This is a genomic window from Curtobacterium sp. HSID17257 (genome assembly GCF_003989515.1).
Taxonomy (GTDB): Bacteria; Actinomycetota; Actinomycetes; order Actinomycetales; family Microbacteriaceae; genus Curtobacterium.
In genome coordinates, this window is sequence record NZ_RBLU01000016.1 from 1 (window position 1) to 46,952 (window position 46,952).

Here is a 46,952-nt window from a genome sequence, read left to right on the forward strand (position 1 = left end):
GACGTTGACGGCGCGTTCGCGGAGCTCGGCCTCACCGGCGAGGACGTCGTCCTCGGACCGACCACGATGCCGTGGGGCAACCGCTCCGCCCTGGTGCGCGACCCCGACGGCAACGTCGGCAACCTGTCCAGCAGGCCGGAGCCCGACCGGGCGGAGTGATAGCGGCACCGGCGCCGATCGCTGACGGGCCCGCCGGGTCCGGGAGGGCGGAGTGGCGGAGGCGGAGGAGCCTCCCGGCCGCCGCGCGAGCCGCGACCGAAGCGGCGTCGAGGGCCGCTGATCGCCGGCATCGTGATCGTCGCCCTCGTCCTGGTCGGTGGCGTCGGTGCGTACGCGTTCGCCGCGCCCAAGGTGCAGCAGCTGATCAGCGCCGTCGGCGGTTCCAGCGAGCCCGACGACTACACGGGCGACGGGACGAGCAAGGTCACCGTGACCATCAAGCAGGGCGACATCGGCGAGGACGTCGCGAAGACCCTGCAGCGCAGCGGGGTCGTGAAGAGCTCGAAGGTCTTCTACAAGCTGCTGCTGACCTCGCCGGACGTCTCGTTCCAGCCGGGGTCGTACGAGCTGAAGAAGGAGATGAGCTCGAAGGCCGCCCTCGCCGCGCTCAAGGACTCCGGCAACCGCGTCCAGGCCTCGATCGTGATCCCGGAGGGGACCGCGCTGCAGGACATCGAGGCGGGAATGGTCTCGAAGGCGGGGCTGTCCGAGGCCGAGGTGAGCGCAGCCGCGAAGGACGTGCAGGCCTACGGGCTCCCCGCGGGCGCGACGACGCTCGAGGGGTGGCTCTTCCCGGCGACGTACCCGATCAACCCCGGGTGGACCGCGAAGCAGTACTTCCAGTCGATGGTCGACACCATGAAGGAGCACCTGGCCGCCGCCGGGGTCGCCGAGGCCGACCAGGAGCGGGCGGTCGTCTTCGCCTCGCTCGTGCAGAAGGAGGCGGGCCTCGCCGCCGACTACCCGAAGGTCGCCCGGGTGTTCCAGAACCGGCTCGACATCGACATGCCGCTGCAGTCGGACGCGACCGTCGCCTACGGGACGGGCAACACGCACAAGGTGACCACGACCGACGCCGAACGCGCCGACGCCGGGAACCCGTACAACACCTACGTGCACAAGGGGCTGCCCCCGGCACCGATCTCGAACCCGGGCGACGTCGCGATCAAGGCCGTCACGAACATGGCCGACGGCAAGTGGCTCTACTTCGTGACGGTCGACCTGGACACGGGCGAGACCGTCTTCTCGGACACGTACGCGGAGCACCAGGTGGCCGTGAAGCAGTTCCAGGCCTGGCTCCGGGCGCACCCCGAGTACCAGTAGTGCCCGCAGGGTCCGGTCGCGTCGCACGACCGGACCCTGTGGGAGGATGGTCGACATGCTTCGTTGGTTGACCGCTGGTGAGTCCCACGGACCCGAACTCATCGCGATGCTCGAGGGCCTGCCCGCGGGCGTCCCGGTGTCGTTCGAGTCCATCCGCACCGACCTCGCGCGACGGAAGCTCGGCTTCGGACGCGGGTCGCGGATGAAGTTCGAGCAGGACGAGCTCCACGTCTCCGGTGGCGTGCGCCACGGCTCCTCGCTCGGCAGCCCCATCGCGATCCGCATCGGCAACACCGAGTGGCCCAAGTGGGTCGAGGTGATGAACCCCGAGCCCGTCGAGTCGACCGAGATGTCCCGCGGCCGCAGCGCCCCCCTGACCCGGCCGCGCCCCGGCCACGCCGACCTGGTCGGCATGCAGAAGTACGGCTTCGACGAGGCACGACCGATCCTCGAGCGTGCGTCCGCCCGCGAGACCGCGGCGCGGGTCGCACTCGGTGCGGTCGCCAAGTCCTTCCTGGCCGAGCTGGGCATCCGCTCGGTCGCCCACACCCTGCAGGTCGGCACCGTCCGCGTGCCCGACGGCACGCCGCTGCCCCTGCCCGACGACGTCGACCGCCTGGACGAGGACCAGCTCCGCTGCGCGGACCCGGAGACCTCCGCACGGATGGTCACCGAGGTCGAGGCGGCGAAGAAGGACGGGGACACCCTCGGTGGGGTCGTCGAGGTGCTGTTCTACGGTGTCCCGCCCGGGCTCGGCTCGCACGTGCACTGGGACCGTCGACTCGACGCCCGACTCGCCGCGGCGATCATGGGCATCCAGGCGATCAAGGGCGTCGAGGTCGGCGACGGGTTCGCCACCGCAGCACGCCGCGGGTCCGAGGCGCACGACGAGCTGTACCGCGAGGACGGCGAGATCGTCCGGACGAGCGACCGCGCCGGCGGGACCGAGGGCGGCATGTCCACCGGGACCGTCCTCCGCGTCCGTGCGGGCATGAAGCCGATCGCGACCGTCCCGCACGCCTTGCACACCATCGACGTCGCCACCGGCGAGGACGCCGCCGCCCACCACCAGCGCAGCGACGTCTGCGCGGTGCCGGCCTCCGGTGTCGTGGCCGAGGCGATGGTCGCGCTCGTGCTGGCCGATGCCGTGCTGGAGAAGTTCGGCGGCGACAGCCTGACCGAGACGAAGCGCAACCTCGACGCCTACCTCGCGGCACTGCCGGAGACCCTGCGTTCCCGCCGGACCGACGGCGCAGCGTCCCAGGCGGCCGGGTCGCACGCGGCCGAGTCCACGTCGGTCCGGTGACCGGCGCCGACGCGTCGACCACCGGGGCAGTCCCGGGAACCGACGTGCCGGTCGTCGTGATCGGACCGATGGGTGCCGGCAAGTCGAGCGTCGGCAAGCGCGTCGCCAAGGCGCTCGGTGTGCCGTTCACCGACACCGACCGGGTCATCGCACGAGCACACGGACCGATCCCGGGCATCTTCGCCGACCGTGGTGAACCGGCGTTCCGCGAGCTCGAGGCCGAGGCGGTCCGTGCGGCCGTCGCGACCGGCGGCGTCGTCTCGGTCGGCGGAGGCGCCGTGACGCACCCGGACACGCGGGCGGCCCTGCGAGGTTCGCGCATCGTGCTGCTCACGGTGTCACCCGAGGCCGTCGCGGCGCGGATCGCCGGGAGCGACCGACCGCTCCTGGCGCAGGGCGGGATCGATGCGTGGCAGACCATCGCCGACGAGCGGGCAGCGACCTACGCCGAGCTCGCGCACGCGACGTTCGACACCTCGCGACGCCCGATGTCGCACGTCGTCCGCGACGTCGTCGCGTGGGTGACCGAGCAGCAGACCGGCTCCGACGAGGGGCGCACCGGCTCCGACCAGGAGCACAGCGGCTCCGACCAGGAGCACACCACCGGAGGGACACCGTGACCGCGTCGAACCTGCCCGAGGGCACCACCGAGATCCGGGTCGGCGGCGAGGGCGGCTCCCTCGTCGTGGTCGGCAACGACCTGTTCGGCTCGGTCCCGTCGCTGCTCGGCCAGCGGGTGGCGAAGGTGCTCATCGTGCACGCGCCGACCCTCGGTGCCCGGGCGAACGAGCTCCGCACCGTCCTCGTCGACGCCGGGCTCGACGCCCTGATCGCCGAGGTCCCCGATGCCGAGGCTGCCAAGCGCATCGAGGTCGCCGCGTTCTGCTGGCAGGTCATGGGCCAGGCGGACTTCACCCGCACCGACGCCGTCATCGGCCTCGGCGGGGGAGCCGTCACCGACCTCGCCGGGTTCGTCGCGGCGACCTGGCTCCGGGGCGTGCCGTTCCTGGCGATGCCGACGAGCGTGCTCGGACTGGTCGACGCGAGCGTCGGCGGGAAGACCGGCATCAACACCAACGAGGGCAAGAACCTGGTCGGGGCCTTCCACCACCCGCGCGCGGTGGTCGCCGATCTCGACCTCGTCCGGACGCTGCCACGCAACGACGTGCTCACCGGGTTCGCCGAGATCGTCAAGGCGGGCTTCATCGCGGTGCCCGAGATCCTGGACGTGATCGAGGCCGACGTCGACCGCGTCACCGACCCGACGACGCCGGAGTTCCGCCGCGTCGTCGAGCTCGCGATCGCGCTCAAGGCCGAGGTCGTCTCCGAGGACTTCACCGAGCAGGGGCGCCGGGAGGTGCTGAACTACGGGCACACCCTCGGGCACGCGATCGAGCACGCCGAGCGCTACCAGTGGCGGCACGGCGCGGCGGTGTCGGTCGGCATGGTGTTCGCCGCCGAACTCGCGCGGCTGACGGGACACCTGGACGACGCGACCGTCGACCGGCACCGGTCGATCCTCGAGTCGCTGGAGCTGCCGACGAGCTACGGACTCGGACGGTGGGAGGGCCTGCTCGCCACCATGCGTCGTGACAAGAAGGCGCGTGCGGGCATGCTCCGGTTCATCATCCTCGACGGGGTCGGCAAGCCCGTCACCCTCGAGGGCCCGGAGGACCACCTGCTCTTCACCGCCTACCAGGAGGTCGGCGTCTAGCCGGTCCGTATGCCACGGTCAGCGGAGCTTGCGGCACGTTCGACGCCACCACCACTTCACGCGGAGCGAGACGGTGAGGACATCGGTACGCTTCCACTCCCGGAACTCGTCGACCGTTGCTCCGTTCACCCACGCGTAGTACTGCTCCCGCCCGTCGACGTCGAGATCCGGTGCGTCAGGGAGTGGTCTCCGGAGCGGCATCTGATCCGGTCCTTCCGTCGGTGGTCGTCATGGTGTCATCGGGCTGAGCTTCGGCCGCGACGATGCGACGCAGCGCCTGCGTGGCCAGCCGCCGGTCCGGTTCGGACCACCACGCTACGTCTTCGAGCGCCACGAGCACACGTTTCGAGATGTCGTACTCCGGGCTGTCCCGTCGCCGAGCGAGCGCCCAGACCAAGCGCGACCAGGCATGGTCACGGTCCGCGGTGCGTCGTGCCTGGAAGGCGCCGAACCAGCTGACGACCGCAGCGGCGATCGACGCCGTCGCAGCGATCGCCGCGGTCATGCGTGCAGTGTCCATGTGACGAGGGTCGTGCAGTGGACCCGACCGTACGTGGGTGGTGCGCCGACCTGTGGACGGTGCGTCGCGCCTCCCGGCTGTGCAGGAGCGGGGCAGGCCCGCAGGGCCGGGGAGCAGACTGGTCCGGTGCCCACCCCGCCCCGCCTGAGCGACCTCGGCCAGCAGGACGTCGCCGTCGGCAGCCTGCGTTCCCGTGCCCGACGCTTCGCCGAGCTGCTGTCGATCGCCCGCCGCCACGAGCTCCTGCCCTTCCGACGGCTCGACTTCACGCGTGAGCCGGAGACGTCGGACCTGCGGCGACGGCAGGCCGAGCACCTGCGTCGCGCCCTCGAGGAGGCGGGCGGTGGGTTCGTGAAGATGGGACAGCTGCTGTCGACCCGCGACGACCTGCTGCCCGACGAGTGGACCGAGGGCCTCGCACACCTGCAGCGGAGCGTCCGTCCCGCCGACGCCGCAGAGGTCGCGGCGCTCCTCGAGGAGGAGCTGGGCGCATCCGTCGACGAGGTGTTCGCGTCCTTCGACGCCGAACCGGTCGCCGCGGCCTCGATCGCGCAGGTGCACCGCGCGACCCTGCTCGACGGAACGGTCGTCGCCGTCAAGGTCCAGCGCCCCGGCATCGACACCGCGGTCCGTCGCGACGTCGACATCGCGCTGCGGGTGGTCCGGTTCCTCGCGCGCACGAGCACCGAGGCCCGCCAGGTCGGGGTCGCCGACGTCGCACAGCAGTACGCCGACGACCTGGTGCGGCAGGTGGACTTCACCTCGGAGATGCGGAACCTGACCGCGCTGCGTGCCGCGCAGGCCAGGAGCGCCCGGCCGGACGCGGTCGCCTACCCGGAGCCGTACCGGGACCTCTCCGGCCGTCGGGTGATGGTGATGGAGTTCCTCGACGGCGAGACGCTCAGCGCGTTGCGTGCCGCGGGGAGCGGCCAGGACCTCGACACGCCGATGCGCGCCGTGCTCGACGCCTTCCTCCGGCAGATCGTCTTCGACGGGATCTACCACGCCGACCTGCACCCGGGGAACGTCGTGCTGCTGCCGGACGGGCGTCCGGCCCTCATCGACTTCGGGTCCGTCGGCCGACTCGACCCGGGCCTGCGGAGCACCGTGCAGGACCTGCTCGCCGGCTACATCCAGGACGACACGGAGCGGATCGCCGACGCGGTGATGCGGATGGCACCGGTACGCGACGCCGAGGACGAACCCGACTTCCGCCGGGACATCGCGGCGTTCGTCGCGGACGAGCTCGGCCCAGGTGCCCGGATCGGCGTCGAGACCGTCGACGACGCCGTCGCCGTGTTCGGGCGCTACCGGCTCAAGCCACCACCGGACTTCGTCGCCGCCGCCCGAGCGCTCGCGATCTTCGAGGGGACCCTCCGCAGCCTCGCGCCGTCGTTCGACCTGCTCGAGGAGTCGCGCGATCTCGCGCGGCAGCAGATCCGCGACCAGCTGCGGCCGCGGGCCGTGCGCGACCTCGCCGTCCGCGAGCTCTTCGGGGTGGTGTCGGCCGCACGGAAGCTGCCCCGACGGGTCGACCGCATCACCGAGGCGCTCGAGACGGGCAGGCTCGCGGTGAACATCCGGCTGTTCTCGGACCGCCGCGACCGTGAGGTGGTCTCCGGCCTGGTGCGGCGCGTGCTGCTCGTGCTGCTCGGCGCCGGTGCCGGCGTGCTGGCGATCGTGTACCTCGCGTCGCCGGCGAGGCCGACGGCGGTGCTCTCCACCGGGGAGGCCGGGGGGATCCTGGGCGGTACCGCCGTGGTGCTGCTGGTCTGGGCGGCGATCGACGCGTGGCGGGCGCGGCGGAGGCGGTGAGCCGCGACCGAGCGGCGGTCGCCCACGGCGGCGACCACCGGCCCGGCGGTCCTCGTCCGCTACACTCGTCGGGGCGTCGGCGCGGGCACTCTCCGTCGTCGCCGGGACCGGACGAACGTCCGGGAGACCTTCACAACACCATCGAACGGAAGACCCATGGCGAGTACCACTGACATCAAGAACGGCGCCGTTCTCATCATCGACGGGCAGCTCTGGTCGGTCGTCGAGTTCCAGCACGTCAAGCCGGGCAAGGGCGGCGCCTTCGTCCGCACCAAGCTCAAGAACGTCGTCTCGGGCAAGGTCGTCGACCGCACGTTCAACGCCGGCGCGAAGATCGACACCGCGACCGTGGACCGCCGCGACTACCAGTACCTGTACCAGGACGGCGAGTCGTACGTCTTCATGGACACCGACACCTACGACCAGGTCCCCGTGTCGGAGACCGTCGTCGGCGACGCCAAGAACTACCTGCTCGAGTCCGCCATGGTCACCATCGCGATGAACGAGGGCAACCCGCTCTACATCGAGCTCCCGACGTCGATCGTCACCGAGGTCGAGACCGAGCCGGGCCTGCAGGGCGACCGTTCCTCGGGCGGCACGAAGGACGCGACCATCATCGCGACCGGCCACCGCATCCAGGTCCCGCTCTACCTGGAGAACGGCACCACCGTGAAGATCGACACGCGCGACGGCAGCTTCCTCGGCCGCGTCAACAACTAGGCGCTCGCTCCATGAGTGCTCGTTCGAAGGCCCGCAAGCGCGCCCTCGACATGCTGTACGTCGCCGAGGTGCGTGAGCTCCCGATCGCGGACGTCCTGGCCACCGAGACGGTGCGGCACCTCGACCAGCCCGAGCGGGCGTCGAGCTGGGACTACGCCCGTCAGATCGTCACCGGCGTCGACGACGACCGCTCGGCGATCGACAAGGTGATCGTCGAGCACGCGCAGGGCTGGTCCATCGCCCGCATGCCCGTGCTCGACCGCTGCATCCTGCGGATGGGTGTCTGGGAACTCCGGTACAACCCGGAGGTCCCGGACGCGGTCGCCATCGCCGAGGCCGTCGAGCTCGCGCAGTCGCTCTCGACGGACGACTCGGCCGGCTTCGTGAACGGCGTGCTCGGCGCCGTCGCCGGCGGCCGTGCACCGTCCGGTCGCACTGCCGAGCAGGGCTCCGCACCGTCCGGTCGGACTGCCGAGCAGGGCGCCGCGCCGTCCGGTCGGACTGTCGCGGGGGACGAGGAGTCCGAGTAGGGTTGTCCACGTCAGCGTCCTTTAAGTCCGTCCGGTGAGGCGGGGAAGGAGGTCGGCGTGGGCACCAGAACGGTCCTGCAACACCCCGACATCACGCGTGCTCTGACACGCATCGCGCACGAGATCCTCGAGGCCAACCACGGCGCCTCGGAGCTCGTGCTCCTGGGCATCCCGACACGGGGTGCCGTCCTGGCCGAGCGGCTCGACCGCATCCTGGCCGACATCGAGCCCGAGTGGACGCCGGGTCCCACCCGCACCGGCACGCTCGACGTCACCATGCACCGGGACGACCTCGGTCACGGCATCGGCCGCGCCCCGCACCGGACGACGATCCCGGCCGGCGGCATCGACGGCAAGGTCGTCGTGCTCGTGGACGACGTGCTGTTCTCCGGCCGCACGGTCCGCGCCGCGCTCGACGCCCTGCAGGGGATCGGACGACCGCGCGCGGTCCGCCTCGCGGTGCTCGTCGACCGGGGGCACCGGGAACTGCCGATCCGCGCGGACCACGTCGGCAAGAACCTGCCGACCGCGTCCGACGAGCGGGTCACGCTGCGGCTGACCGAGACCGACGGCACCGACGAGGTCGTCATCGAACAGCCGGACGCGCGGCAGGAGGCCGCCTCGTGAAGCACCTCCTCTCCACCGCCGACCTGTCCCGCGAGCAGGCCGTCCGCATCCTCGACATCGCCGAGGAGATGGCCGAGGTCAACACGCGCGAGGTCCGGAAGCTCCCGGCCCTCCGCGGCAAGACCGTCGTGAACCTGTTCTTCGAGGACTCCACCCGCACGCGCATCTCCTTCGAGGCCGCCGCCAAGCGCCTGTCCGCCGACGTCATCAACTTCGCGGCGAAGGGCTCCAGCGTCTCGAAGGGCGAGTCGCTGAAGGACACCGTGCAGACCCTCGGCGCGATGGGCATCGACGGCATCGTCATGCGGCACCAGGCGTCGGGCGCCCCGCGGGTCCTCGCCGAGGCCGACTGGATCGACGTCCCGGTCGTCAACGCCGGCGACGGGACGCACGAGCACCCGACGCAGGCCCTGCTCGACGCCTTCACGATGCGCCGTCGTCTCCACGGCACCGCGAGCCGCGGGCAGGGGCTCGACGGCGTCCGCGTGACGATCGTCGGCGACGTCCTGCACAGCAGGGTCGCCCGGAGCAACGCCTGGCTGCTCCGCACGCTCGGCGCGGAGGTCACGTTCGCCGCGCCGCCGACCCTGCTGCCCGCGGTCGACCGGCCGTTCGGTGCCGCCGTGCACCACGACCTCGACGCCGCCCTCGCCGAGGACCCGGACGTCGTGATGCTGCTCCGGATCCAGCAGGAGCGGATGAACGACGCCTTCTTCCCGAACCCCCGCGAGTACACCCGCCACTTCGGCCTCACCGCCGCCCGGGCGGCCAGCCTGTCCGAGCGCACGCTGATCATGCACCCGGGGCCGATGAACCGCGGCCTCGAGATCGCCGGCGTGGCCGCCGACGACCCGCGCTCGACGGTCGTCGAGCAGGTCGCCAACGGCGTGTCCGTCCGCATGGCCGTCCTGTACCTCGCCCTCACCGGCGAGCACGAAGCGAAGGAGCACGTCGCATGACCGCCCACCTGATCCGCGGCGCGCAGCTGGTCGACGGCTCGCGTGCCGACATCCGCCTGGAGGGACGACGCATCACCGCGGTCGGGTCCGGTCTCGACGCGGCCGGTGCCTCGGTCGTGGACGCGGACGGCCTGATCGCCCTGCCCGGTCTCGTGGACCTCCACACGCACCTGCGCGAGCCCGGCTCCGAGGAGTCCGAGACCGTCCTCACCGGATCCCGTGCCGCGGCGGCCGGCGGCTTCACCGCCGTCAACGCGATGGCGAACTCCTCGCCGGTCGCGGACACCGCGGGCGTGGTCGAGCAGGTCCAGGCGCTCGGGGACGACGCCGGCTACGTCACGGTCCGCCCGATCGGCGCCGTGTCGCAGGGGCTGCAGGGCACGCACCTGTCCGAGATCGGTGCGATGGCGACGAGCCGGGCGAAGGTCCGCGTCTTCTCGGACGACGGCTCGTGCGTCGCCGACCCGCTGCTCATGCGTCGGGCGCTCGAGTACATCAAGGGCTTCGGCGGCGTCCTCGCGCAGCACGCGCAGGAGCCGCGGCTGACCATCGGCGCGCAGATGAACGAGGGCCGGCTGTCGTCGGAGCTCGGGCTCGCCGGCTGGCCGGCCGTGGCCGAGGAGGCGATCATCGCCCGCGACGTGCTGCTCGCCGACCACGTGGGCGCACGCCTGCACGTCTGCCACGTGTCGACCGCCGGCAGCGTCGAGGTGATCCGCTGGGCGAAATCCCGCGGGATCGAGGTCACCGCCGAGGTCACGCCGCACCACCTCGTGCTCACCGAGGACCTCATCGCCGGGGTCGACGGCGCACCCGGGTACGACGCCCGGTACAAGGTGAACCCGCCGCTGCGCTCCCGCGAGGACGTCGACGCCCTGCGCGCCGCACTGGCCGACCGCACGATCGACATCGTCGCGACCGACCACGCCCCGCACACCGCGGAGGCGAAGTGTTGCGAGTGGCCGGCCGCAGCGAACGGCATGGTCGGGCTCGAGTCGGCGCTGAGCGTCGTGCACGCCGCAGTGGTCGAGGACGGCCGGCTCGGCTGGGCGGACGTCGCGCGGGTGCTGTCCGAGGCACCCGCCCGCATCGGCCAGGTCGAGGGGCACGGTCAGCGCATCGCCGAGGGTGCCCCCGCCGAGCTGACGCTGTACGACCCCGCGGCGGTGCGGGAGTTCTCGGTCGACGACCTGCACGGCCAGTCGCAGAACTCGCCGTACCTCGGCATGCGGCTGCCCGGCCGGGTCGTCGCGACCTTCCACCACGGGTACCCGACGCTGCTCGACGGCGTGCTCGTCGACGCCGAGACGGTCGCCGCGGCCGCACTCGCGACGCCGTCGGCGCGGTCGACGAAGGCGGCGTCCGCGTGAGCCCGGCGGTGACACGGTGAGCGGCGACGCGCTGCGCTGGCTGACCGGAGCGGTGATCCTGCTCCTGGTGGCCGCGCTGTTCGTCGCCATGGCGCGCACCTGGCGGACCCGGACCCGCGCGCAGACCGCAGCGGTGCCTCCCGTCCCGGTGCCGACCGGGCTCGGACCGGCGGCCGGGTCCTGGGACGGCTTCACCGTTGCGACGACCCGCGCCGACCAGCCCCTCGAACGCATCACGGCGGGCGGGCTCGGGTTCCGGGGCCGCGGAGGGGTGACCGTGCACGACACCGGGGTGGTCCTGCACCACGCCGGCACCGCCGACCGGTGGATCGCCGCGACCGACGTCCGTGGCGCCGACCGGGCGACCTCGGCCATCGACCGGGTGGTCGAACCCGGGGGACTGGTCCGTCTGCGATGGACGGCGACCGGCGCCGCAGGAGCGACGGACCTCGACACCTACTTCCGGTTCCCGGAGGGCGACGCAGCAGCACTCGCCGCCCTGCAGGGACTGACGACGACGCACGAACACCCGCACACCGCGGGCGAAGGGACGAACTGATGACACGCGAACGGGCCGTACTGGTCCTCGAGGACGGCACCCGCTACGACGGACGGGCCTACGGCTCCCGAGGCCGATCCCTGGGAGAGGTCGTCTTCGCCACCGGTATGACCGGCTACCAGGAGACGCTGACCGACCCGTCCTACGCCGGGCAGATCGTGGTGCAGACCGCGCCGCACATCGGCAACACCGGCGTCAACGACGAGGACCCCGAGTCCCGTCGCATCTGGGTCGCCGGCTACGTGGTCCGTGACCCCAGCCGCGTCGTGTCGAACCACCGCGCGAACGCGACCCTCGACGACCACCTGGTGCGCGACGGCATCGTCGGCATCTCCGGCATCGACACGCGCGCGCTCACCCGCCGGATCCGCGACGCGGGCGCCATGAAGGGCGGCGTCTTCAGCGGGGCGGACGCGGACCTGTCCGCGGACGAACAGCTGCGCGCCGTGCGCGAGCAGGCCGCCATGGCCGGCGCGAGCTTCTCGTCGATCGTGTCCACGCCGGAGACGTACGTGGTCCCTGCCGTCGGCGAGCAGATCGGCCGGCTCGCCGTGCTCGACCTCGGCGTCAAGGCGTCCACCACCCGGTACCTCGCCGAGCGCGGGTTCGAGGTGCACGTCGTGCCGCAGGACATCACGGCGGACGCGCTGCAGGAGCTCGACCCCGACGCGCTCTTCTACTCGAACGGCCCCGGTGACCCGGCCGCGAGCGACGCGCAGGTCGAACTGCTCCAGGAGTCCCTGAAGACCGGCCGCCCGTTCTTCGGCATCTGCTTCGGCAACCAGCTCCTCGGCCGCGCGCTCGGCTTCGGCACGTACAAGCTGCCCTTCGGCCACCGCGGCATCAACCAGCCGGTGCTCGACACCGCCACGGGGAAGGTCGAGATCACGAGCCAGAACCACGGCTTCGCGGTCGACGCGCCCCTGGGCGAGGTGCTCGAGTCGCCGGCCGGGTTCGGCCGGGTCGAGGTCTCGCACTACTCCCTGAACGACCAGGTCGTCGAGGGCCTCCGCGCGCTCGACGTGCCCGCGTTCAGCGTGCAGTACCACCCCGAGGCGGCGGCCGGTCCGCACGACTCCATGTACCTGTTCGACCGGTTCGCGGACCTGGTCCGTGCGCGACGCGAGGGGAAGCCGCTCGACGCGGCGACCGCCACCGCCACGACCCCCGCAGCCGACCCGACGACCGACGCCGGCGCGTCGGCCGCGCAGAACGAAAGCAGCAACTGATGCCGAAGCGCGCAGACATCAACTCCGTCCTCGTCATCGGCTCGGGCCCGATCGTCATCGGTCAGGCCGCCGAGTTCGACTACTCCGGCACCCAGGCGTGCCGTGTCCTCCGCGCCGAGGGCGTCCGCGTCATCCTCGTCAACCCGAACCCGGCGACGATCATGACCGACCCCGACTTCGCCGACGCGACCTACATCGAGCCGATCACGAGCGCCTCGCTCGAGGAGATCATCAGGATCGAGCGCCCGGACGCCGTGCTCCCGACCCTCGGTGGCCAGACGGCGCTCAACGCGGCGATCAAGCTCGACGCCGAGGGCATCCTCGACAAGTACGGCGTCGAGCTCATCGGTGCCAAGGTCGACGCCATCCAGCGCGGCGAGGACCGCCAGCTCTTCAAGGAGCTCGTGCTCGAGTCCGGTGCCGACGTGGCCCGCAGCCACATCGCCCACACCCTGGACGAGGCGAAGGAGTTCGCGCAGGACCTCGGCTACCCGCTCGTCGTCCGACCGTCCTTCACGATGGGTGGTCTCGGCTCCGGCTTCGCGTACAACGAGGAGGAGCTCGTCCGCTTCGTGGGCGACGGCCTGCAGTCGAGCCCGACCACCGAGGTGCTCCTCGAGGAGTCGATCCTCGGTTGGAAGGAGTACGAGCTCGAGCTCATGCGGGACAACTTCGACAACACGGTCGTGATCTGCTCGATCGAGAACGTCGACCCCGTCGGCGTGCACACGGGCGACTCGATCACCGTCGCCCCGGCGCTGACGCTGACCGACCGCGAGTACCAGAACATGCGGAACATCGGCATCGACATCATCCGTCGCGTCGGTGTCGACACCGGCGGCTGCAACATCCAGTTCGCCGTCGACCCGTCGAACGGGCGCCTGATCGTCATCGAGATGAACCCGCGTGTCTCCCGCTCGTCCGCGCTCGCGTCGAAGGCGACCGGCTTCCCGATCGCGAAGATCGCCGCGAAGCTCGCCATCGGGTACCGCCTCGACGAGATCGAGAACGACATCACCCGGGTCACGCCGGCGAGCTTCGAGCCGACGCTCGACTACGTCGTCGTGAAGACCCCGCGGTTCGCGTTCGAGAAGTTCCCGGCGGCCGACGCCACGCTCACCACCACCATGAAGAGCGTCGGCGAGGCGATGGCCATCGGCCGGAACTACGCCACCGCGCTGCAGAAGTCCCTGCGGAGCCTCGAGAAGCGCGGTTCGAGCTTCCACTGGGACACCCCGGCGGCCGAGCTCGACAAGGACGCCCTGCTGTCAAAGGCCCAGGTGCCGACCGACGGCCGCATCGTGACCGTGCAGCAGGCCCTCGTCGCCGGTGCCACCGCGGACGAGGTCTTCGAGGCCACGAAGATCGACCCGTGGTTCATCGACCAGATCGTCCTCATCAACGAGGTCGCGGCCGAGGTCCGTGCTGCGGAGGCGCTCGACGCGGACACCCTGCGCTGGGCGAAGGAGCACGGCTTCAGCGACGCCCAGATCGCCGCGCTGCGAGGGATCTCCGAGCAGGAGGCGCGCGACGCCCGCCACGAGCAGGGCATCCGCCCGGTCTTCAAGACGGTGGACACCTGCGCCGGCGAGTTCCCGGCCCTCACGCCGTACCACTACTCGTCGTACGACGCCGAGACCGAGGTCGCCGCGAGCGACCGCAAGAAGGTCGTCATCCTCGGCTCCGGCCCGAACCGCATCGGGCAGGGCGTCGAGTTCGACTACTCGTGCGTGCACGCCTCGTTCGCGCTGTCGGACGCCGGCTACGAGACGATCATGATCAACTGCAACCCGGAGACGGTCTCCACCGACTACGACACCTCGGACCGGCTGTACTTCGAGCCGCTCACCACCGAGGACGTCCTCGAGGTCATCGAGGCCGAGGCGGCGTCCGGCGAGCTCGTCGGCGTCGTCGTGCAGCTCGGTGGTCAGACCGCCCTCGGGCTCGCGAAGCCGCTCGAGGCGGCCGGCATCCCGATCCTCGGCACGACCCCGAGCGCGATCGACTCCGCCGAGGAGCGCGGCCAGTTCGCCGCGATCCTCGAGCAGGCCGGCCTGCTCGCACCGCGGAACGGCACCGCCCACGACCTCGCCAGCGCGACCGCGGTGGCCGAGGAGATCGGGTACCCGGTCCTCGTCCGCCCGTCCTTCGTGCTCGGCGGACGCGGCATGGAGATCGTCTACGACCCGGCCGCCCTCGCGGACTACTTCGACCGCATGGCCGACCAGGCGATCATCGGTCCGGACCTGCCGCTGCTGGTCGACCGGTTCCTCGACGACGCGGTGGAGATCGACGTCGACGCGCTCTTCGACGGCGAGCGGCTGTACGTCGGCGGCATCATGGAGCACATCGAGGAGGCCGGCATCCACTCCGGCGACTCGGCCTGCACCCTGCCGCCGGTCGGCCTCGGCAAGGCGGAGATCCGCGGCGTGGTCGAGGCGACGGAGAAGATCGCCCGCGGCATCGGCGTACAGGGCCTGCTCAACGTGCAGTTCGCGATCGGCGCGGGCGTGCTCTACGTCCTCGAGGCGAACCCGCGCGCCAGCCGCACGGTCCCGTTCGTGTCCAAGGCGCTCGGCATCCCGCTCGCCAAGGCGGCCAGCCGGGTGATGACCGGCACGTCGATCGACGCGCTCGTCGCCGAGGGCATGCTGCCGGAGCGCGACGGTTCCTCGGTCCCGCCGCAGGCACCCGTCGCCGTGAAGGAGGCCGTGCTGCCCTTCCGTCGCTTCCGCACCCACGACGGCCAGGTCGTCGACTCGGTGCTCAGCCCCGAGATGCGGTCGACCGGCGAGGTCATGGGCATCGACCGCGACTTCCCGCGGGCGTTCCTGAAGTCGCAGGACGCCGCGTACGGCGGTCTGCCGACGAGCGGCACGGTCTTCGTGAGCGTCGCGGACACGGACAAGCGCCAGGTCGTCCTGCCCGTGCACCGCCTGCAGCAGCTCGGGTTCACGATCACCGCGACCGAGGGGACCGCCGAGGTCCTGCGCCGCAACGGCATCGAGGTCACCCTGGTGGGCAAGTACAGCGAGGGCGGCGAGAGCGTCGTCGACCTGCTGGCTCGCGACGCGGTCGACATCGTCATCAACACGCCCTCCGGCGCCGCGGGTCGTGCGGACGGCTACGAGATCCGTGCGGCCACGGTCGCCGCGGACAAGCCGCTCTTCACGACGATCGCGCAGCTCGGCGCGGCGGTCGCGGCGATCGAGACGATCGGCACCCCGCTCAGCGCCCGCAGCCTGCAGGACTACGCGCTCGAGCGCGCGACCTGGTGAGCGACGGACGGACGGGAGGCGCGGCCTCCTTCGGTGTCCGGCTCGCCGCCGCCGTGGGGCAGCGTTCCCCACTGTGCGTCGGCATCGACCCCCACGCCGCCACCCTGGCGGCGTGGGGGCTCGGCCGCGACGAGCAGGGCCTCACCGCCTTCGGCGCGACCCTGGTCGACGCGGCCGCCGGCCGCGCGGCGATCGTGAAGCCGCAGATCGCCTTCTTCGAGGCGGCCGGGGTATACGGGTACCGCGCGCTCGACGCGACCCTCCGTCGCGCGCGCGATGCGGGCCTCCTGGTCGTCGCCGACGTGAAGCGGGGCGACATCGGGTCGACCGGTGACGACTACGCGCTCGCGTGGCTCGACCGTGACGGCCCGTTCCGGGCCGACGCGATGACGGTGTCGCCGTACCTCGGGTACGGCTCGCTCGCCGGCACCGTCGAGGTGGCGCGGCGGAACGACGCGGGCGTGTTCGTGCTCGCCGCGACGAGCAACCCGGAGGCGCGCGTGCTGCAGACCGCCGTGCTCGCCGAGGGGCCGCGTGCCGGACGATCCGTCGCTGCCGGTATCGTCCTTGATGTGGCAGACGACAACCGGACCGGCGGCGAGCAGCCGCTCGGGGACGTCGGGCTCGTGCTCGGCGCCACCCTCGACCTCGACGACTTCGGCATCGACGCGGAGACCATCGGCAACGCGCCGGTGCTCGCCCCGGGCTTCGGCGCCCAGGGTGCGCGGATCGAGGACCTGCGCGCCCGGTACGGTGCGCGCGCCGAGCAGGTCCTGGTGAACGAGTCCCGCGGGCTGCTGGCGGACGGCCCGGACGGTGTCGCGGCCCTCGTGCAGGACCGCGTCGACCGCGTCCACGCTGCACTGGGGGCAGCCGCGTGACGGATCAGACGCCCGCCGACCAGGCGCCCGCCGACCAGACGTCCGACCGCAGCGACCTGCCCGCGCACCGCAACCCGCCGGAGGTCGACCGGGTCGCGGCTGCCCGCGCCGCCGTCGCCGCACGGCGCGCCCGTGCAGCGGTCAAGGCGCAGGTCGCGTCGGGGGAGCGCAGCGCCCTCGAGGTCGCCCGTGCCGCCTGGTCCGACGAGGACCTGCCCGCCGAGAAGTCCCTGCGCGTGCGGGACCTGCTCACGAGCATGTCCGGCATCGGCCCGGCGCGTGCCGAGGCCGTGATGGGGGAGCTCCGCATCGCGCCGTCCAAGCGGCTCGGTGGTCTCGGTACCCGCCAGCGCACCGCCCTGGCGGACTGGCTCGCCGCGCGCGGCCGGAAGCGCGGCGCGTCGAAGCTCGTCGTGCTCGCCGGACCGACCGCGGTCGGCAAGGGCACCGTGAGCGCGCACATCCGCGAGCACTTCCCCGACGTGAACCTCAGCGTCTCGGCGACGACCCGGAAGCCCCGTCCGGGCGAGGTCGACGGCGTGCACTACTACTTCGTCGACGACGCCGAGTTCGACCGGATGATCCGCGACCGCGAGCTGCTCGAGTGGGCGGTCGTGCACAACTCCTACCGGTACGGCACGCCGCGTCCGCCGATCGACCGCGCGCTCGACGCCGGCGACAAGGTGATGCTCGAGATCGACCTGCAGGGCGCCCGGCAGGTGCGGGACGCCATGCCCGAGGCCGTGCTCGTGTTCCTGCTGCCGCCGACGTGGGAGGAACTGGTCCGCCGGCTCATCGGTCGCGGCACCGAGTCCGCCGAGGAACAGACGCGCCGCCTCGAGACCGCGAAGGTCGAGCTGGCCGCGCAGGACGAGTTCGACGTGCGGATCGTGAACTCGGATGTCGGCACCGCGGCACGCGAGGTCGTAGACTTGTTCTCTGCGCCCTGACACGGCGCACCCGCGCGCGCCTCCTCGGCGTCGCGCCCGCGCAGCCCGACCACGGTCTGGCGGTCCGATCCGGTCGGACCCGCGCCCCACGCACCCGCAGCCGACAGGAGACACCATGGCCAACCCCCAGGGCATCATCGACCCGCCCATCGACGACCTGCTCGCCAAGGTGGAGTCGAAGTACGCGCTCGTCATCTTCGCCTCGAAGCGCGCGCGTCAGATCAACGACTACTACGCCGACCTGCACGAGGGGTCGCTCTTCGACAACGTCGGCCCGCTCGTCGACTCGACGATCGACGACAAGCCGCTGTCCGTCGCTCTGCACGAGATCAACGAGGACAAGCTGACCGTCACCAAGCAGCAGCAGCCCACCGACTGACCCCGGTGAGCGGCACCAACCTGCGCCTCTTCACGTCCGAGTCGGTGACGGAGGGGCACCCCGACAAGATCTGCGACCAGATCTCGGACACGATCCTCGACGCGCTGCTCGCGGTCGACCCGCACGCGCGGGTCGCAGTCGAGACGATGGTCACCACCGGGCTCGTGCACGTCGCGGGCGAGGTCACGACCTCCGGCTACGTCGAGATCCCGAAGCTCGTCCGCGACGTCATCACGGGCATCGGCTACAACTCGTCCGAGGTGTCCTTCGACGGCCGCACCTGCGGTGTCGAGGTGTCGATCGGCGCGCAGTCACCGGACATCGCCCAGGGCGTGGACGAGTCGCTCGACAGCCGGTCCGGCGCCGGCGTCGACGAGCTCGACCGCCAGGGTGCGGGTGACCAGGGCATCATGTTCGGCTTCGCCACGAACGAGACGCCCGAGTACATGCCCGTCGCGATCTGGCTCGCGCACCGCCTGGCAGAGCGTCTGGCCGAGGTCCGCAAGACCGGTGTGCTCGACTTCCTCCGTCCGGACGGCAAGACGCAGGTCACGGTCGGCTACGACGGCGTCGTGCCGAAGACCGTCGAGACGGTCGTGCTCTCCACGCAGCACTCGCCCGCGGTCACGCTCGACGAGCTCACGGCGCAGATCACCGAGCACGTGATCCGTCCGGTGCTCGACCTGGTCGACCTCGACTCGTCGCACGTCGACGTCATCGTGAACCCGACCGGCCGGTTCGAGATCGGCGGCCCGCAGGGCGACGCCGGGCTCACCGGGCGCAAGGTGATCGTCGACACGTACGGCGGAGCCTCCCGGCACGGCGGTGGCGCGTTCAGCGGCAAGGACCCGTCGAAGGTCGACCGCTCGGCCGCGTACGCGCTGCGCTGGGTCGCGAAGAACGCCGTCGCGGCGGGGCTCGCGGACCGGCTCGAGGTCCAGGTGGCCTACGCCATCGGCCGTGCGAAGCCCGTCGGCCTGTACGTCGAGTCGTTCGGCACCGGACACGTCGACGACGCCACGATCGAGGCGGCGATCACCGAGGTGTTCGACCTGCGTCCGGCCGCGATCATCCGCGACCTCGACCTGCTCAAGCCCCGGTACGCGCAGACCGCGGCGTACGGCCACTTCGGCCGCGAGCTGCCCGGCTTCACCTGGGAGCAGCTCGACCGCGTCGAGGAGCTCCGCGCCGCAGCAGGGCTCGTCACCGCCGCCGTCTAGGCACCGTGTGACCTCCGTCGCGCGCGTCGTCCTCGACTCGCCGCTCCCGCAGTTGGACCGTCTGTTCGACTACCGGGTGCCGGCCGAGCTCGAGGACGACTGCGTGCCGGGGGTCCGCGTCAAGGTGCCGCTGCGCACCGGCGCCCGGATGTCCGACGCGTACGTCGTCGAGGTCGTCTCCGAGGGAGACTGGCCGGGCGAGCTCAGTCCCGTCGAGCAGGTCGTGTCACCGGTGCCCGTGCTGGCGCCGGAGATCTGGACGCTCGCGCGCGCCGTCGCCGACCGTGCCGCCGGCGTCGCGTCAGACGTGCTCCGGCTCGCCGTGCCGACGCGGCAGGTCCGTGCCGAGAAGGCCTGGCTGGCTCGCGACACCTCGTGGTCGCCCCCGGCGGTCGAGCCGGCACCCGTCACCGGCTACGGCGAGGGCGTCCTGGAGGCACTGCTCGCCGACCACGGACGGGCTGCGGTCGACGCCGTCCCCCACCCCGTCGACCTCGGGACCGCCGACGACCCGGTGTGGGTGCCCGGATGGGCCGCGACGCTCGCGCAGGCCGCATCCCAGGTCGTCGCACGCGAGCAGTCCGCCGTGCTCGCGGTGCCGGACTTCCGCGACGTCACGGACCTCGAACGTGCGCTCCTCGCCGTGCTCCCGCCCGAGCGCGTCGTCCGCTTCGACGCCAAGCAGACGAACGGGCAGCGGGCGAAGGCACTGCTGCAGGCGCGGACCCACGCGGTGGTCGCGATCGGCAACCGGACGGCGGCGTACGCACCCGCCACCGACCTCGGACTCGTGGCGATGTGGGACGACGGGGACGCGTCCTTCGTCGAGCCCCGTGCCCCGTACGTGCTCACGCGTGACGTCGCCCTCGTCCGGACCGCCCAGTCCGGCGCTGCGCTCCTGTTCCTCGCGCACGCCCGGTCGACCGACGTGCAGCGGCTCGTCGAGCTGCACTGGCTCCAGGAGGTCGCCCCGTACCGGGTGCCGACGCCGAAGGTGATCCCGACCGCGCAGCAGGCGAGCGCCGAGGGCTTCGCGGCCCAGGCGCGCATCCCGAGCACGGCGTGGCGTGCCGCGCGCGAGGCCAGCCAGCACGGCCCGGTCCTCGTGCAGGTCGCGAACCCGGGCTTCGGCACCGGGCTGGTCTGCGCCGACTGCGGGGAGCGCGCGCACTGCCGGGTGTGCGGCGGACCACTCGGCAGCCCGCACCGGAACGCGACCCCGCAGTGCCGGTTCTGCGGTGCCCTCGCCGTCGGGTTCCGGTGCCCGACGTGCGGCGGGGGGAAGCTCAAGCCCGTCGGGCAGGGGGCGCAACGGACCGCCGACGAGCTCGGTCGGGCGTTCCCCGGCACGCGGATCGTGGTCGCGGACGGCTCCCGTCCGCTCGATGAGGTCCCGGCCCGCCCCGCGGTGGTCGTCGCCACCCGTGGCGCGGAGCCCAGCGTGCCGGGCGGGTACGCGTGCGTGCTGCTGCTCGACGGCGAACGGCTCCTGGCGCGTGAGGGGCTCCGGGTGCAGGAGGACGTGCTCCGCTTCTGGACGAACGCCGCCGCCAAGGGTGCACCGGGGGCCGAGGTGTACCTCGTCGGCATCGGCGGGAAGCTCGCCACCGCGATGGCGCTCTGGCGGCTCGACGGTCCGGCGCACGACGAACTCGTCGATCGACGCGCCCTGCACTTCCCGCCGGCGGTCCGCGTGGCGACGCTCACCGGCACGGACGAGGCGGTGACCGCGGCGGTCGAGGCCCTCGGCGACGCGGTGGTCGGGGCGGTCCTCGGCCCGGTACCGGTGCCGGAGGACCCGGTGCCCGGAACGGTCCGTGCGATCGTGCGGTTCCCGTACGCGCACGGGGGAGAGGTCGCGGCGACGCTCAAGGCCGAGGTGATCCGCCGCTCGTCGACCCGGCGGGTGCTGCCGGGCGGCAACCGCCGACGTGCGGCGCCCACCCTGCGCGTGCGGCTCGACGACGCCGAGCCGTTCACCGAGGTCTGACCCCGCCACGGCGGTCGCCGCGACCACGGACACAGGTGGGCGACGCGCCGGACGGGCACCGGGCCTCCCGTCCGTCCGGACGGTGTGCCAGGCTGGTCGCGGCGGCCACGAGCCGCCGACGACCACACCACACGCACGACGGAGTGACGAGGTGACGCCGATGCGGGCGCTCTGGAAGCCGGACGCCGGTCCGGGACTGATCATGACCGACCGGCCGGTGCCGGTCCCGACCGAGGACGAGGTCCTCGTCCGCGTGCTGCGGACCGGGATCTGCGGGACCGACCTGCACATCGAGCGGTGGGACGACTGGGCCGCGGAGGCCGTGACCGCACCGCTCGTTCCCGGCCACGAGTTCTCCGGCGAGGTCGTCGAGGTCGGTGCGGCCGTGCGGGACGTCGCGGTCGGCGACCTCGTGTCCGGCGAGGGCCACGTCGTCTGCGGCACCTGCCGGAACTGTCGCGCCGGACGTCGGCAGATGTGCATCCGCACGAAGGGGCTCGGCGTGCAGCGTGACGGCGCGTTCGCGGAGTACCTGACGCTGCCCGGCACGAACGTCTGGGTCCACCACGGCCCCGTCGAACCCGAGGTGGGCGCACTCTTCGACCCGCTCGGCAACGCCGTGCACACCGCGCTCGCGTTCCCCCTGGTCGGCGAGGACGTGCTGGTCACCGGTTGCGGGCCGATCGGCCTCATGGCGATCGCCGTGGCCCGTCACGCCGGGGCGCGCTTCGTCGTCGGGACCGACGTCAGCCCGGAGCGGCTGCGCATGGCGGAGGGGATGGGCGCCGACCTCGGGGTGGACGTGCGCGACGACGGGGCAGCCGCCGTCCGCGCCGTGCAGGAGCGGCTCGGCATGCGAGAGGGCTTCGACGTCGGCTTCGAGATGTCCGGGGCGCCGACCGCACTGCCCGCGATGGTCGAGAACATGAACCACGGCGGTCGCATCGCGATGCTCGGGCTGCCGAGCGGCCCGATCGCGGTGGACTGGGGCAAGGTCGTCACGCACATGCTCACGGTGAAGGGCATCTACGGCCGTGAGATGTTCGAGACGTGGCAGGCGATGAGCTCGATGCTGGCCACGAGTGCGGTCCTGAGAGCGCGCATCGGCTCGATCGTGTCGGCGTGCCACCCGGCGCGCGACTGGGAGGCGGCGTTCGCCGCGGCGGCGGACGCGGACGGCGGCAAGGTCGTCATCGACTGGACGGAGACCTGATGTACGGCGCGATCAAGGACCACCTGGCGACGGAGCTCGCCGGTGTCGAGGCAGCGGGGCTGACGAAGCGCGAGCGTGGCATCGCCGGCCCCCAGCGGGCCGCGATCGAGGCGGACGGCACCGACCTGCTCAACTTCTGCGCGAACAACTACCTCGGGCTCGCGGACTCGACGGACCTCGTCGACGCGGCGAAGGACGCCCTCGACCGCTGGGGCTACGGCATGGCGAGCGTGCGGTTCATCTGCGGCACGCAGGACCTGCACCTCGACCTCGAACGTCGGGTGGCGGGCTTCCTCGGCACCGAGGCCGCGATCCTGTACTCGTCGTGCTTCGACGCGAACGGCGGGCTGTTCGAGGTGCTGCTCGGTCCGGAGGACGCGATCATCTCCGACGAGCTCAACCACGCGTCGATCATCGACGGCATCCGTCTCTCGAAGGCGCAGCGGTTCCGGTACCGCAACCGCGACACCGCCGACCTGGAGGCGCAGCTCGCCGCCGCCTCGTCGGCACGCTTCCGTGCGGTGGTCACCGACGGCGTCTTCTCGATGGACGGCTCGATCGCGCCGCTCGCCGAGATCTGCGACCTCGCCGAGCGGTACGACGCACTCGTCATCGTCGACGACTCGCACTCGGTCGGGTTCGTCGGTGAGCACGGCCGGGGGACCCCCGAACTGTGCGGGGTGGCGGACCGGGTCGACGTGTACACCGGCACGTTCGGCAAGGCGCTCGGCGGGGCGTCCGGCGGGTACGTGGCCGCTCGCCGGGAGGTCGTCGACCTGCTGCGGCAGCGCTCACGCCCGTACCTGTTCTCGAACTCGCTCGCGCCGGTGATCGCGGCGGGCACCCTCGCGGCACTGGACCTGGTCGAACGCTCGGACGACGCCCGCGCCCGGCTCGCAGCCAACGCCAGGACGTTCCGGACGCTCATGTCCGACGCGGGCTTCGAGCTCCTGCCGGGGGAGCACCCGATCGTGCCCGTGATGTTCCACGACGCCGCGCGCACCGCGCGCATCGCCGACGAGATGCAGGCACGGGGCGTCTACGTGACGGCCTTCAGCTACCCGGTGGTGCCGCAGGGGAGAGCCCGGATCCGGGTGCAGCTCTCCGCAGCGCACACCGAGGAGCAGGTGCGCCGGTGCGTCGACGCCTTCGTCGGGGCCCGCGCCGCCGTCGACGGCTGACGCCTCCCGGAACGCAACGTCGGCGGCTGCTCGCAGGGGCGTACCACTGCGAGGAGCCGCCGACGTGGCGTGTTGCGGGTCCGGCCCTGGTTCAGGCGCCGACCGGGCGGCGGCGCTCCCGCGGGAAGACGACGCCGAGCGCCACCATGCCGATCGCCAGCACCAGGTGCAGCCAGTTGTCCGCCCAGTTCAGCGGGACGAAGTTCGCGCCGGACATCGTGCCCGCCGTGAACAGGCCGTACACCCACAGCACGAAGTAGACGACGCCGCCGATGACGAGGTACATCCGCGATCCCGTCGCACGGTTCGCCGCGAGCAACCCGACGACACCGAACAGCAGGTGCACGATGTTGTGCAGGACCGACACCTGGAAGATCCCGAGCAGCATCGCCATCGAGTGGTGACCGGCACCGCCGAGGTCGCCGGAGGTCAGCCCCGGCACGAACCCGGCGATCCCGACGAGCAGGAACACGATGCCGACGACGAGCGCGACCTTCTGGATCGACGAGCCGGCGTAGCGGTTGGTGGAGGTGGTGACGTCACTCATGGTCCGGACGTTACCCAGCCGGCTCGCAGTCCGTTCCCGGTCGCCCGCGTCCCGCGCGCGTCGGACACCGTCGGGCGTGGGACGATGGTCCCCATGCGTCTCGTCGTCGCCGGCAGCCCCGCTGCGGCCGTCCCCACCCTCCGACGTCTCGCCGCCTCCGACCACGAGATCGCGGCCGTCCTCACCCGACCCCCGACACCCCAGGGGCGGAAGCGTGTCCTCACGCCGACCCCGGTGGCGCAGGTCGCCGAGGAGCTCGGACTGCCCGTCATCGAGGCGACCCGGGTGGACGAGGCCGTGACCGCGCAGCTCGTCGACCTGCAGGCCGACCTCGGCGTCATCGTCGCGTACGGTGCGCTCCTCCGTCGTCCCGCCCTCGACGCTCCCCGCCTCGGCTGGGTCAACCTGCACTTCTCCGACCTGCCGGCGTACCGCGGTGCCGCGCCCGTGCAGCGCGCCGTGATGGCGGGCGACACCCGGACCGCCGCGACGGTCTTCCAGCTCGTCGAGGCGCTCGACGCCGGTCCCGTGTACGCCGCCGACCCGTTCGACATCGACCCGGACGCGACCAGCGGAGACGTCCTCGCCGCGATGGCCGAGTCGGGGGCGGGGACCGTCCTGCGGGTCGTCGACGCCCTGGCCGACGGGAGCGCGGTCGCCACCGAGCAGTCCGGGCCGGTCACCCTCGCCCCGAAGCCGACCGCCGACGACGCACACGTCACCTTCGACGAACCGGCTCCCGCCGTCCACGCCCGCGTCCGCGGGGTGACGCCCGAGCCCGGCGCGTTCGCCCACCTCGGCGAGACGCGGGTGAAGATGCTCCGCAGCGCGCTCCTGCCGGGAGGCACGACCTCCTCCGCCCCGCACCTCGCGCCCGGCGCACTCGCACTGGTCGACGGTCGGCTGCTCGTCGGGACGGCCGACGTGCCGCTCGTGCTCGCCGAGGTGCAACCGGCAGGCAAGAAGGCGATGGACGGTGCCGCCTGGGCACGCGGTCTCGGCTCGCTCGAGGGCGTGGTGCTCGCATGAGCCCGACGAACCAGCCGCCCCGGCAGTCGCGAGCAGACCGCCGACCCCGGCCGACCAGTGCCCGTCGGGTCGCGTTCGACGTGCTCCGCGCGGTGCAGGTCGACGACGCCTACGCCAACCTGCTCCTGCCCACGCGCATCCGTCGCGCCGGCCTCTCCGCCCGCGACGCCGCATTCGCCACCGAGCTGACCTACGGGTCGATCCGGATGCTCGGCCGCTACGACGCGATCGTCGGGGTCGCATCCGGTCGCCGGCTCGACAACATCGAGTCCGACGTGCTCGACGTGATGCGCCTCGGGGTGCACCAGCTGCTCGGCATGCGCACACCCACGCACGCGGCCGTCTCGGCGACCGTGGAGCTCGCCCGCGAGGTCGGCGCCCGCCGGGCCACCGGCTTCGTGAACGCCGTTCTGCGGAAGGTCGCCGCCAAGACCGACGACGAGTGGGACGCCCTGGTCACCGAGGGGCGGAGCGGCGACGCGCTGCTGGCCACCCGCTGGTCGCACCCGTCGTGGGTGGTCGCTGCGCTCCGGGACGCGCTGGCGGCGGAGCGGTCGCGCGACGAGCTCGCCGCCCTGCTCGCGGCCGACAACGTCGCGCCGCGCGTGCAGCTCGTCGCGCTCCCGGGGCTCGCCACCGACGAGGACGTCCGCACCGCGACGGCCGGCGACGCCGACGACGAGGCAGAGCCGCTCGGACCCGGCACCGTGACCCAGGACGATGACGGTGCCGACGACGGAGCCGGGACCGACGACGACACCGGCACCCAGCCTCCCGTCCGGATCCCCGAGGCGGACGCCGGTCCGGTGTCGCCGCTCGGCATCCGCGGGACGACCGGCGACCCCGCTCGGGTCCCCGGTGTCGCCGCCGGCCGGCTCCGGGTGCAGGACGAGGGGTCGCAGCTCGCGGCCCTCGCCCTCACGCGGTCGTCCGCCGTCCGCCCGGGGGAGCGGTGGCTCGACATGTGTGCCGGGCCCGGGGGCAAGGCCGCGCTCCTCGCCGCAGAGGCCGCGCAGGGCGGAGCGACCCTCGTCGCCAACGAGCTCGTCCCCGCTCGCGCCGGACTGGTGCGCAAGGCACTGTCCACCGTGGCCGACGACGACACCGTCACGGTCGTCGAGGGCGACGGGCGGCGCTTCGGCAAGCCGGGCGACGAGCTGTTCGACCGGATCCTGCTCGATGCTCCGTGCACCGGGCTCGGCGCGCTCCGCCGGCGTCCCGAGGCGCGGTGGCGCAAGCAGCCCGAGGACGTCCCCGAGCTCGCGGCGCTCCAGTCCGAGCTGCTCGACGCGGCCGTCCGAGCGCTCGCACCCGGTGGGACCCTGGCGTACGTGACGTGCTCGCCGCACCTGGCCGAGACGCGCGGGCAGGTCGACGCGCTCCTGGAGCGGCACGGTGACGTGCTCGAGCAACTCGACACCGCCGACGTGGTCCGGTCGGTGGCGGCCCGGGACCCGCAGGTCGCCGACGGTCCGACGGCGCAGCTGTGGCCGCACCGGATCGGCACCGACGCCATGTTCGTCGCGCTCCTCCGCCGCCGCGCCTGACCCCTTCCGTTCTGCGGAGGACACGGATCGGTAGGGTTGGACGGTGACGATCCGCATCTCGCCGAGCATCCTGTCCGCCGACTTCGCCAACCTCGAGCGGGAGCTGCACCGCATCGAGAGCGCCGACATGGTGCACGTCGACGTGATGGACAACCACTTCGTGCCGAACCTCACGCTCGGCCTGCCGATCGTGCAGCGCCTGCAGGAGGTCTCGCCGGTGCCGCTCGACGTCCACCTGATGATCACCGACGCGGACGTGCAGGCGCCGAAGTACGCCGAGACGGGTGCCTCGAGCGTCACGTTCCACTTCGAGGCCGCCGACGACCCGGTGGCCACCGCAGCCGCGATCCGGTCGAACGGTGCCCGTGCCGCTGTCGCCGTGAAGCCCGGCACCCCGATCACGCAGGTGCTCCACCACCTCGACGCCTACGACATGATCCTGCTCATGACCGTCGAACCCGGCTTCGGCGGGCAGTCGTTCATGCGGTCCGTGATGCCGAAGCTCGCCGACGCGCGCGCCGCGGTGGACGCCTCGGGCCTCGACGTCTGGCTCGAGGTCGACGGCGGCATCGCGGTCGACACCGTGCCCGAGGCCGTCCGCAGCGGCGCCGACACGCTCGTGGCCGGATCCGCCGTCTACGGCGGTGAGCCGGCCGAGCGCATCGCCGACCTGCGCGAGGCGGCAGCGGCGGCACGCGCGTGACCGACCAGCTGGACAGCGTGTCGGAGGCGACCAGCGCCTCCCGTCCGGACGGTGCGTCAGCCGTGTCCGCGCAGGACGGTAGCCTGGTCCCCGTGAAGACGTTCGACGACCTGTTCGCGGAGCTGACCGAGAAGGCGCGCACGCGCCCCGAGGGCTCCGGCACCGTCGCCGAACTGGACGCCGGCGTGCACCAGATCGGCAAGAAGATCGTGGAAGAGGCCGCCGAGGTCTGGATGGCGGCCGAGTACGAGGGCGACGAGCGCACCTCGGAGGAGATCTCGCAGCTGATCTACCACCTCCAGGTGCTCATGGTCGCGAAGGGGCTCACCCCGGCGGACGTCTGGCGACATCTGTAGGCACCCGCCACGAGCGCTCCGGCGCCGTCGCGACCCGCAGAAGTCACCGACCTCCAGCAGAAAGCAGACCCCCTGATGCTCCGCATCGCCGTGCCCAACAAGGGCTCGCTGTCCGAGACCGCCTCCGAGATGCTCAAGGAGGCCGGGTACGCCGGTCGCCGTGACCCGAAGGCGCTCCACCTGCTCGACGAGCGCAACGGCGTCGAGTTCTTCTTCCTCCGCCCGCGCGACATCGCGACCTACGTCGGCTCCGGCGCGCTCGACGTCGGCATCACCGGCCGTGACCTGCTGCTCGACTCCGGGTCGGCGGCGCACGAGGTCGACGCGCTCGGGTTCGCCGACTCGACCTTCCGGTTCGCCGGCACCCCAGGTCGGTTCACCGAGCTGCAGGACCTCGACGGCGTCCGCGTCGCGACGAGCTACCCGGGTCTCGTGGGGGAGTTCCTCGCCCGGCACGGGGTGACCGCGACCCTCGTGAAGCTCGACGGCGCCGTCGAGAGCGCCGTGCGCCTCGGTGTCGCCGACGCCGTGGCCGACGTCGTCTCGACGGGCAGCACGCTCCGTGCCGCCGGGCTCGAGATCTTCGGTCCGGTCATCCTCGAGTCGACCGCGCTGCTCATCTCGACCGACGAGAGCATCCCGGGCATCGACGTCCTGCGTCGCCGCCTGCAGGGCGTGCTCGTCGCCCGCGGCTACGTCATGCTCGACTACGACATCCCGACCGACCTGCTGGAGCAGGCCACCGCGGTGGCGTCGGGCATCGAGTCGCCGACGGTCTCCCCGCTGCACGACCGCGACTGGTCGGCCGTCCGCGTGATGATCCCGCGCGAGGACGCCAACCTCATCATGGACGCGCTCTACGACCTCGGTGCGCGCGCCATCCTCGTCAGCCCGATCCACGCCGCACGCCTGTGAACGACGCGGTGCGCCCCGGCGCGACCGGACCCGAGCGCGATTCCACCGACAGTGGTGTCGCCGGTGTCGCCGGCGGAGTGTCGGTCCGGGTCGTCCCCTGCCTCGACGTGCAGGGCGGTCGGGTCGTCAAGGGCGTGAACTTCCTCGACCTGCAGGACGCCGGCGACCCCGTCGAGCTCGCCGCCCGCTACTACGAGCAGGGCGCCGACGAGCTCACCTTCCTCGACGTCGGAGCGACGGTCGAGAACCGCGCCACGATGTACGACACCGTGACCCGGACGGCGGAGCAGGTCTTCATCCCGCTCACCGTCGGTGGTGGCGTCCGGAGCGTCGACGACGTGTCCCGTCTGCAGCAGTGCGGCGCGGACAAGATCGGCGTGAACAGCGCGGCGATCGCCCGGCCGGAGCTCGTCGGCGAGATCGCGGACCGCTTCGGTGCGCAGGCGGTCGTGCTGTCGCTCGACGTGAAGCGCTCGGACCGGATGCCGTCCGGCTTCGTGGTCACCACGCACGGCGGCCGCACGGAGTCCGACCTCGACGCGATCGCGTGGGCACGCGAGGGCGTCGAGCGCGGCGCCGGCGAGCTGCTCGTCAACTCGATCGACGCCGACGGCACGAAGAACGGCTTCGACCTCGAGCTCATCGCCGCGGTGCGCGCGGTCTCGTCGGTCCCCGTCATCGGCTCGGGAGGCGCTGGTCGCGTCGAGCACTTCGCCCCGGCCGTCGAGTCGGGAGCGGACGCCGTGCTCGCCGCCAGCGTCTTCCACCGCGGGGAGATGACCATCGGGGACGTCAAGGCAGCGCTGCGCGCCGCCGGCCACCCCGTCCGCTGACACCCGTCCGCCGACACCCCGCCGTAGGCTAGGAGTCCCATGACCGACAGCACCAGCACCAGCACGGAGGCGGTCCTCGACCGCGCACGGTTCGGGCACGACGGGCTCCTCCCCGCAGTCGTGCAGGAGGAGTCCTCGAAGGACGTCCTCATGCTCGGCTGGATGGACCGCGAAGCCCTCCGCCGCACCCTCACCGAGGGGCGGGTGACCTTCTGGTCGCGGTCGCGGCAGGAGTACTGGCGCAAGGGCGACACGTCCGGGCACGCGCAGTACGTCCGGGCCGCGGCACTCGACTGCGACGACGACACCCTGCTCGTCACCGTGCAGCAGGTCGGGGCGGCGTGCCACACCGGTGCGCACAGCTGCTTCGAGGTCGACCCGCTCGACCCGGTGACGGCGTCCGCGCCGGCCGGAGTCGTGACCGACGCGCACGGAGCGACCACGGCCGTGGAGGAGACCCGATGAGCACCGCCACCGGCGCGGAGGAACCGCGCACGACCTCCCGGCAGGCCTTCGACGACCTGCTCGACGGCCACCGCGTCGTCCCGGTCGTCCGCGCGCTGTACGCCGACAGCGAGACGCCCGTCGGCGTCTACCGCAAGCTCGCGGACGGCCGCCCCGGGTCGTTCCTGCTCGAGTCCGCCGGCCAGGGCGGCCTGTGGTCGCGCTGGTCGTTCGTCGGGGTCCGGAGCTTCGGCGTCCTGACCCAGGACGGCGACCGTGCCTCGTGGATCGACACCGGCATCCCGGCGTCCCGCGCCGTGGACTCGCTCGAGGGCGCGCCCCTCGACGTCCTGGCGCGACTGCACGACCGGTGGGCGACCCCGCGCGTGCCGGGCACCCCGCCGCTCGTCGGCGGCACGGTCGGGTTCATCGGGTGGGAGGCCGTGCGACAGCTCGAGCACCTGCCGGACGTCCCGCCGGCCGACTTCGAGGTGCCGGGGCAGGCCCTGGCGTTCGTGTCCGAGCTCGCGGCGCTCGACCACCGCACGGGTCTCGTGCTCCTCGTCGCGAGCGTCCTCAACGACGGCACCGACGACGCCGACACGATGTGGTCGGACGCGCAGGCCCGGCTCGACCGGATGCAGGCCGACCTGGTGCAGCCGAGCCCGGCGACGGTGGCCGAGGCGTTCGAGATCGCCGAGCCGACCCCGCGCCACCGGACGACGCCCGAGGACTACATGGCCGCGGTCGAGCGGTCGAAGGACTTCATCCGCGACGGCGACGTGTTCCAGGTCGTGATCTCGCAGCGGTTCGACCACGACGTCACGGCCGACCCGCTCGACGTGTACCGGGTGCTGCGGACGCTCAACCCGAGCCCATACATGTACTTCCTCGCCCTGGCGGACACCGCGGACGAGCGCTTCTGGATCGTGGGCGCCTCGCCGGAGGCCCTCGTGAAGGTGCAGGACGGGCGGGCGATCACGCACCCGATCGCCGGGTCCCGCCCGCGCGGGGCGAGCCCGGTCGAGGACGTCCGCCTGGGCGACGAGCTGCTCGCCGACCCGAAGGAGCGCGCCGAGCACCTGATGCTCGTCGACCTCGCCCGCAACGACCTCCAGAAGGTGTGCGAGCCGGGGACCGTCGCGGTGACCGAGTTCATGACCGTCGAGCGCTTCAGCCACATCATGCACCTGGTGTCGAGCGTCGAGGGCTCGGTGCGTCCGGAGGCCTCGGCGATCGACGTCTTCCGAGCGACCTTCCCCGCCGGCACGCTGTCGGGAGCACCGAAGCCGCGCGCGCTCGAGATCATCGACGAGCTCGAGCCGGCGAAGCGCGGGGCGTACGCGGGAGTCGTCGGCTACTTCGACTTCGCCGGCGACGCCGACCTGGCGATCGCGATCCGCACGGCGCTCATCAAGGACGGCGTCGCCCGTGTGCAGGCCGGCGCCGGACTCGTCGCCGACTCGGATCCGCACACCGAGCACGTCGAGGCCGTCAACAAGGCCGCCGCCCCCCTGCGTGCCGTCGCGACCGCGAACCGCATGCGCGAGGTCCGCTCGTGAAACGCTCCCGCCCGCTCGTCGTCGTCGCCGGCCTCGCGGTCGCGGGCATCGTGATGCTCTCCTGGACCCAGACCTGGTTCACGGTGCACCTGCACGCCGGAACCGCGGTCGTGCCGCGGGTCGTGGCCGACGGCGCCGCCGTCGTGCCGCAGTACACGGCGCTGGCCATCGCGAGCCTGGCGCTGTTCCTCGCACTGACGATCGCCGGCCGGGTGCTCCGTGTCGTGCTCGCGGCAGTCGAGGTGCTGCTCGGCGTCGCGGTCGTCGCGACCGGCATCGGTGCACTGGCGGACCCGGTCGCCGCATCGAAGGGCGCGGTCGGCGAGGTCGCCGGCGTCAGCGACACCGAGGCCGTGCGGCAGGTCGTCGACCGTGTGGACGTCACCGCCTGGCCCGCCGTGGGCATCGCCGGCGGCGTCCTCGCCGTGGTCCTCGGAATCGTCGTGTTCGTGGTGCAGCGGCAGTGGCCCGGCCCGACCCGGAAGTACGCGGCCGCGACCGCCGGTGCCGCCGCCGACGCCCGTGCCCAGGCCGCGGTACCGCGCGACGCGATCACCGACTGGGACGACCTGAGCGCCGGTGACGACCCGACCGCCGACCCGACCGCCGAGCGGACCGGCGCCCCGGCCGCCGACCCCGCCTCCGAGACCCCCGGCACGGGCGCGGTGGGGGAGCCGTCCACGAGCGACACGGTAGGATCGGACCGGCGCCGATCGGACGACGGCGCCGGAGCAGAACGAGGAGCACCGTGAGCAACACTGAGCCCGCAGAACTCGGCGAAGGCCACTCGCCCGCCGCCTGGACCGCCGTCGTGATCATGCTGATCGGCTTCGCGGCAGGCACGCTGTTCTTCTGGTTCGACCTGGCGTGGGGCGTCTGGGCGTCCGCCGTCGTCGTGGTGATCGGCCTGGTCGTCGGTGCCGTGATGGCGAAGGCCGGCTACGGCGTCAACGGTCCGAAGTACGTCGCCAAGCACCACGCGGAGTAGTCCCGTGCCGAACGTGCTCGAGACCCTCGTCGCGGGCGCGCTCGAGGACGCCGCCGCCCGTCGTGCCGACCGTCCGCTCTCGGACGTCGAGCGCGACCTGGACCGGGTGGCGTCGCCGCTCGACGCCCTCGACTTCCTGTCGCCCGGCGACCGTGTGAAGATCCTCGCCGAGGTCAAGCGCGCGAGCCCGTCGCGCGGTTCCATGGCGCCCATCGAGGACCCGGCCGCCCTCGCTGCCGACTACGAGCGTGGCGGAGCGTCGACGATCAGCGTCCTCACCGAGGGGCGGAAGTTCCTCGGCAGCCTCGCCGACCTCGAGGCCGTGAAGGCGCGCGTGTCGCTGCCGGTGCTCCGCAAGGACTTCATCGCCGACCCGTACCAGGTGCTCGAGGCCCGTGCGGCCGGGGCCGACCTGGTGCTGCTGATCGTGGCAGCACTGGAGCAGCGACAGCTCGTCGAGCTGCACGAGCTCGCCGAGCAGGTCGGCATGCGCGTGCTGGTCGAGGCGCACTCCGGTGACGAGGTCTCCCGCGGCCTGGACGCCGGCGCACGCATCCTCGGCGTGAACGCGCGCGACCTGACCGACTTCTCGCTGGACCGCGACCTGTTCGGCTCCCTCGCCGACCGCATCCCCGACGGGGTCGTGCGCGTGGCCGAGTCCGCCGTCGCCGGCCCCGCCGACGTCGCCCACTACCGCGCTGCGGGTGCCGACGTCGTCCTGGTGGGTGAGGCGCTCGTCACGGGCGCGGACCCCGCCACCACCCTCGCGTCGTTCATCGCCGCAGCGGACGGCTCCGGCCGTCCGCGCGGCTGATCCGACCACCGTCCCACCGGTCGCCCCGCACACCGGGGCCGCCGAACACCCCGGGAGACCCACCGTGACCTCACTCCGTGACCTGCAGGGCCCGTACTTCGGCGACTTCGGCGGACGCTTCGTCCCCGAGTCGCTCGTGCTCGCGCTCGACGAGCTCGAGACCGCCTTCCGCGAGGCCTGGGCGGACCCGGCGTTCCGCGAGGAGCTCGACACGCTCCAGCGCGAGTACACCGGCCGTCCGTCGATCATCACCGAGGCGCCGCGGTTCGCGAAGCACGCCGGTGGTGCGCGCATCATCCTCAAGCGCGAGGACCTGAACCACACCGGCTCGCACAAGATCAACAACGTGCTCGGTCAGGCGCTCGTCGCGAAGCGCCTCGGCAAGACCCGGTTGATCGCCGAGACCGGTGCGGGGCAGCACGGCGTCGCGACGGCCACCGCCGCGGCGCTGTTCGGCATGGACTGCGTCGTGTACATGGGTGCGGTGGACACCGAGCGCCAGGCGTTGAACGTCGCGCGCATGCGGCTGCTCGGCGCCGAGGTGATCCCCGTCGAGACCGGCTCGCGCACCCTGAAGGACGCCATCAACGACGCACTGCGCGACTGGGTGGCGAACGTCGACTCGACCCACTACCTGCTCGGCACCGTCGCCGGTCCGCACCCGTTCCCGGAGATGGTCCGCGAGTTCCACAAGGTGATCGGCGAGGAGGCCCGGCAGCAGGTCCTCGACCGCATCGGTCGTCTGCCGGACGCCGTCGCCGCGTGCGTCGGCGGCGGGTCGAACGCGATGGGCATCTTCGAGGCCTTCCTCGACGACGAGTCGGTCCGGTTGCACGGCTTCGAGGCCGGTGGCGACGGCATCGAGACCGGTCGGCACGCCGCGAGCATCTCGCTCGGGCGCACCGGTGTCCTCCAGGGCACGATGTCGTACCTCATGCAGGACGAGGACGGCCAGACCATCGAGAGCCACAGCATCTCGGCGGGCCTCGACTACCCGAGCGTCGGTCCCGAGCACGCCTACCTCGCCTCGATCGGCCGCGCGCAGTACTCGCCGATCACCGACGCCGAGGCGATGGAGGCCTTCCGCCTGCTCGGCCGGACCGAGGGCATCCTGCCGGCCATCGAGTCGGCGCACGCGCTCGCAGGGGCGATCAAGTTGGGCAAGGAGCTCGGTCCCGACGGCGTCGTGCTGGTGTCCCTGTCCGGACGTGGTGACAAGGACGTCGCGTCCGCCAGTCGCTACTTCGGCATCCTCGACGAGAACGCGGTGCAGCTGTGACGAACCCCGGGACCTCCACCTCGGTCGCGACGACGATCGACACCGCGAACGCCGAGCGCGCCGGCGCCGTCGTCGGGTACCTGCCCGCCGGCTTCCCCGATCTGCAGACCAGCGTGGACGCGGCCGTCGCCCTCGCCGAGAACGGCGTAGACGTCATCGAACTCGGCCTGCCGTACTCCGACCCGGTGATGGACGGTCCGGTGATCCAGCGCGCCGCCGAGGAGAGCCTGGCGAACGGGTTCCGCGTCGCGCAGGTGTTCGACGCGGTCGACCAGATCACCAACCGGGTCGACGTGCCCGTGCTCGTGATGACCTACTGGAACCCGGTGCTCCGCTACGGCGTCGAGCGCTTCGCCGACGACCTCGTCGCGGCCGGCGCATCCGGGCTGATCACGCCGGACCTCATCCCGGACGAGGGCCGCGCCTGGATCGACGCGTCCGAGCGCACCGGGCTCGACCGGGTGTTCCTCGCGGCGCCGTCCTCGACCGACGCCCGCATGGAGCAGGCGGTCCGATCGAGTCGCGGGTTCGTCTACGCCGTGTCGACGATGGGCGTCACCGGTGCGCGGGTCGGTGTCGACACCGCCGCCCGCACCGTCGTGTCGCGACTCCGCGACGCCGGGGTGGAGCGCACGTGCGTCGGCCTCGGCATCTCGACGGCCGACCAGGTGCGCGAGGTCCTCGAGTACGCGGACGGCGCGATCATCGGGTCCGCCTTCGTGCGCGCCCTCGCCGACCTCGGCGTCCAGGGGGTCGCGGACCGCGCGGCCGACCTGACCAGCGGCGCCGTGCGCGGCTGACGAGGACGCTCCGCCAGCAGACAGCCAGCAGACAGCCAGCAGACAGCCAGCAGACCGGACGGGAGGCGCGGTGCAGGTGGGCCGATCGGCTCGCCCGCACCGCGCCTCCCGTCCGTGTCGGTCACAGTTCCCACAGGACCGCGCCCTGGTTCCTGGTCGGCGCGGTTCCCGCGCTACAGTGAGCGGGGCCGACCCTCCAGCGGCACCGCGGCCGTCCAGCACCGAAAGGCGACAGCACCTCCATGCCCCTCCTGAGCATCCCGAGCCCGAGCACCGCGTGGCAGTACTTCGACCTGACCGCCTGGCTCCGTGACGCGTTCGGCTGGTCGCTGCCGCTGGACTTCCGGATCCACGCGTACGCCATCTGTATCCTGCTCGGGATCGTCGCAGCCGTCGTGCTGGCGAACCGGCGACTCAACGCCCGTGGGGTCGAGCGCTGGATCATCATCGACATCGCGATCTGGGCGGTGCCGGCCGGGATCATCGGTGGTCGCCTGTTCCACGTCTTCACCCACGTCAGCGACTACTTCGGGCCGGGGCGTGACCCGCTCTCGTTCCTCTACGTCTGGGAGGGCGGGCTGGCCATCTTCGGCGCGCTCATCCTCGGATCGCTCGGTGCGTACATCGGCTGCCGCCAGGTGGGTCTGCGCTTCTCGAGCCTGATCGACGCCATCGCGCCGGGTGTCCTGCTCGCCCAGGCCTTCGGCCGCCTCGGCAACTACTTCAACCACGAGCTGTTCGGCATGCCGACGAGCCTGCCGTGGGGGCTCGAGATCGAGTCGACGAACGCCGCGTTCCCGAAGGGCCTGCCCGAGGGCACGCTGTTCCACCCGACCTTCCTCTACGAGATCATCTGGAACGTCGTCGGCGTCGTCGTCATCCTGCTGCTCGACAAGCGCTTCCGGCTGCAGTGGGGCAAGGTCATGGCGCTCTACCTGATCTGGTACGGCACCGGCCGATCGGTCCTCGAGTCCATCCGCGTCGACACGAGCGAGACCTTCTTCGGGATCCGCACGAACGTCTGGATGTCCTTCGCCGCGATCCTGCTCGGCATCGTGATCTTCCTCGTGCAGACGCGTCGGCACACCGGTCAGGAGCCGAGCCCGTACCTGCCGGGTCGCGAGCCGCGTCGGACCTCCGATGTAGACTCGGACGACACCTGGTCGGAACACGACGACGACGCTCCGGCGACCGACGTCGACGCCGATCCGGTCCCTGCAGCAGGCCGCGCGCGGTAACTCCGCGACCGGCAGCACCCGCTCCACGGACGGCACCCGCCGGCCACGGAGCACCCTCCGCACGGTCGGGTCACCACGAGCGACCCCGCCACCTCGCGCGTCGTCTGCGCACCCTCCACGGCGACGCGCACGGGCACCAGTCCCGCCCGCTCGGGCGGAACGCACCACCGGGCCACCGACGTCCCTGTTCCACTTCCTCGTGAGGACGGTTCCCCATGGCGCTCCAGCCAGACCCTGCCCCCCGTTCGACGCGCTCCCTGCGGCCGGCGCACCGACGTTTCTCGGCCGTGCCCGAGGCCGTCGGTGCCTACGACCCGGCGAACGAGAAGGACGCCTGCGGGCTCGCCATGGTCGCGACGCTCCGCGGCACCGCCGGGCACGACATCGTGGACGCCGCGCTCGGCGCGCTCCGGAACCTCGAGCACCGCGGTGCCGTCGGCTCCGACGCCGGTACCGGTGACGGCGCGGGCATCCTGTGCCAGGTGCCGGATGCGTTCCTGCGCGACGAGGTGCCCTTCGAGCTGCCCGCCGCGGGGGAGTACGCGGTGGGAACGGCCTACCTGCCCGTCGACGAGGACGAGCGCCACGCGGTGAAGGGCGCCGTCGAGCGCATCGCCCGTGAAGAGGGCCTGAAGGTCCTCGGCTGGCGCGAGGTGCCGGTGCGTCCGGAGGTCCTCGGGACGCTCGCGCGTGCCGCCATGCCGGCGTTCGAGCAGCTCTTCGTCGCCTCGACCCGGCACGACGTCCACGGTGCCGCCTGGAGCGGCATCGCCCTCGACCGTCAGTCATTCCGGCTGCGCAAGCGCGCGGAGCACGGCGTCGAGGTCTACTTCATGTCGCTGTCGAGCCGGACGATGGTCTACAAGGGCATGGTCACGACGCTCCAGCTCGAGCCGTTCTACCCGGACCTCAGCGACGAGCGCTTCGCGTCGAAGCTCGCGATCGTGCACTCGCGCTACTCGACGAACACCTTCCCGTCGTGGCCGCTGGCGCAGCCGTTCCGCACGCTCGCGCACAACGGTGAGATCAACACCGTCCGTGGCAACCGCAACTGGATGCGAGCGCGCCAGTCCCAGCTCGAGAGCGAGCTCCTCGGCGACCTCGCGCCGCTGCTGCCGATCGTCAGCCCGGGCGCGAGCGACTCGGCGTCGTTCGACGAGACCCTCGAGCTGCTCACGCTGACCGGCCGCAGCCTGCCGCACGCGGTGTCGATGATGGTGCCGGAGGCCTGGGAGAACCAGGTCGGCATGGACCCGGACCTCCGGGCGTTCTACGAGTACCACTCGATGCTCATGGAGCCGTGGGACGGCCCGGCGGCGATCACGTTCACCGACGGTGCGGTCGTCGGCGCGACGCTCGACCGCAACGGCCTGCGCCCCGGGCGCTTCCTGGTGACGGACGACGGCCTGATCGTGATGGGGTCCGAGACGGGCGTCATCGACGTCCCGCCGGGCAAGGTCGTTCGCAAGGGCCGCCTGCGTCCGGGCCGGATGTTCGTCGTGGACACCGAGGCCGGGCGGATCATCGAGGACGACGAGGTCAAGCGCGAGCTGGCGACCTCCGGCCCGTGGGCGCAGTGGCTCGACGAGGGCCGCATCAACCTGAGCGACCTGCCGGAGCGCGAGCACATCGTGCACACCCCGGCGTCGGTGACCCGGCGCCAGCGCGCGTTCGGGTACACGGAAGAAGAGGTCCGCATCCTGCTCCGTCCGATGGCGCAGACCGGCGCGGAACCCCTCGGCGCGATGGGCTCGGACACGCCGATCGCCGTGCTCTCCGAGCGTCCGCGCCTGCTGTTCGACTACTTCACGCAGCAGTTCGCGCAGGTGACGAACCCGCCGCTCGACTCGATCCGCGAGCAGGTCATCACCTCCATGGGAATGGGCCTCGGACCGGAGCGCAACCTGCTGAGCGCCGGGCCCGAGCACGCGAAGCAGATCGTGCTCGACTTCCCGGTGATCGACAACGACGAGCTCGCGAAGATCCAGCACTTCGAGACGGAGTCCGGACGCCACCTGACCGTCACGATCAAGGGCCTGTACCGCGTCGACGCGGGCAAGAAGGCGATGCAGAAGCGCATCGCGGCGGTCTGCGACGAGGTCGACCAGGCGATCGAGTCGGGCAAGCAGTTCATCGTGCTGTCCGACCGTGACGGCAACGCCGAGCAGGCGCCCGTCCCGAGCCTCCTGCTGCTCGCGGCCGTGCACCACCACCTCATCCGCACCGAGCAGCGCATGAAGGTCGGGCTCATCGTCGAGGCCGGCGACGTCCGCGAGGTCCACCACGTCGCGACCCTGATCGGCTACGGCGCCTCGGCGATCAACCCGTACCTGGCGATGGAGACGTGCGAGAACCTCGTGCGCTCGGGCATGATCACGGGCATCACGCCGGAGCAGGCCGTGAAGAACGTGATCAAGGCGCTCGGCAAGGGCGTGCTGAAGATCATGTCGAAGATGGGCATCTCGACGGTGTCCAGCTACGCCGGCGCGCAGGCGTTCGAGGCCGTCGGACTCAGCCAGGAGTTCGTGGACAAGTACTTCACGGGCACGTCGTCGATCCTCGGCGGGGTCGGCATCGAGGTCATCGCGAAGGAGAACGCCGAGCGCCACGCCCAGGCGTACCCGCAGGACGGCGCGGTGCTGTCGCACGAGCGGCTGCAGACCGGCGGCGAGTACCAGTGGCGTCGTGAGGGTCCGCCGCACCTGTTCAACCCGGACACGGTCTTCCGGCTCCAGCACGCCACCCGAGCCCGCCGGTACGACATCTTCCGCGAGTACTCGCAGGCGGTCGACGACCAGTCCGAGGAGCTCATGACGCTCCGCGGTCTGTTCCGGTTCCGTCACGGCGTCCGGGAGCCGATCGCGCTGGACGAGGTCGAGCCGATCGAGTCGATCGTGAAGCGGTTCAACACCGGCGCGATGTCCTACGGGTCCATCTCCCAAGAGGCCCACGAGACCCTCGCGATCGCGATGAACCGCCTCGGTGCGCGCTCGAACACGGGCGAGGGCGGCGAGGACGTCGAGCGTCTGCTCGACCCCGAGCGTCGCAGTGCGATCAAGCAGGTCGCCTCCGGCCGCTTCGGCGTCACGAGCATGTACCTGACGCACGCCACCGACATCCAGCTGAAGATGGCGCAGGGCGCGAAGCCGGGCGAGGGCGGGCAGCTGCCCCCGACCAAGGTGTACCCGTGGGTCGCGCGCACCCGGCACGCGACCGCCGGCGTCGGGCTCATCTCGCCGCCGCCGCACCACGACATCTACTCGATCGAGGACCTCAAGCAGCTCATCTTCGACGTGAAGCGGGCGAACCCGTCGGCGCGCGTCCACGTGAAGCTCGTGAGCCAGTCCGGCATCGGCGCGGTCGCCGCGGGCGTGACGAAGGCGCTGGCCGACGTCGTGCTCGTCTCCGGCCACGACGGCGGCACCGGGGCGTCCCCGCTCAACTCGCTCAAGCACGCGGGCACCCCGTGGGAGATCGGCCTGGCCGAGACCCAGCAGACCCTCATGCTGAACGGCATGCGCGACCGCGTGGTCGTGCAGGTCGACGGGCAGATGAAGACCGGCCGCGACGTGGTCGTGGCGGCGCTGCTCGGCGCCGAGGAGTACGGCTTCGCGACCGCACCGCTCGTCGTCGAGGGCTGCATCCTGATGCGTGTCTGCCACCTGGACACCTGCCCGGTGGGTGTCGCGACGCAGAACCCGGAGCTCCGCAAGCGCTTCACCGGCAAGCCCGAGTTCGTCGTGAACTTCTTCGAGTTCATCGCGCAGGAGGTCCGTGAGCTCCTCGCCGAGCTCGGCTTCCGGTCGCTCGACGAGGCCATCGGACAGGTCGACGCGCTCGACACCGACCGTGCCGTGGAGCACTGGAAGGCGTCGGGCCTCGACCTCGCACCGGTCCTGCACGGACCGGAGTTCGGCCGCGACGAGCCCCGCCGTCACCTGCGCGAGCAGGACCACGAGCTCGACGAGCACTTCGACGTGCAGCTCGTCCGGCAGACCGCCGACGTCCTCGAGCACGGCGGCTCCGTCGCGCTCGACCTGCCGATCCGCAACACCGAGCGGGCGGTCGGCACCATGCTGGGCCACGAGGTCACGCTGCGGCACGGCGAGCACGGCCTGCCCGCCGGGTCGATCGACATCACGCTGCGCGGCTCGGCCGGGCAGTCGCTCGGGGCGTTCCTGCCGGCGGGCATCACGCTCCGCCTGGTCGGCGACAGCAACGACTACGTCGGCAAGGGCCTGTCCGGCGGCGCCATCGTCGTCCGCCCGGACACGGAGTCGGCGTTCGAACCGTCCGAGAACGTCATCGCGGGCAACGTCATCGGCTACGGCGCGACCCAGGGCAGCATGTTCATCCGCGGCATCGTGGGTGAGCGGTTCCTCGTCCGGAACTCCGGCGCGACCGCGGTGGTCGAGGGCGTGGGCGACCACGCGCTCGAGTACATGACCGGTGGGCTCGCGCTGATCCTGGGCGAGACCGGACGGAACCTCGGCGCCGGCATGTCCGGCGGCACCGCGTACGTCCGCGGGCTCCGTCGGGAGCACGTGAACGCCGACGCGCTGGCGACCGGTGAGCTGCGGCTCGAGGAGCTCGACAGCGCCGACGTCGAGATCGTCACCGACCTGCTCCGGCAGCACCTCGCCGAGACCGGGTCGACCGTCGCGGGCGACGTGCTCGAGTCCGGTGACCTGGGCGACTTCGTCAAGGTGCTCCCGCGGGACTACGCCGCCGTCCTCGCGACCCGCCAGCAGGCGGTCGACGAGGGCCTCGACCCGGACGGCACCGTCGTCTGGAACCGCATCCTGGAGGTGACCGGTGGCTGACACGACCCCGGCGCGCTCCCGCAGCGACCACCCCACCCCGAACGAGACCGAGCAGGAGGCGGACCATGGCTGACCCGAAGGGCTTCCTCAAGGTGCAGGAGCGCGAGCTCCCGCCCCGCCGCCCCGTGCCCGTGCGGCTCATGGACTGGAAGGAGGTCTACGAGCAGCAGGAGTCCGGTGCCCTGAAGCGGCAGGCCGGTCGCTGCATGGACTGCGGCGTGCCCTTCTGCCACCAGGGCTGCCCGCTCGGGAACCTCATCCCGGAGTGGAACGACCTGACGTGGCGCGGCGAGGGCCGCCAGGCGATCGAGCGCCTGCACGCGACGAACAACTTCCCGGAGTTCACCGGCAAGCTCTGCCCCGCCCCGTGCGAGGCGTCCTGCGTGCTCGGCATCAACCAGCCGCCGGTCACCATCAAGCAGGTCGAGGTCTCGATCATCGACGAGGCGTACAAGAACGGCTGGGTCACCCCGCACCCGCCGGAGCGCCTGACCGGCAAGACCGTCGCGGTCGTGGGTTCGGGCCCCGCCGGCCTCGCCGCCGCGCAGCAGCTCACGCGCGCCGGTCACACCGTCGCCGTGTACGAGCGGGACGACCGCATCGGCGGCCTGCTGCGCTACGGCATCCCGGACTTCAAGATGGAGAAGCGCCAGATCGACGCGCGGCTCGCCCAGATGCAGGCCGAGGGCACCCGCTTCCGCGCCGGCGTCGAGATCGGCGTGGACATCACGTGGGACGACCTGAAGTCCCGCTACGACGCGGTCGTCGTCGCCACCGGCGCCACGGTGCCGCGCGACCTGCCGATCCCCGGACGCGACCTCGCGGGCGTGCACTACGCCATGGAGTACCTCGTCCAGCAGAACAAGGCGAACGCCGGCACCACCGTCGACAACCAGGTCACGGCCGAGGGCAAGCACGTCGTCGTCATCGGCGGCGGCGACACCGGTGCGGACTGCATCGGCACCGCCCACCGCCAGGGCGCCCTGAGCGTGACGAACCTGGCGATCGGCAAGCAGCCGCCGCTCGAGCGTCCGTCCGAGCAGCCGTGGCCGATGTTCCCGACGGTGTTCGAGGTCACGAGCGCCCACGAGGAGGGCGGCGAGCGGCACTTCCTGGCGTCGACGGTCGAGTTCCTCGGCAACGCCGCGGGCGAGGTCCGCGCGCTCCGGGTCGCCGAGACCGAGTACCTCGACGGTCGTCGCGTGCCGAAGACGGGTACCGAGCGCGAGATCCCGGCCGACCTGGTGCTCATCGCGATGGGCTTCACCGGTCCCGAGACCGACACCATCGAGCCGCAGCTCGGGCTCCCCGCGACGGTGTCGGGAGCGGTCGCCCGTCAGGCCGACTACTCGACGAACGAGCCCGGCGTGTTCGTGGCCGGCGACGCCGGCCGCGGTCAGTCGCTCATCGTCTGGGCGATCGCCGAGGGGCGCGCCGCCGCCTCGAAGGTCGACGCGTACCTCGAGGGCTCGACGATCCTGCCGGCGCCCGTCAAGGCGACCGACCGTGCGCTCACGGTCTGACGTCGTGAACGCGCACGGAACACCGGTCCACCGATGAGCAGCAGGCCACCGGCACTCGATAGGGTGCTGGTGGCCTGCTCTCGTTCCGCGCGGCCCCACAGCGCGGAAACCGGCACCACCCACCACACGAAGGAATCCATTGAGACGCGCAAAGATCGTTTCGACGCTCGGTCCGGCTACGTCGGACTACGAGACCGTCAAGGAGATCATCGAAGCGGGCGTCGACGTCGCCCGCCTCAACCTCAGCCACGGTGACTACAGCGTCCACGAGGCCAACTACGAGAACGTCCGTCGCGCTGCCGAGGACCTCGGCAAGCCGGTCGCGATCCTCGTCGACCTGCAGGGTCCGAAGATCCGTCTCGCGAAGTTCGCCGACGGCCCGCACGAGCTCGCCGTCGGTGACGTCTTCACGATCACGACCGAGGACGTCCCCGGCTCGAAGGAGATCTGCGGCACGACGTTCAAGGGCCTGCCCCAGGACGTCAAGCCCGGCGACCCGCTGCTCATCGACGACGGCCGCGTCCGCCTGCGCGTGCTCGACACCGACGGTGTGCGCGTGCGCACCGAGGTCGTCGTCGCCGGCACCGTCTCGAACAACAAGGGCATCAACCTGCCCGGCGTTGCGGTCAACGTCCCGGCGCTGAGCGAGAAGGACGAGGCGGACCTCCGCTGGGCGATCCGTCAGGGCGCCGACCTCATCGCGCTGTCGTTCGTCCGCAATGCCTCGGACGTCGTCCGCGCCCACGAGATCATGGACGAGGAGGGCAAGCGCCTCCCGATCATCGCCAAGGTCGAGAAGCCGCAGGCCGTCGACGCCCTCGAGGAGATCATCGACGCCTTCGACAGCATCATGGTCGCCCGCGGTGACCTCGGTGTGGAGCTCCCGCTCGAGGCCGTCCCGATCGTGCAGAAGCGCGCCGTCGAGCTGTCGCGCCGGATGGCGAAGCCGGTCATCGTCGCGACGCAGATGCTCGAGTCGATGATCTCGTCGCCGATCCCGACCCGCGCCGAGACCTCCGACGTCGCGAACGCCGTCCTCGACGGTGCGGACGCGGTCATGCTCTCCGGCGAGACCAGCGTCGGCGAGTACCCGGTGCAGACGGTCCGCACGATGGCCCGCATCGTCGAGTCGACCGAGGACCACGGCCTCGAGCGCATCGCTCCGCTCGGCACGAAGCCGCGCACGCTCGGTGGTGCGATCACGCTCGCCGCGGTCGAGATCGCCGAGTTCACCGAGGCGTCGTACCTCTGCGTCTTCACCGAGTCCGGCGACTCGGCCCGTCGCATGTCGCGGCTCCGCCACGGTCTGCCGATCATCGCGTTCACCCCGAACGAGGCCACCCGTCGCCGCATGGCGCTCACCTGGGGTGTCCGCTCGTTCCTCGTGGAGCGCAAGACCCACACCGACGAGCTGTTCTCGCAGGTCGACGACGTGCTGCTCGCGAACGGTCTCGCCGCCCCCGGCGACCGGGTCATCGTGACGGCCGGCTCGCCTCCCGGACTCGAGGGCTCGACGAACGACCTGCGCGTGCACCGCGTCGGCGACGCGCACGCCGAGGCGGCTCCCGCCTACGTGCGGGACTGACCCCGGTCGCACCACCCGGTCACCACGCCGACAGGGCGCGGACGGGAGGCACGGCGCGACACCGCGCACGGCCTCCGGTCCGCGCCCTGTCGCGTGTGTGCCCCCGCCGCGTCGGGTCAGCGACGGCGTCGACACGCCGGCGTCGCCGCGAGACGGCCCGGAGCGCGCGAGACACCCCGGATCCGGCGGCGTCTCGTCGCGACGACGGCGTCTCGCCGTGAGCGTATCGTCTCGCCGTGACCGAGGCGTCCCGATGCGCCGGAACCGACCACACGCGGTGCGGCGCGACCGCGCGTCGGAGCGAGCGGGCAGGATCGGTGCCGTGAGCCTCCAGGACGAACGCCCCACCGCACCCACCGCAGCCGACGTGCGCCGCTGGCGTCGGTACCTGGCGGACGAGCGCGCCGAGGCCGCGGTCTACCGGAACCTGTCGACGCGCCGCTCCGGCGAGGAGCGCGAGATCCTGGCGGCACTGGCCGACGCCGAGGGACGGCACGAGCAGCACTGGCTCGACCTGCTCGGTGACGACGTCGGCCGACCGCTCCGCGGCAGCCTGCGCACCAGGGTCCTCGCCGCACTCGCGAAGCGGTTCGGCTCGGTGTTCGTCCTCGCGCTCATGCAGCGCGCCGAGGACCGGTCGCCCTACGCCGACGACGACGACGCGACCGCACGGATGGCGGCCGACGAGCGGATCCACGGCGAGGTCGTCCGGGGCCTCGCGAACCGCGGACGGATGCGGTTGTCCGGCACCTTCCGCGCGGCCGTCTTCGGGGCCAACGACGGACTCGTGTCGAACCTCGCGCTGATCATCGGCATCAGTGCCTCGGGCGCCGACCGGCACTTCGTGCTGCTCAGCGGGATCGCCGGGTTGCTCGCCGGTGCACTGTCGATGGGGGCGGGGGAGTACGTGTCGGTGCGGTCGCAGCGCGAGCTCCTCGACGCCTCCGCGCCGCACCCCGAGGCCGGGCAGGCGGTCGCCGACCTGGACGTCGACGCCAACGAGCTCGCCCTGGTCTACCGCGCGCGGGGCATGGACGAGGCTGCGGCGCAGGCGCACGCGGCCGAGGTCCTCGGCGGTCGGACGGTCACGGCAGCCACCGCGACGGACGAGCACGAGGCGGTGGGCAGCGGGACGAGCGCCGCCGTGTCGAGCTTCTGCTTCTTCGCGTCAGGGGCGATCATCCCGGTGCTGCCCTACCTGTTCGGCCTCGAGGGCTGGGCGGCGATCGTGCTCGCGGCCGTGCTGGTCGGCATCGCACTCCTCGGGACCGGTGCGGTCGTCGGTGTGCTCAGCGGGGCCTCACCGCTGAAGCGTGCGCTGCGCCAGCTCGCGATCGGCTTCGGCGCAGCGGTCGTGACGTACGGGCTCGGCCTGCTGTTCGGGACCGGGAGCGCGTGACGGGGGTCGCGAGCGGTCCCCGCTGGATGCCGCAGCAGCCGGCGGACGCTCCTGCCGGACGCCTCAGCGGCGGGCGGCCGCGCGCGGCGGCAGCAGCAGGAGCGCCGCGGCACCGACGACGACCAGCGCGATGCCGGAGAACACCGTGAACACCGTCAGCGCGAGCCCCGGCGCGACGAGCACGACCACACCGCCGATGAGCGAGAGCAGGCCGCTCACCACGCTCGGCAGTCTCGAGGAACCCGGGTGCCCCACGAACGCGCCGACGATGGCTGCGACACCTTCGAGGAGGAACGCCACGCCCGCCAGCACGGCGTAGGCCAACAGGGGGATCGCCGGGTCGACGAGGGTCACCAGGCCGGCGAGCCCGACCAGTCCGCCGACGACTCCGGACGTCCACCGCCAGACGGCGGACGTGCCGTGTCCGCGCACCGCCGCGACCACGCGCATCGCGCCCGCCGCCACCAGGTAGACGCCGAACACGAGTGCGACGAGGACGAGGGACGGTTCGGGCCAGACGACGGCGACGATGCCGAGCGCGATCGCGACGACGGCCGTGACGACGACGAACGCACGGAACGACCGCACGGCTCGAGAGTCCACGGGTGCCCCTTCCGCTCGGTCCGCGAGGACCCCGACGGTACCCGTGGGAACACGTCGGCGTCCGCGGTCAGGGGCGGGCGCGCCGGTCCGGCCGGGAGGCGCGCCGTGCGTCGACCGGTCGGCCGACGACGGACCCCTCCCGCACCGGGGCGACCCGCTCAGGACCCGGACGTCGGCGCGGGGGTGGCGGATCCGTCCAC

At 72.2% G+C, this 46,952-nt stretch carries 41 protein-coding genes and 1 pseudogene; 39 read left to right on the top strand and 3 right to left on the bottom strand.

Annotation, left to right across the window (positions count from 1 at the left end):
- The 5 genes from D8M35_RS17245 to aroB all read left to right on the top strand — a co-directional run.
- Positions 1–159, top strand: a 159-nt coding sequence (locus D8M35_RS17245) for a glyoxalase/bleomycin resistance/extradiol dioxygenase family protein (protein WP_342342909.1), incomplete at its 5' end; no start/stop codon positions are given.
- A 132-nt stretch (positions 160–291) separates the two neighbouring features.
- Positions 292–1,323, top strand: a complete 1,032-nt coding sequence (gene mltG / locus D8M35_RS04580) for an endolytic transglycosylase MltG (protein ID WP_238638094.1) — start codon at positions 292–294, stop codon at positions 1,321–1,323.
- A gap of 55 nt (positions 1,324–1,378) precedes the next feature.
- A complete protein-coding gene (gene aroC, locus D8M35_RS04585; protein WP_126890785.1) occupies positions 1,379–2,629 on the top strand; it encodes a chorismate synthase in 1,251 nt (416 codons plus the stop codon).
- A 68-nt stretch (positions 2,630–2,697) separates the two neighbouring features.
- On the top strand, positions 2,698–3,249 hold the full coding sequence (locus D8M35_RS04590) for a shikimate kinase (RefSeq protein WP_126890812.1): 552 nt from the start codon (positions 2,698–2,700) through the stop codon (positions 3,247–3,249).
- A 65-nt stretch (positions 3,250–3,314) separates the two neighbouring features.
- Positions 3,315–4,343: a 3-dehydroquinate synthase gene (aroB, locus tag D8M35_RS04595; RefSeq protein WP_238638096.1), complete on the top strand. Its 1,029-nt coding sequence runs from the start codon at positions 3,315–3,317 to the stop codon at positions 4,341–4,343.
- A 175-nt stretch (positions 4,344–4,518) separates the two neighbouring features.
- Here aroB and D8M35_RS16540 read toward each other — a convergent pair whose 3' ends face one another.
- The gene (locus D8M35_RS16540; protein WP_161972601.1) at positions 4,519–4,863 is read right to left on the bottom strand and encodes a hypothetical protein; all 345 of its coding nucleotides are present in this window, start codon (positions 4,861–4,863) and stop codon (positions 4,519–4,521) included.
- A gap of 126 nt (positions 4,864–4,989) precedes the next feature.
- On the opposite strand from D8M35_RS16540, the gene D8M35_RS04600 reads away from it, so the two are divergent.
- From D8M35_RS04600 to D8M35_RS04675, 16 genes and pseudogenes are all read left to right on the top strand, one after another.
- Positions 4,990–6,678: an AarF/ABC1/UbiB kinase family protein gene (locus D8M35_RS04600; protein WP_161972602.1), complete on the top strand. Its 1,689-nt coding sequence runs from the start codon at positions 4,990–4,992 to the stop codon at positions 6,676–6,678.
- Positions 6,679–6,834: 156 nt separating this feature from the next.
- Positions 6,835–7,398, top strand: a complete 564-nt coding sequence (gene efp / locus D8M35_RS04605) for an elongation factor P (RefSeq protein WP_058729119.1) — start codon at positions 6,835–6,837, stop codon at positions 7,396–7,398.
- A gap of 11 nt (positions 7,399–7,409) precedes the next feature.
- Positions 7,410–7,808: pseudogene (nusB, locus tag D8M35_RS04610) on the top strand (transcription antitermination factor NusB); the annotation flags it as partial.
- Between the two features lie 177 nt (positions 7,809–7,985).
- Complete coding sequence (gene pyrR, locus D8M35_RS04615) at positions 7,986–8,555, top strand: bifunctional pyr operon transcriptional regulator/uracil phosphoribosyltransferase PyrR (protein WP_126890787.1); 570 nt, start codon at positions 7,986–7,988, stop codon at positions 8,553–8,555.
- On the top strand, positions 8,552–9,514 hold the full coding sequence (locus D8M35_RS04620; RefSeq protein ID WP_126890788.1) for an aspartate carbamoyltransferase catalytic subunit: 963 nt from the start codon (positions 8,552–8,554) through the stop codon (positions 9,512–9,514). The genes pyrR and D8M35_RS04620 overlap by 4 nt, the downstream gene beginning before the upstream one ends.
- A complete protein-coding gene (locus D8M35_RS04625; RefSeq protein WP_126890789.1) occupies positions 9,511–10,884 on the top strand; it encodes a dihydroorotase in 1,374 nt (457 codons plus the stop codon). Before D8M35_RS04620 ends, D8M35_RS04625 begins: the two co-directional genes overlap by 4 nt.
- A 16-nt stretch (positions 10,885–10,900) precedes the next feature.
- A complete protein-coding gene (locus D8M35_RS04630) occupies positions 10,901–11,443 on the top strand; it encodes a hypothetical protein (RefSeq protein WP_126890790.1) in 543 nt (180 codons plus the stop codon).
- The gene (gene carA / locus D8M35_RS04635; protein ID WP_126890791.1) at positions 11,443–12,672 is read left to right on the top strand and encodes a glutamine-hydrolyzing carbamoyl-phosphate synthase small subunit; all 1,230 of its coding nucleotides are present in this window, start codon (positions 11,443–11,445) and stop codon (positions 12,670–12,672) included. The genes D8M35_RS04630 and carA overlap by 1 nt, the downstream gene beginning before the upstream one ends.
- Positions 12,672–15,950, top strand: coding sequence for a carbamoyl-phosphate synthase large subunit (carB, locus tag D8M35_RS04640; protein ID WP_126890792.1), 3,279 nt, complete (start codon positions 12,672–12,674; stop codon positions 15,948–15,950). Before carA ends, carB begins: the two co-directional genes overlap by 1 nt.
- Positions 15,947–16,831 (top strand): orotidine-5'-phosphate decarboxylase, encoded by an 885-nt coding sequence (pyrF, locus tag D8M35_RS04645; protein WP_126890793.1) that lies wholly within the window; start codon positions 15,947–15,949, stop codon positions 16,829–16,831. The genes carB and pyrF overlap by 4 nt, the downstream gene beginning before the upstream one ends.
- Positions 16,832–16,887: 56 nt before the next feature.
- Complete coding sequence (gene gmk / locus D8M35_RS04650) at positions 16,888–17,781, top strand: guanylate kinase (protein WP_126890814.1); 894 nt, start codon at positions 16,888–16,890, stop codon at positions 17,779–17,781.
- Between the two features lie 115 nt (positions 17,782–17,896).
- Entirely contained in the window at positions 17,897–18,160 is a 264-nt protein-coding gene (gene rpoZ / locus D8M35_RS04655; RefSeq protein WP_022906709.1) for a DNA-directed RNA polymerase subunit omega, read from the top strand.
- Positions 18,161–18,165: 5 nt separating this feature from the next.
- Entirely contained in the window at positions 18,166–19,380 is a 1,215-nt protein-coding gene (gene metK / locus D8M35_RS04660) for a methionine adenosyltransferase (RefSeq protein ID WP_126890794.1), read from the top strand.
- A 7-nt stretch (positions 19,381–19,387) separates the two neighbouring features.
- A complete protein-coding gene (locus D8M35_RS04665; protein WP_126890795.1) occupies positions 19,388–21,370 on the top strand; it encodes a primosomal protein N' in 1,983 nt (660 codons plus the stop codon).
- 160 nt (positions 21,371–21,530) lie between these two features.
- Positions 21,531–22,583, top strand: a complete 1,053-nt coding sequence (tdh, locus tag D8M35_RS04670) for an L-threonine 3-dehydrogenase (RefSeq protein ID WP_126890796.1) — start codon at positions 21,531–21,533, stop codon at positions 22,581–22,583.
- On the top strand, positions 22,583–23,764 hold the full coding sequence (locus tag D8M35_RS04675; RefSeq protein WP_126890797.1) for a glycine C-acetyltransferase: 1,182 nt from the start codon (positions 22,583–22,585) through the stop codon (positions 23,762–23,764). Before tdh ends, D8M35_RS04675 begins: the two co-directional genes overlap by 1 nt.
- Before the next feature lie 91 nt (positions 23,765–23,855).
- Here D8M35_RS04675 and D8M35_RS04680 read toward each other — a convergent pair whose 3' ends face one another.
- On the bottom strand, positions 23,856–24,311 hold the full coding sequence (locus D8M35_RS04680; RefSeq protein ID WP_174234689.1) for a DUF4383 domain-containing protein: 456 nt from the start codon (positions 24,309–24,311) through the stop codon (positions 23,856–23,858).
- Between the two features lie 93 nt (positions 24,312–24,404).
- On the opposite strand from D8M35_RS04680, the gene D8M35_RS04685 reads away from it, so the two are divergent.
- From D8M35_RS04685 to D8M35_RS04770, 18 genes are all read left to right on the top strand, one after another.
- Positions 24,405–25,340 carry a methionyl-tRNA formyltransferase gene (locus D8M35_RS04685; protein ID WP_126890798.1) on the top strand — a complete coding sequence of 312 codons (936 nt, stop codon included), beginning with the start codon at positions 24,405–24,407 and terminating at the stop codon, positions 25,338–25,340.
- Positions 25,337–26,887: an RsmB/NOP family class I SAM-dependent RNA methyltransferase gene (locus tag D8M35_RS04690; protein WP_126890799.1), complete on the top strand. Its 1,551-nt coding sequence runs from the start codon at positions 25,337–25,339 to the stop codon at positions 26,885–26,887. The genes D8M35_RS04685 and D8M35_RS04690 overlap by 4 nt, the downstream gene beginning before the upstream one ends.
- A 43-nt stretch (positions 26,888–26,930) precedes the next feature.
- Complete coding sequence (gene rpe / locus D8M35_RS04695) at positions 26,931–27,590, top strand: ribulose-phosphate 3-epimerase (RefSeq protein WP_126890800.1); 660 nt, start codon at positions 26,931–26,933, stop codon at positions 27,588–27,590.
- Between the two features lie 92 nt (positions 27,591–27,682).
- Positions 27,683–27,946 carry a phosphoribosyl-ATP diphosphatase gene (locus tag D8M35_RS04700; protein WP_058726551.1) on the top strand — a complete coding sequence of 88 codons (264 nt, stop codon included), beginning with the start codon at positions 27,683–27,685 and terminating at the stop codon, positions 27,944–27,946.
- A 75-nt stretch (positions 27,947–28,021) separates the two neighbouring features.
- Positions 28,022–28,861: an ATP phosphoribosyltransferase gene (gene hisG / locus D8M35_RS04705; RefSeq protein ID WP_126890801.1), complete on the top strand. Its 840-nt coding sequence runs from the start codon at positions 28,022–28,024 to the stop codon at positions 28,859–28,861.
- Between the two features lie 77 nt (positions 28,862–28,938).
- Positions 28,939–29,694 carry an imidazole glycerol phosphate synthase subunit HisF gene (hisF, locus tag D8M35_RS04710; RefSeq protein ID WP_126890815.1) on the top strand — a complete coding sequence of 252 codons (756 nt, stop codon included), beginning with the start codon at positions 28,939–28,941 and terminating at the stop codon, positions 29,692–29,694.
- A gap of 39 nt (positions 29,695–29,733) precedes the next feature.
- Positions 29,734–30,159, top strand: coding sequence for a phosphoribosyl-AMP cyclohydrolase (gene hisI, locus D8M35_RS04715; protein ID WP_126890802.1), 426 nt, complete (start codon positions 29,734–29,736; stop codon positions 30,157–30,159).
- Positions 30,156–31,700, top strand: a complete 1,545-nt coding sequence (locus D8M35_RS04720) for an anthranilate synthase component I (protein WP_126890803.1) — start codon at positions 30,156–30,158, stop codon at positions 31,698–31,700. Before hisI ends, D8M35_RS04720 begins: the two co-directional genes overlap by 4 nt.
- Positions 31,697–32,452, top strand: coding sequence for a Trp biosynthesis-associated membrane protein (locus D8M35_RS04725; RefSeq protein WP_126890804.1), 756 nt, complete (start codon positions 31,697–31,699; stop codon positions 32,450–32,452). Before D8M35_RS04720 ends, D8M35_RS04725 begins: the two co-directional genes overlap by 4 nt.
- Positions 32,449–32,688 (top strand): DUF6704 family protein, encoded by a 240-nt coding sequence (locus tag D8M35_RS04730; RefSeq protein WP_066654504.1) that lies wholly within the window; start codon positions 32,449–32,451, stop codon positions 32,686–32,688. Before D8M35_RS04725 ends, D8M35_RS04730 begins: the two co-directional genes overlap by 4 nt.
- Positions 32,689–32,701: 13 nt before the next feature.
- Entirely contained in the window at positions 32,702–33,502 is an 801-nt protein-coding gene (gene trpC, locus D8M35_RS04735; protein WP_126890816.1) for an indole-3-glycerol phosphate synthase TrpC, read from the top strand.
- 64 nt (positions 33,503–33,566) lie between these two features.
- On the top strand, positions 33,567–34,781 hold the full coding sequence (gene trpB / locus D8M35_RS04740; protein ID WP_126890805.1) for a tryptophan synthase subunit beta: 1,215 nt from the start codon (positions 33,567–33,569) through the stop codon (positions 34,779–34,781).
- 35 nt (positions 34,782–34,816) lie between these two features.
- Positions 34,817–35,581 (top strand): tryptophan synthase subunit alpha, encoded by a 765-nt coding sequence (trpA, locus tag D8M35_RS04745; RefSeq protein WP_238638097.1) that lies wholly within the window; start codon positions 34,817–34,819, stop codon positions 35,579–35,581.
- A gap of 242 nt (positions 35,582–35,823) precedes the next feature.
- Complete coding sequence (lgt, locus tag D8M35_RS04750) at positions 35,824–36,819, top strand: prolipoprotein diacylglyceryl transferase (RefSeq protein WP_126890807.1); 996 nt, start codon at positions 35,824–35,826, stop codon at positions 36,817–36,819.
- 215 nt (positions 36,820–37,034) lie between these two features.
- Positions 37,035–41,642: a glutamate synthase large subunit gene (gene gltB / locus D8M35_RS04755; RefSeq protein WP_274542764.1), complete on the top strand. Its 4,608-nt coding sequence runs from the start codon at positions 37,035–37,037 to the stop codon at positions 41,640–41,642.
- Between the two features lie 65 nt (positions 41,643–41,707).
- Complete coding sequence (locus D8M35_RS04760; protein ID WP_126890808.1) at positions 41,708–43,165, top strand: glutamate synthase subunit beta; 1,458 nt, start codon at positions 41,708–41,710, stop codon at positions 43,163–43,165.
- A 139-nt stretch (positions 43,166–43,304) separates the two neighbouring features.
- Positions 43,305–44,750 (top strand): pyruvate kinase, encoded by a 1,446-nt coding sequence (gene pyk, locus D8M35_RS04765; RefSeq protein ID WP_066654495.1) that lies wholly within the window; start codon positions 43,305–43,307, stop codon positions 44,748–44,750.
- A gap of 322 nt (positions 44,751–45,072) precedes the next feature.
- Positions 45,073–46,149, top strand: coding sequence for a VIT1/CCC1 transporter family protein (locus tag D8M35_RS04770; RefSeq protein WP_238638095.1), 1,077 nt, complete (start codon positions 45,073–45,075; stop codon positions 46,147–46,149).
- Positions 46,150–46,212: 63 nt separating this feature from the next.
- Here the strand turns inward: D8M35_RS04770 and D8M35_RS04775 are convergent, their stop codons facing one another.
- Entirely contained in the window at positions 46,213–46,752 is a 540-nt protein-coding gene (locus tag D8M35_RS04775) for an HdeD family acid-resistance protein (protein ID WP_161972603.1), read from the bottom strand.
- Positions 46,753–46,952 lie beyond the last annotated feature (200 nt).

Excerpts from the sequence above, each read along its gene's own strand:
- D8M35_RS04675 (WP_126890797.1), top strand. The coding sequence starts at position 22,583 with ATGTACGGCGCGATCAAGGACCACCTGGCGACGGAGCTCGCCGGTGTC.
- hisG (WP_126890801.1), top strand. The coding sequence starts at position 28,022 with ATGCTCCGCATCGCCGTGCCCAACAAGGGCTCGCTGTCCGAGACCGCC.
- D8M35_RS04685 (WP_126890798.1), top strand. The coding sequence starts at position 24,405 with ATGCGTCTCGTCGTCGCCGGCAGCCCCGCTGCGGCCGTCCCCACCCTC.
- D8M35_RS04680 (WP_174234689.1), bottom strand. The coding sequence starts at position 24,311 with ATGAGTGACGTCACCACCTCCACCAACCGCTACGCCGGCTCGTCGATC.
- D8M35_RS04720 (WP_126890803.1), top strand. The coding sequence starts at position 30,156 with ATGAGCACCGCCACCGGCGCGGAGGAACCGCGCACGACCTCCCGGCAG.
- hisI (WP_126890802.1), top strand. The coding sequence starts at position 29,734 with ATGACCGACAGCACCAGCACCAGCACGGAGGCGGTCCTCGACCGCGCA.
- D8M35_RS16540 (WP_161972601.1), bottom strand. The coding sequence starts at position 4,863 with ATGGACACTGCACGCATGACCGCGGCGATCGCTGCGACGGCGTCGATC.
- D8M35_RS04760 (WP_126890808.1), top strand. The coding sequence starts at position 41,708 with ATGGCTGACCCGAAGGGCTTCCTCAAGGTGCAGGAGCGCGAGCTCCCG.
- D8M35_RS04625 (WP_126890789.1), top strand. The coding sequence starts at position 9,511 with ATGACCGCCCACCTGATCCGCGGCGCGCAGCTGGTCGACGGCTCGCGT.
- D8M35_RS04590 (WP_126890812.1), top strand. The coding sequence starts at position 2,698 with ATGGGTGCCGGCAAGTCGAGCGTCGGCAAGCGCGTCGCCAAGGCGCTC.
- D8M35_RS04690 (WP_126890799.1), top strand. The coding sequence starts at position 25,337 with ATGAGCCCGACGAACCAGCCGCCCCGGCAGTCGCGAGCAGACCGCCGA.
- lgt (WP_126890807.1), top strand. The coding sequence starts at position 35,824 with ATGCCCCTCCTGAGCATCCCGAGCCCGAGCACCGCGTGGCAGTACTTC.
- tdh (WP_126890796.1), top strand. The coding sequence starts at position 21,531 with ATGCGGGCGCTCTGGAAGCCGGACGCCGGTCCGGGACTGATCATGACC.
- carA (WP_126890791.1), top strand. The coding sequence starts at position 11,443 with ATGACACGCGAACGGGCCGTACTGGTCCTCGAGGACGGCACCCGCTAC.
- rpoZ (WP_022906709.1), top strand. The coding sequence starts at position 17,897 with ATGGCCAACCCCCAGGGCATCATCGACCCGCCCATCGACGACCTGCTC.
- carB (WP_126890792.1), top strand. The coding sequence starts at position 12,672 with ATGCCGAAGCGCGCAGACATCAACTCCGTCCTCGTCATCGGCTCGGGC.
- efp (WP_058729119.1), top strand. The coding sequence starts at position 6,835 with ATGGCGAGTACCACTGACATCAAGAACGGCGCCGTTCTCATCATCGAC.
- gltB (WP_274542764.1), top strand. The coding sequence starts at position 37,035 with ATGGCGCTCCAGCCAGACCCTGCCCCCCGTTCGACGCGCTCCCTGCGG.
- aroC (WP_126890785.1), top strand. The coding sequence starts at position 1,379 with ATGCTTCGTTGGTTGACCGCTGGTGAGTCCCACGGACCCGAACTCATC.